Raw genomic sequence first — 52,718 nt, 5'->3', positions numbered from 1 at the left:
TGGGACGCAGGGATCAGCTGGGACGCAGGCCTCAGCTAGGACGCGGGGCCGGGCTCCGCCAGCGCTCCGGGGACTGCGGCCTCCGGACGCGCGATCTGACGATCGTCGCGCGCCCTTTAGCCCTCCAGACGCCGTTCGATCGATGCGACCTTCGTCCGCAACGCGTCCGTGACCCCCGGGCGGATGTCGGCCTTGAGCACGAGGCTGACCCGGCCGGATCGGGCGGCAACCGCGTCCACCGCCCGCTGTACGACGGCCATGACCTCCCCCCACTCCCCCTCGATCGTGGTGAACATCGCCGTCGTCTCGTTGGGCAGGCCGCTGGCGCGTACCACCCGCACGGCTTCGGCGACCAGGTCACCGACATCCTCGCCGGTCCCGATCGGTGTCACGCTGAAGGCCACAAGCATGCTCCACACCTACCACGCCGCCCGGACGGTCTGTCGCCCAGGGACACCCGCGGGCACACACGGACACCCACGGGCACACGCGGACACCCGCGGGCACAGGCGAAGAACTCAGGATCTCGCGTACGTTGACCCACCGGGAGAATGCCACCCTCCGCAACATTCCAGGTCCGCAGACGACACAGTCGGACCTTCAACCAAACCCGGGACAACGCTCTCTGAAGGCACGCCCTACCATTGCCCGCCGTGGAGTGGACGACGCGGGACGACGAGGCATAGGTGGTTCCACGGACCCTCCTTGACGCACTGACCAGCCTGGTGATACTGGTCGGCGCGGATGGTCGCGTGCTCGATGCCGGAGCCGCGGCCAGAACCTTCCTCGGCGAGCGGTTGGCTGGAACCGAACCGGTCCACCTCGGGGACCTGGCCGACGTGGTCGAGCCCTCGGCACGGGTCCGGCTGCGCGATGTCGTGCCGCGCGCGCTGGCCCGCACCGGGCAGTGGCGGGGAACCGTCGACCTCCTCGACGCCGCGGCCAACGTGGCGCCGTTCCAGGTGTCGGTGCGGGTCGACCCGTCAGGCGCCATCGTGATCGTCGCTCATGACACCGAGGACGTCCGCGCCCGGGAAACCGCCGAACGGGAGTCCCGGGCCAAGGACGAGTTCATCGCACGCCTCGGCCACGAGCTGCGCACCCCGCTCAACGCCGTGCTGGGTTTCGCCCAACTTCTGGAGCTCGAACCACTGCCGGCAGAGCTGCACGAGGACGTCGAACGCATCATCACCGGTGGCCGGCACATGCAGGCCCTCATCGACGACGTGCTCGATCTCGCCCGGCTGCAAGCCGGGCGCGGTGACATCAGAAAGGGACCCGTCAACGTCCTGGAGATCGTCCATGGTGTCGTCGAGCTGGTCGAACCGCTCGCGGAGCAACGCGGCATCCGCCGGGTCATCTCGCCGGCCGAGCCGCTAGTCGCCGACGCCGACCGCCGCCGGCTGTGGCAGGTCCTGCTCAACCTGGTCGGCAACGCGCTGAAGTACGGACGCGAGGGCGGCACCCTGCGGGTGGGCATCGTGCCCATCACCGGAGCCCGGGTCCGGATCGAGGTCGAGGACGACGGCAACGGACTCCCACCCGAGGCCATGGACCGGCTGTTCCGGCCGTTTGAACGGCTCGGAGCCGAACGAACGGGCGTCGAGGGTAGTGGACTGGGTCTGGCGCTGTCCCACGCTCTGGTCACGGCGATGGGGGGTGTCCTGACGGCGGCAAGCCGTTTCGGGGTCGGCAGTGTCTTCGCGGTCGTCCTGGACACCGTCGACGTCCGTTTCGACGATGACGACGACGACGACTTCGACGGATTCGGTCCGGGACCCGGATACGGACACGGACACGGATACGGATACGGACACGGCCCGGACCACGGGTTCGGTCCGGCGCCGGCTGTCCTGGCCGCCCGATCGGACGCAGCGTCGCGCCACGTCGGTTATCCCCGGGTCGTACACGTCAGTGGTGATCCCGCGACCCGGACGATGGTCACACACGTGCTACGCAACACCCTCGGCGCGGACACGGTCTCGGTGCCGCGGGCCGCGCTGGCCCTCGACGCGGTCCGGCGGTCCCGACCGTCGCTGGTACTGCTGGACCGGGACCTGCCGGACGGCAGCGCCGAAGACCTGCTGCGGACCCTCGCAGCGGACGCTCAGGCGGGGCGGATACCCACGGTCGTACTCACCATGGACGATGACCCGAGAGACCTCGTGCGGCTGCGCCAGGCCGGTGCCGTGGACGTGGTGGGAGCGCCCCTGGACGTCGCCGCGGTGGTTGCCGCGGCCGGCCATCTCGCCGCCGCCAACACCGCCAACACCGCCAACACCGCCAACACCGCACCCTGACATGTCAGTCGTGCGGACATGTCAGTCGTGGCGCGGCTGCGTCGTGGCCAGACCGGCGACGACGCGGTCGGCGGCCGTGTAGGGGTCGGTCCGGCCGGCGACGACCTCCGCGGCCAGGCCGTCGAGCAGGGAACCCTCGCGCAGGTCACCCATGCGGAGCCGAAGCTGGGTGAGCGCGATCTGCTCGATCTCGTCAGCGGCCCGCCGGCGCCGGCGGGCGTCCAGGACACCGTGCTCGACCAGCCACGCACGATGGTCGACGATCGCATCCACGACCTCGGCGATGCCCTCCCCACGCGAAGCCACGGCCTTGAGGACCGGGGGTCGCCATGCCCCCTGGGAGGCGGTTGCGGGTCCGGTGAGCGCAATCATGTGCGTGAGCTCGCGGTAGGTGTTTTCCGCGCCATCGCGGTCAGCCTTGTTGACCACGAAGACATCGGCGATCTCCAGGATGCCGGCCTTTGCGGCCTGGACGCCGTCACCCATACCCGGGGCCAGCAGCACCACTGTGCAGTCGGCCAGTGATGCGATGTCAACCTCGGCCTGACCCACCCCCACGGTCTCGACCAGCACGACGTCGAAGCCGGCCGCGTCGAGCACCCGCAGTGCCTGCGGTGTCGCCCAGGACAGCCCACCCAGATGCCCGCGCGAGGCCAGCGAACGGATGTAGACCCCGGGGTCGGTGGCGTGCTCCTGCATCCGTACCCGGTCGCCGAGCAGCGCACCGCCGGTGAACGGCGACGACGGGTCGATGGCCAGGACGCCGACGCGCAGGTCACGAGCTCGAAACGCGCTGACCAGCGCGGATGTCGAGGTCGACTTGCCCACTCCGGGAGATCCGGTGAGGCCGATCACCTGCGCGCGACCGGACCGTGGCGCAAGCAGGGCCATGATCTCGCGCAGCTGCCCGGACGCATCCTCGACCAGCGAGATCAGCCGTGCGATCGCCCGCGGACTACCGGCGGTGGCCGCGTCCACCAGATCGGTGGCGGACGCGGCACGCAACCGGGCCGGGGCTGCCGTCCTAGGGGCAGCGGTCACGCCGGGACACGCAGGATGAGGGCGTCTCCCTGGCCGCCGCCGCCGCACAGCCCGGCGGCACCGATGCCGCCGCCGCGGCGACGCAGCTCAAGGGCGAGCGTGAGGGCGATCCGGGTACCGGACATGCCGACCGGGTGGCCGAGGGCGATCGCGCCGCCGTTGACGTTGGTGACCTCCGGGCCGATACCGAGCTCACGCATGGACTGGATCCCCACCGCGGCAAACGCTTCGTTGATCTCGTAAAGATCCACGTCAGCGGGAGTCAGGCCCTCCTTGCGCAGCGCCGCCGAGATCGCGTTGGCCGGCTGGGACTGCAGCGAGGCGTCCGGGCCGGCGACGAAGCCGTGCTGGCCGACCTCGGCGAGTACGGTCAGCCCGAGCTCGACAGCCTTCGCCCGGCTCATCACCACGACCGCCGCCGCGCCGTCGGAGATCTGCGAGGCCGAGCCGGCCGTGATCGTGCCGTCGTCGCTGAAGGCGGGACGCAGCTTCGCCAGCGCCTCCGAGGTGGTGTCACCGCGGACACCCTCGTCCTGGCTGACGAGCACCGGGTCACCGCGGCGCTGGGGCACCTCGACCGGGACGATCTCGTCGTCGAACAGCCCGTTCTTGATCGCGGCGGCGGCGCGCTGATGGGAGCGGGCGGCGAACTCGTCCTGCTCGACCCGGCTGATGCCCAGCCCCGCGTTGTACCGCTCGGTTCCCAGCCCCATCGCGACCTGGTCGACCGCGCAGAACAGGGCATCGTGGGCGGTGGCGTCCAGCAGCTCGGCACTGCCGTAGCGGACGCCCTCACGCAGGGACGGCAACAGGTGCGGGGCACGTGTCATCGACTCCATGCCACCGGCGACGACGACGTCGAACTCGCCACTGGCGATGTAGGTGTCGGCGAGTGCGATCGCGTCCAGACCCGACAGGCAGACCTTGTTCACCGTGATCGCGGGAACGCTCATGGGGATGCCGCCCCTGATCGCGGCCTGGCGAGCGGTGATCTGCCCCTGACCCGCCTGAATGACATGCCCCATGATCACATAGTTGACCTGCTCACCACCGATACCGGCCCGCGCCAGCGCGGCCTTGATCGCAAATCCGCCGAGCTCGACGGCGGGGAAGCCCTTCAAAGCGCCGGACAGCTTGCCGATCGGGGTTCGCGCGCCGGCCACGATGACAGAACCAGGCATGGATGGCCTCCCGGGAGTGCGACTGCGTGTTCTGCAACGATAACGTGATCTTCATCAAGATGCTGCGGCCAGCGGGCACGTCGGAGTCGAGACGGGTGTCCGTGGGGAGCGGGTATGGCAGCATCGCGTCCACACCCGCGAGAGAGAGGGCTCGAGTCCGCGATGTTCACGAGAATCGATCATGTCGGCATCGCCGTCCGGGACCTGGACACGTCCATCGCCTGGTACGAGACGACCTTCGGGCTCACCGTGGCAGCCCGGGAGGTCAACGAGGAGCAGGGCGTTCGCGAGGCCATGCTGCTCGTGGCCGAGGCCGCCCCGGGTGGTTCATACGTGCAGCTGCTCGAGCCGATCCGGGATGACTCCCCGGTCGGGAAGTTCCTCGCCCGCAACGGCGAGGGTGTCCACCACGTCGGCTACGGCGTCGACGACGTCGAAGGTGCCCTGGCCGCCATCGCCGGGCAGGGCGTCCGCCTGGTCGACAAGCGGCCCAGGCACGGCTCGATGGGCGCGAGTATCGCCTTCCTGCACCCGAAGGACACCGGCGGTGTGCTCACAGAACTGGTACAGGCCCTCCCCAAATAGCCGCTTCGCGACAATGTGGAGTCAGGCGATCCCGCAGCCGGCGGTGAAGGGTGACGGAGCCGATGCCAGGTCCACCGTGGCGTTCGCGGGCGAGCCGACCGCCGTGAACCCCGTGCCCGTCACCTGCCATGTCGTCGATGTCACCTGGTAGATCCTGTCCGTGGTCCGGTCTCCCGCGGCGACCACGACTTTTCCGCTCTCACAGCGGAAACCGTCACCATGGTCGCCGTTGAGACCGGCACGCAGCGGACTGCCGTTGACGACCCGCAACTGCCCGGTCGAGGTCAGCCTGGCGACACCATAGTTTCTGGTCTCGCCGCTGCTGTCGGTCTGGACGATCAGCTCGCCGTAACCGTCACCGTCAATGTCGACAATCGAGAAAGTGAACGGTGCCGCCACCGCCGGGAAGGTCACCGCGGTTGATCCGAACATGCTCAGCGCGACCCTGACCGTGCTGTCGGACACGGTCGCCGGGTCCCTCACGCCATCCCCGTCGACATCGCCGGCCATCGCCGGGACGGACACCGGCGGCGGGAGGGTCGGCGAGTGGACGTTACTGGGCGTGCCGCTGGGACGGCTGGCCGACGCCGTCGGCGTTACCCCGTCCCCCGGATTCGGGCTGGTGGGCGACGCCGAGGTCTCCAACCGGCTCGGCGTCCCCGACGGCCGCACCTGACCGCCCCCGCCCGTCCCACCGTGACCCGGTGGCTGCGAGGCCGCCGTGCGGACCGCGGTCACCTCGGGAGTCGGCTGGGTCAGCGGCGGCACGGTCGGCTCAACCAGGATGGACGGGGGACCGGGTTCGATCGCCACGTAGGCGAGGCTGATCAAACCGGCCAGCGCCAGCCCACCGACGGTCGTCGCCGGCACCCGCATCCGCCGCCTGCGGATGATCCCGGCCCGGATCCGCTCGTAGCCTGCCGGGGAAGCCCGAACCGGATCAACCGCTTCGGTCAGTAGACGACGCAGCTCGTCAGGCTCGAGCGCGGTCACCGCAGACCCTCCAACTTGGTGCCGAGCGCGGCCAGCCCGCGGGACGTGTAAGCCTTGACCGAGCCGACGCTGCACTTCATGACCGCTGCCGCGTCCGCCTCGGAGAGGTCCGCGTAGTAACGCAGGACCACGGCCTCGCGCTGGCGGCGCGGCAGCTCCCGCAGCGCCTGTATGACCGCGGCGCGCTCGACGAGGGTGTAGGCGCCCTCCTCCGCGCTGGCCGCGTCCGGCATGGGTTTGGGCGCATGCTTGAGGGCCACCAACCGCCGCCGCAGCGTCGAGCGGGCAAGGTTGACCACCGTCTGCCGTAGGTAGGCGAGCGCCTTGTCCCTGTCCTGCAGCCGCCCCCAGGCGGCGTGCACGCGGATGTAGGCGTCCTGGACAACTTCTTCGCACAGCCCGACGTCATCCAGGAGGAGGGCGGCAAGGCGGACCAGCGACCGGTAGTGCTCTGAATACAGAGCCGTCAGGGCGGCGTCAGCATCCCGGGCGACCTCGCTGCGAGCGGCGTCGCTCCGCGCAGGCACGGGCCGCCACCCCTCCACTACTGTCATGGGCGCGGTCACGCCACGTCAGACGCTCTCCTACCCCAAATGGTTGCTCTCAGGTTGTATCGCTTCCAGCGCGGACGCACACCCCCAACCGCGCGACTCATAGGCATACCCGTCGGTAGCATCTGCCCAGCGCCACCGGATGACGCACGGGAGGTCGATCGTGAAGGAAATTGTCGAGGCAATTCTCGCCTCCGACACGCCCAAAGCGGCGTTCGCGGCCCTGCCGGTACCCGAGACCTACCGGGGAGCGGTGGTTCGCAAGGACGAGATCAACATCTTCAACGGGCTGACATCCCAGGACAAGGACCCCAGGCGCGCCCTGCACATCGACGAGGTCACGACCCCGGACCTCGGTCCCGGCGAGGCGCTGGTCGCCGTGATGGCCTCCACGATCAACTACAACACCGTCTGGACGTCGATCTTCGAACCACTGCCGACGTTCGGCTTCCTGGAGCGTTACGGCCGGCTGTCCCCGCTCGGCAAACGCCACGACCTCCCTTACCACGTGGTCGGGTCCGACCTCGCCGGTGTCGTGCTGCGTACCGGTCCCGGCGTACACATGTGGTCCCCCGGCGACGAGGTGGTCGCCCACTGCCTGTCGGTCGAGCTGGAACGCCCGGACGGCCACGACGACACCATGCTCGACCCCGAGCAGCGCATCTGGGGCTTTGAGACGAACTTCGGCGGGCTCGCGGAGCTCGCCCTGGTCAAGGCCAACCAGCTCATGCCCAAGCCCGCGCATCTGAGCTGGGAGGAGGCCGCCGCACCCGGGCTGGTGAACTCCACCGCCTACCGTCAGTTGGTATCCCACAACGGCGCCAACATGAAACAGGGCGACGTGGTACTCATCTGGGGCGCGAGCGGCGGGCTCGGCTCCTACGCGACCCAGCTGGCACTCAACGGCGGCGCCATCCCGGTGTGTGTCGTGTCCTCGCCGCGCAAGGCCGAGATCGTACGCCGGATGGGCGCCGATCTGGTGATCGACCGGGCCGCCGAGGACTACCGGTTCTGGACCGACGAGCACACCCAGAACCCCAAGGAGTGGCAGCGCCTCGGCAAGAAGATCCGCCAACTGACCGGCGGCGAGGATCCCGACATCGTCTTCGAGCACCCCGGGCGGGAGACCTTCGGCGCGTCCGTGTACGTCACCCGACGTGGCGGTACGATCGCGACCTGCGCGTCCACGAGTGGCTTCATGCACTCCTACGACAACCGCTACCTGTGGATGAACCTGAAGAAGGTGGTCGGATCGCACTTCGCGAACTACCGCGAGGCGTGGGAGGCCAACCGGCTGATCACCAAGGGCCTGGTCCACCCGACCCTGTCCCGCGTCTACCCGCTCACCGAGACCGGTCAGGCCGCCTACGACGTCCACCGCAACCTCCATCAGGGCAAGGTCGGGGTACTCTGCCTCGCACCGGTTGAAGGTCTCGGGGTGCGCGACGGCGCCACCCGCGAGCGCCATCTCACCGCGATCAACAGGTTTCGCGGAGTTTAGAGCGGCCCGATTTCTGTCCCGGTGCCGACTGCATACCGGCTCCTGCACCTCCCGGTGGCTGGTCTGGCACTCTGATGTCCTATGAGCGAGCAAACCGATCTCATCCCAATGTCCGACGGCACGGACGCGTCTCCGGACTTCGATCTGGTTCGTCGCGGCTACGACCCACATCAGGTCAAAGCGCACGTCAACTGGCTCGTCGAGCAGCTGCGCGAAGCGGAGTCGCATCGGGCCGCCGCCGAGGCCGCGGCGTCCGAGGCCGCATCCGAAACCGCGACGGCACGTGATCATCTCGCTGCCAACCGACCCGCGTGGGAGGAGTTCGGCGGCCGGATCACCCAGATTCTCCAGCTCGCGGAGGAGGAAGCCGCCGACGTGCGGGCGGAGCGGACGCGGGAGGTGGACGCCGCGCTCCAGCAGGCCCAGCAGGAGCATGCCGAGGCGCGGCGGACCCACGAGCGGACGATCCGCGATGCCGAGGCGAGCGCCCAGGAGATCCTCTCGACAGCGCAGGCCGAGGCCGAGACCATCGTCGCCGCCGCGCGTTCGACCGCCGAGACAGCCGAGGAGGAGTCCCGCCGCCGGTTGGCTGATCTCGGCCGACAGCGGGACCAGGTGACCGCCCAGCTTGGTCAGCTGCGCGACCGGTTGGCAGCGGCCATGGCTCCGCTCGACCTCGGATCGGACCCGTCGCCGGCGGACACCGGGCAACCGGCGGCCGCCCGTTCCTGAGCCGTCCGGTCCCGCCGCCGGCCCAGCGGGATCACCAGCCCGGCGGGATGGTGCGCCGGTCACGACGGGTCCAGCAGGTCGTGTGCCAGTGCCTACGCTCGGCAATATGATCATCGCGCCAGCAGACGACGTGCGGGGTCGCCGGCAGGATCTCCTGCTGGCAGCCGGGGCAGCGGTAGTACTTGCGTGCGGCCGCGCCGCTGATCCGGCGCACGATCCAGTCCCCGTCGGCACGCTGTTCGATCGTCTCGGCGCCGACGACGGCCGGTGGGAGCGGTGGTCGCTCCGGCCGCGCGCGCCGCGACCGTCTGCGGGTCACCGCGGACGCGACGCCGGCGGATCTTCCGGGCGGCGGGGGCGCGCCACGCGGGGCCGTGGTATGCCCCGGTCGGTGCCGGGCTCGGACGCGGGCGTCCGGCCGACGACGTCATCCTCGACACGGTCACCCCTGACGCGGTCACCCCTGACACGGTCACCGTCGATGACTTCACCCTCGATGACGCGGTGCGGGTCATCTCCCATTCCAGGGCGCCGACGGGAGCCGGCTAGCCGGTCCATGGTCGACTCGGCGAGCGTCCTGGCCAGTTTCACCCGTCGGATCATCCCTCGCGGCGATGACAGCGCAGAAGACGCGCCGATCATGACCTGGAAGGTCCGGTCGCTGCCGCGCCAGTGCTCGCGCAGGATGGCCTCGCCCGCGCCCATCTGCAGGCGACGGAACGCGAAAGCCACGAGCGCGATGTCGTCCAGCTGACCCACGACGGGAATCAGGTTCGTCAGCCGGTTGCGCGGCGAGATCAGATAGGCGAGGGATGCCGCAGCCTCCATCTTGGCCGACTGCGACACCCGCGGGTCGACGAGAACCCGCCGCAACATCACCACGAGATCGGGCACGAACGTCGCGATCTCGCGGCCGACCTCCCGTGCGGCGTCCTTGTCCAGCGAGACCATGGGCTTCCTCCGAAACGACGGCGGGACCAGGCGGGTCATGCTGGTACCCGGCCCAGTACAAGATCCGAACCGGCACAACATGATGTCCGGCGCCATCGTAGGCGACGAAACGCGCGTCCGAACCGCCCCGGACCGGTCACCGACCCCGTCGCCGGATCAGTGGACGCGAAAGCCGCGCCGGGTCTTGCGACCGAGATAACCTGCCTTGACAAGGTGTTCAAGCAGGGGCGCCGGGGCGTATCCGGGCTCCCGGAACTCCAGGTACAGCGTGCGCACAATGGCAAGCGTCACGTCCAGGCCTACGACGTCGGCGAGCTCGAACGGCCCCATCGGATGAGCGCAGCCGACCTTCATCGCCGTGTCGATGGCCTCGACATCCGCGTAATGCGCCTCCAACATCCTCACGGCGTCGTTGAGATACGGGAACAGCAGCGCGTTGACGATGAACCCGGCACGGTCCGCGCAGAGCACCGGATGTTTGCCGGCCGCCCGCGCGACCTCCAGAACCGTCGCGGTGACGTCGTCGGCGGTCAGAACGGTCGGCACGATCTCCACCAACCGCATCACCTGGGCCGGGTTGAACCAGTGCATCCCCACCACATCCTGGGGACGCGACGTGGCGGTCGCACACTCGATCACCGGCAGAGACGACGTGGTGGTCGCGAGGATCGCCCCGGGTCGGGCGATCGCGTCGATCTCGGCGAACAGGGCTCGCTTGACCTCGAGATCCTCCACGACCGCCTCAATGATGAGGTCACAGTCGGCGAACGTGGCAAGATCGGTCGTGGCCCGCACCCGCGCGAGGGTCGCGGCCCGCTCATCCAGGGTGATCCGGCCCTTGGCGACCGCCTTGTCCAGCGACCACTCGAGTTTCTTGCGGACGTCGGCGATCTTCGCTTGGCCGCGCGCACGCAGGACCACGTCATAGCCGGAGCGGGCGGCGACCTCGATGATCCCGCTGGCCATGGTTCCGGTACCGATGACACCGATCGTGCGCACCGGTCGGGGCGGCGCGCCCGATCGGCGGGTCCCGGTCCCGGCTGCGGTCCCGGACGCGGCTGCTGTCCCGGACGCGGCTGCTGTCCCGGTCCCGGCTGCGGTCCCGGACGCGGAGGACATGACGGAGTCCGATGTCACGGCATCGACGATCTCGGATGAATCGGGAGCCGCGTAGGTGTAGAAGCCGCGGCCGGTCTTGCGACCGAGCATCCCGGCGGTGACCAGTTGCTTGAGTAGGGGCGCCGGAGCGTGCAGGTGGTCCCGGGAGGTGTGGTAGATCGAATCGAGGATCTCGTACGCGGCGTCGAGGCCGATCAGATCCAGCAACGCCAACGGGCCCATCGGATGACCGCAGCCGAACCGCATGGCCGCATCGATGTCCTCACGGGTGGCGTAGTGGGCCTCCAGCATCCGCACGGCATTGTTGAGGTAGCCGAACAGCAGGGCGTTGGCGATGAAGCCGGCCCGGTCCCCGGCGACAACGGCGGTCTTGCCGACCTTCGTGACCAGCATCTCAAGATCCGCCAGCACCGCCGGGTCCGTCACCACCGTACGGATGATCTCTACAAGGCCCATCACCGGCGCCGGGTTGAACCAGTGGGTGCCGACGACCCGCGAGGGCCGGGACGTGCCGGCGGCCAGCTCGGTGATCGACAGTGAACTCGTGTTCGTCGCGATGATCGTTCCGGACGGACACAGTGCGTCCAACTCGGCGAGAACCGCCCGTTTGTCCTCAATCCGCTCGGGCACCGCCTCGACGACCAGCCTACAGGCCGCCACAGCCGACAGGTCGGTGCCGGCGTGGATCCGGCCGAAGAGCGCGTCCCGGTCGGCCTCGGTCAACTTGCCGCGGCTGACCGCCCGGTCGGTGGAGTGGCGGATGTGGCCGAGCCCCCGGGCGAGTGTCTCGTCGTTGAGCTCGACGCCCACCACGTCGATGCCGGCGCGGGCAAGGACCTCAGCGATCCCCGCGCCCATGGTGCCGAGTCCGACAACTCCGACCTTCGCGAAGTCCTGGGCCATGCCGACCACCCCTCTCGTCGCTGTGTCCATGCCCGCTGGCGGTGCGCGAGATACTCTCAGATCTTTGGCGCACAAGCGCACGATCGCCATCCGACGTGGCATCCATGAGAAACCGCGCAACGAGGCACCGCGCAACGCGAAACCGGGCGACGAGGCACCGCGCGACGCGAAACCGCGCAACGCGAAACCGGGCGACGAGGCACCGCGCGACGCGAAACCGCGCAACGATGTGAATCCGAAGTTGCCGCAGCGACACTCATCTCACATCGTTGGCGCTGATCAGTGATCAGTGATCAGTAGTCGGTGATCAGTAGTCGATGATCAGTGCTGGCAGAGCTGCCCGCCCAGCGGCGCGAGGGTCAGAAACGGCGACGGAATGGTGCAGCCGAGCGCGGCGGCGGCCGAGTCAACCCCGGCCAGTTGATCGCGCACGGCCTCCCACGAAGCGTCACTCATCAACCCCGCCACCGGCAGCGGGCACGCCGCCAACACCCATCCGCGGTCGACCACCACAAAGCCGCCGCACATTCCCTCCAGGGCCCGCACCGCGGTCATCATGTCCTGGTCCGCGACCCCGATGACGGCCAGATCGCCGGGAGCCACGCTCGTGGCCATCGCGATCGCACCCTGACGCAGGCCCACCCCGCGGATGAAACCCACCCGCATTCCGCCGGCCCGGTCCGCCCCCCGCGTGACCAGGGCGACCTTGAGCAGGTCGTGCCCGGGATCGGCCGCCGCATGACCGGTGCCGCCGTCTGCACGGCCGGGCCGCACCGCGACGACCTCGACCCCGGCAGTCCCGTCCGCCGCGACGCTCACCTGCACGCCCCTGACCGGGCCGGCGGAGTTCGGGCCGGCGGAGTCCTGGCCGGCTGCGGTCGCCGCAACGGCGAAGGAACCGCTGAACAGGCCGGACGGCAGGGTCACCCGCTCTCGGGTCCAGTCCGGGAGCACATCGAGGTTGTCGAACAGCGGACGGCCGCGCTCGGCGGCCATCCGCCCGTTGACGAGAACGATCTCCGGCGGCCCGGATCCCGCGATGTCGCTGACGATCTGGATGTCGGCCAGGTGCGCCGGCGCGAGCGATCCGAGCAGGTGGTCCAGGCCGTACCGGCGGGCCGGATCGAGGGTGGCCATGCGGATGGCGGCCATCGGCTCCACGCCGGCCCCGACCGTACGGCGGACCACCCGGTCGAGGTGGCCGTGGTCGGCGATTTCGGTGATCTTCCATGCGCCGGAGAACTCCAGCGGCGCGTCGGCGGCCAGGTCGTCGGCGGCCAGATCGGCGGCGGCCAGATCGGCGGCGGCACGGTCGGCGGCGGCACGGTCACCCACGGCCGTGCCGTCCAGGCCGGGCATCCCGGCTACGGCGCCGGTGCCCGCCATCCCGGGCAGCGAGAGATCGGCGGACCCGACTAAGGGAACGGATTGACGGGGCAGCCACGTCCCGGTGTCCGGGAGGCTCGCGCCAGCCCGCGTGCCCGTACCGCCGCCGGCCGGGGAGGTCCTGGCAAGCAGGCGCACCGGGGTCCCGGAGGCGGTCACGAGCCGCGCACCGCGCGGTCCGCACAGCGTGACCGGCAGGCCGGCGTCCACGAGCAGGGTGACCGTCCCTCGGGGCACTACGAGACGAGCGAGCTCCCCGGGCGTCAGCAAGGTCTGTTCTAACCGGACGTACGGATCGACATAGGCCGGCAGGAGGTAGCGGCCGGAGGCATCCAGAGCGCGGCGGGCACCCAGCGTCCCGGGGCGTGTCACCGCGGCTATGAACCGACCGGCGATGAGCAGGTCACGACGCCGCAGCTCACCGGTTTGGACGACGACCATCATGCCGCCGCGGACGACCAGATCCGCCTCCTGCGTTCCGTTCGCGACCCGCCGCAGCTGCTCGAGCTCCGCCGCGGTCGGCGCCAGGTGGGACGCGCCAACGGCATCGAACCCGGTACGGCGGACCGGACGCGCGGCGCGGGCCGTCCCACCGGCCGGCGCCGCCGGCGCAGCTTCGGGCGAGCAGAGCGCCGGGGCGGACGCGAGCCGCATCCGTTCACGGTCACGCTCGGCGGTCATATAGCCTCCGAAAACCCAGGTCTGGCGAGCACGGTGTAGGGCGCAATGCAACGCAACGCCCCCGCCCGATTCGGCTCAGCGACGTCGCCCGGATTCCGGCACGCACCAACCTCACGGCCTCGGGCCGGGCCGCACACGGCAGAGCAACACCCGGTATGGCGTCGAGCAGCGGTGCGGAACGACGGAACGACAGGACAGCGGATGAGGGGCATGGCGTCATCACTCTGCCGCCATGCAAGCCGACTGTGCTCACGAACCCGCGGCTTGTAACGTTTCCGTAACCGAGTCGTCCCGGGCCGACACAAGCGGAACCCCTGGCCGGGCGGACCGACCACGCTGCGTCCCTGTTGCCGGGCGCTCTATGCTTCCACGTGTGTTGCTGAGCCCGCATGAGCAGGAACGGCTGCTGATCCACGTCGCGGCCGGCCTCGCCCGGGAGCGACGAGCCCGCGGCCTGCGGCTCAACTACCCCGAGGCGACCGCCGTCATCACGTCCTTCCTCCTGGAGGGCGCGCGTGACGGGCGTACTGTCGTCGATCTGATGACGGCCGGTCGCAGCGTACTTACCCGCGAGGATGTCATGGACGGCGTCCCCGAGATGCTTGCCGATGTCCAGGTCGAGGCGACCTTCCCGGACGGCACCAAACTGGTGACCGTGCACCAGCCGATCCCGTGAACGGCGTCAGGCCGGGCGAAATCCGCCACGGCGACGGCCCGGTGGAGATCAACCCGGGGCGTCCCATCCTGACCCTGCGGGTTCGCAACCTCGGCGACCGTCCAGTCCAGGTTGGGTCGCACTACCATTTCGCCGCGGCCAATCCGGCGCTGGACTTCGATCGGGACGCCGCCTGGGGGCACCGGCTCGCCGTACCCGCCGGCACCGCCGTCCGCTTCGAGCCCGGGGTGGACCGCGAGGTGGACCTGGTGCCGCTCGCCGGCCGACGGATCGTACCGGGCCTGCGGGCCGAATCGGCCGGCCCGCTGGACGCGGCCGAGCCGAACACGGCCGAGCCCGACGGGACAGGTCCGGACGGGACGGGGCCGGACGGGACGGGGCCGGACGGGACGATCCGGTGAGCCGGTATCTGGACCGCGCGCGCTACTCCGACCTGTATGGTCCGACGGTCGGTGACCGCATCCGGCTGGCGGACACCGACCTGTTCATCGAGGTGACCGAGGACCGCAGCCGCGGCCCGGCCGGCGCCGGCACCGGTGACGAGGCGGTGTTCGGCGGCGGCAAGGTGATCCGGGAATCCATGGGGCAGGCCCTGGCGTCGCGCGCGGAAGGTACCCCCGATCTGGTCATCACCGGCGCGGTCGTGCTGGACCACTGGGGCGTGGTCAAGGCCGACATCGGCATCCGGGACGGCCGGATCGTGGCGCTCGGCAAGGCCGGCAACCCCGACACCATGGACGGTGTCCATCCCGACCTGGTGATCGGGCCGGGTACGGAGATCCTCGCCGGAAACGGGAAGATCCTCACCGCGGGTGCGGTGGACTGCCACGTGCACCTGATCTGTCCGCAGCAGGTCCCCGAGGCCCTCGGCGTCGGCATCACCACGCTGATCGGCGGCGGCACCGGGCCGGCCGACGGCACCAGAGCTACCACCGTCACCCCCGGCCCGTGGAACCTCGCCCGGATGCTGTCGGCGATGGACACGCTGCCGGTGAACGTCGTCCTGCTCGGCAAGGGCAACACGGTGGGTGAGGCCGCGCTGTGGGAGCAGCTGCGCGGCGGTGCCGCCGGCTTCAAACTGCACGAGGACTGGGGGTCCACGCCCGCCGCGATCGACGCCTGTCTGCGGGTCGCCGACGCAGCCGGAGTACAGGTGGCGCTACACTCCGACACGCTCAACGAGGCCGGTTTCGTCGAGGACACCCTCGCCGCGATCGCGGGGCGGGCCATCCACGCCTACCACACCGAGGGTGCCGGCGGTGGCCATGCACCGGACATCATCACCGTGGCCGCGGCACCGAACGTCCTACCGAGCTCGACGAACCCGACCCGGCCGCACACGGTCAACACCCTCGACGAGCACCTCGACATGCTCATGGTCTGCCACCATCTGAACCCGACGGTGCCCGAGGACCTGGCCTTCGCCGAGAGCCGGATCCGGCCGTCCACCATCGCCGCCGAGGACATCCTGCACGACCTCGGCGCCATCTCGATGATCGGTTCGGACTCGCAGGCCATGGGACGCATCGGCGAGGTCGTCCTGCGGACCTGGCAGACCGCGCACGTGATGAAGGCGCGGCGCGGCGTGCTGCCCGGGGACGGCCGGGCCGACAACGCCCGCGCCCGGCGTTACGTCGCCAAGTACACGATCTGCCCGGCCGTCGCGCACGGCCTGGACGCCGAGATCGGCTCGGTGGAACCGGGCAAACTCGCCGACCTCATCCTCTACGACCCCGCGTTCTTCGGCGTCCGGCCATCCGTGGTCATCAAGGGTGGATGTGTCGCCTGGGCGGCGATGGGCGACGCCAACGCGTCTATCCCGACTCCGCAGCCGGTGCTGCCGCGGCCGATGTGGGGGGCTGCGCCCGGCCCGGCGGCCGCATCCTCGCTGACGTTCGTCGCCCCGGCCGCCCTCGACGACGGCCTGCCCCAGCGGCTCAACCTGGCCAAGCCGATGGTTGCCATAGCCGACGTGCGCCGGCGTGGCAAGGCCGACCTGCCCGAGAACACGGCGACACCCGACATTCGGGTCGACCCGGAAACGTTCACCGTGAGTATCGACGGGGATGCCGTCGACGCCGCGCCCGTGGCCGAGCTCCCGATGGCCCAGCGCTACTTCCTGTTCTGATCACCATTCTGATCACCGTTCCGATCACCGTTCCGACAGCCGCCCGGAAGGATCCTGGATGCCAGCTGCGAGCCGGGCGGCGTTGCTGTTACTGGCGGACGGCCGGCTACCAGCCGGTGGACACGCGCATTCCGGCGGTATCGAGGCCGCGGTCGTCGATGGCAGCGTCCGCGATCTCGACGATCTCGAGCGGTTCCTGCGTGGCCGCCTGGCTACCGCAGGCCTGGTCACCGCCACCTTCGCCGCGGCCGCCTGCCGGTCCTACCCAGCGCCCGGGGCGCTCCTGAACAGGATCATCATCGAACTGGACGCGGAGCTCGACGCGCGGACGCCGTCACCGGCGCAACGGTCCGCGAGCCGCGCACAGGGTCGTGCGCTGCTGCGTGCGGGCCGCGCGGCCTGGCCGGGAATGCGCTGTCCGATCCCGGCGCCGCACCATCCGGTCACGTTCGGTCTGGTCGCCGCGCACGCCGGCATCTCCCCCGCCGACGCTGCGCTCGCGCTGGCCTATGGCGTGGTCAGCGGGCCAGCGGCGGGCGCCATCCGCCTGCTCGGCCTGGACCCCCTGGCGGTCACCGCCGTACTCGCGTGCCTGGCGGCCGACCTGGAGCGCACCGCCGCCGAAGCCGCGGCATCCTGCGACCGCCTGCCCGCGGACCTGCCTGCGCTCACCGGACCGCGCCTGGACCTCCTCGCCGAGCGCCACCGGGCTGCCGAGGTCCGCATGTTCGCGTCCTGACCCGATCGGCCGAGCCGGCCTGCGTTCCATCCGCCGGCCAACCTGAACGATCTTTCGAGGTTTGTACGATCAACAAGGCGACGATCGGCGCACAAACCTCGAAAGATCGCTAGGAGTCGGCGGGACGACCTGCCGCCAGTGCTCGGCGGGACAACCGATCGGCGGTGCGGGTGGTTTCCGGTAGATGGTAACGCGGCGTGAGATCGAGAATGCACTGACATGCCGTATCCAGGTCGATGCGGTGCCCCACGGAGACGAAGACCTCCTTGACACCCGTCTGGGTACGCAGCGCCCGGCCGACCGTGTCACCGCCGTCGACAATCGGCGACCACGAGCCCCGCTGGACCCCCGGGCGACGGTAGTTTCCGATGAACGACGTTTTCGCGACGCCGACCGTCGGCAGGTCGAGCGTGACCCCAAGATGGCAGGCGAGCCCGAACCGGCGTGGGTGCACGAGGCCGTAGCCGTCGCAGACCAGCAGATCCGGAGGATTGCCGGCAGGGAGCTCCGCCCACGCAGCCAGCAACGCCGGCAGCTCGCGGAAAGACAGCAGACCCGGCACGTACGGGAAGGCGGCCCGGCCCGCGGCGGTGGCGTGACCGATCGGCTGCCAGTCGGGAGCGGCCAGCAGGACAACCGCACCGGCGACGCGGTCGGTGGCCGTGTCATAAGCAACGTCAAAGCCCGCCACAGTGTGTACCGTGCGCGGCCCCGGGCCCACCGCGTCCACCTGATCGCGCAGCTTTTCCTGGATGGCTACCGCGTCCTCGATCCGCATCGGTTCTCCGCCCCGTCAGCCACGGTCCACGTCGACGGCCACGGCCACGGCCACGGCCACGGCCACGGCCACGGCCACGGCCGAACGATGTGATTCTGATGCTGGCCCCACAGCATCAGAATCACATCGTTACCTGGGCTCGTCCGCCCGCAGGGCCGGATGTCGAGTGCGAGTGCGAGTGCGAGAGAGATCCTGAGAAGGTGTAGCGATGCATGTCGAGCACAACCTTCAGGCATCCCCTGCTGGGGGCGGCGCTGCGGGGAACGGTCCGACCCGGGCGGCACCGATCGGCCGGGCGGTGCGGATCGGGATTGGCGGGCCGGTCGGCAGCGGTAAGACCGCACTGGTCGCGGCGCTGTGCCGGACCCTCGGCGAGACGCTGCGGATCGCGGTCGTGACCAACGACATCTACACCACCGAGGACGCCGACTTCCTGCGCGCGGCGGGCGTGCTCGACCCGACGCACATCCGTGCGGTCGAGACGGGCTGTTGCCCGCACACGGCCATCCGTGACGACATCACCGCGAACCTCGATGCTGTCGAGGATCTGGAATCGGCTTGCGGGCCGCTTGACCTGATCTTCGTCGAGAGCGGCGGAGACAACCTGACCGCAACCTTCAGCTACGGCCTGATCGATCGGCAGATCTTTGTCGTCGATGTGGCCGGCGGCGACAAGGTACCCCGCAAGGGCGGTCCTGGGGTGACCGGCAGCGACCTGCTCGTCGTCAACAAGACCGACCTCGCCCCGCTGGTGGGCGCGGACCTCGGCGTCATGGCCCGGGACGCCGAACGGGTCCGGCGCGGGCGCCCGGTGCTGTTCACCTCGCTTGCCGCCGAACCGCAGGCGGCGGCGGTGGCCCAGTGGGTGCTGCTGCAATGTCCACGACCGGCGCCGGGGCCGACTCCGCCTCCAGGTCCAGGTCCAGGCAGACGGATCTGAACACGTTGGAGGCGACAGCCACGAGCGACCGCACCGGCCGGACGTCGATCAGCGCACACGCGGCCGTCCAGGTCGATCCGACACCGGACGGCGGGATCCGGGTGAGCGAGCTGCGGTCACAGGTACCGCTGGTGCTGCGCCGCACCGGCACGACGGACAGCAGCTGCGGCTCCGATGCCCTCCCGCACGGGTACCTACCGACTGCGACCGTCCATCTGGTGAATGCGGCGGCCGGTCCGCTGGCCGGTGACCGGCTGCGGCTCGACATCAGCGTAGGAGCCGGGGTGGCGTTGGTGCTGCGCACGGTGGCTGCAACCGTGGCCCTACCCGGCCGCGGGGACCACTGCGGTAGCAGCGATGAGAACGAGAGCGGCCATGGGAACCGTGCGGACCCGCCGTCGTTGTTCGACGTACGCGCCGACGTGGGGCCGGATGCGGCGCTCGCGTACCTGCCCGAACCGACCGTGGCCGCCCGCGGCTGCCGCCACCACATGCGGGCGCGCATCCGGCTGGCGTCAACCGCCCGGCTGCTGTGGCGGGAGGAAATCGTCCTCGGACGTTTCGGTGAACCAGCGGGCTCGATCTCCTGCGCACTGCACGTCGACGTCGACGTCGACGTCGAGGGACAGGGACAGGGACGCAACGGCCACAACCGGGAGGGCCACAACCGGGAGGGCCACAACCGGGAGGGCCACAACCGGGAGGGCCACAACCGAGAAGGTCGCAGCGGGATGCTGCGCCCGCTCCTGCGCCAGGAGCTGTGCCTCGATCCGGGTATGCCCGGCCTTGACGGGCCGGCTGTCCTCGGTGGCGCCCGCGTGACCGGTTCGCTGCTGATCGCGGGCCCCGGGCCGGACGGGCTCGGGACCGCCCCGGCGGTCACGGACACCTTCGCCCTGCTCCCCCTGGCCGGGCCGGGGGTTCTGATCAGCGCACTGGCACCCGACGCGGTCGCACTCCGCCAGGCTCTGAACACGGGCCGAACCATGGTCGCCCGCTGGTGAGCGGCGGTGCGATGCCCACGGCCGTCAGGCCGGCGGCGGGGCCGCGCCCTCAAGCGGAAACACCAGGCAGGTGCTGCTCGCGGTGGCGAGTTTCCTGCCGTCGGCGCCGCAGACATCCCCCTCTGCGAAGACAATGCGGCGACCAGGTCGGACGACCCAGCCGTGCGCGGTCAGGCCGCTCGGGCGACCGTCAACCACCTGGATCGGCCGCAGATAGTTGACCTTGATCTCAATGGAGGTGTATCCGAACCCGGCTGGCAACGTGGTGTGCACGGAACAGCCCGTGACCGTATCCAGGAGAGTGCAGACAAGACCGCCATGTATCATGCCAATCGGGTTGTATGCGGATTCGTCCGGGGCACAGTGAAAAACAACGTCCCCCTCGGCAACCGCACCGATCCCGAAATCAAAATGCATGGCGATCGGCGGGGGTGGGACCACGCCGTCACGCATCGCCAGGAGGAAGTCAAGACCGCTCATGGTCCGCCCCATCGCAGCAGTGATCATTGGATCATGCCAGGTGATTGTCTTACTGCGGGGCTCGCCCCACTCAACAGCCGGTGGGCGCGGCTCAGTCGTAGTCATGGTCGCTAGATTAAAGCGCCCCAGCCCTGCGATGCCGCACCCTTATTGTCGGTCGCTTTTTGTGGTCAGCGCCTCACACGGGCCACGGCTACGGCTACGGCGGCCCGGGCAACCAGGTATAGTTATGGACATTTCCGTCACCGAACAAGCCCACTAGAAGACTGAGTGCAACATAATCAGCGAATGAGCAGGATCCGCGGAAGCGAGCACCCCGCCGCCACCCGAGAGGTTCTCCTCGCCGCCGCGCGGCACCGATTCGGGACCCAGGGGTACGCGGCGACCGGCACCGAGGAGATCGTGGCCGACGCGCAGGTGACGCGTGGGGCGCTTTATCATCACTTTCGCGACAAGGCTGATCTCTTCGGCGCGGTGATGGAACAGGTCGCCCTCGAGGTCGCCGAACAGCTCGTCACCACCGAGCTCAAGCGCGCCACGGACGAGCCGGCCACCGACGCCTGGGAGCAACTGCGAACCGGCTTCCAGTCTTTTCTCGACATCTGCACCGACAGCGACTTCCAACGTATCGTGCTGGTCGACGGCCCGGCGGTACTCGGCCACGACGCGTGGGACGTCCTGGTCGAACGGCACGGCTACCGCCTGCTCGCTGAATGGCTGAGCAAGGCGATCGACGACGGGCGGATCGACCCGCTGCCGGTCGCGCCCCTCACCCGGGTGTTGGCGGCCGTCCTGTCCGAGGCGAGCCTGTTGATCGGCCGGGCCTCGGAACCCGCGAAAGTCCGACGTGAGGCCGGCGAGGTTCTCGATCGGCTACTCGTCGGCCTGGAAGCGAAAAAGTAACGAAAACAAGAAGGTAGCGAGAACGTTGCGAGCCGGCCACCGTCGAGGTGGCCGGCTCGCAACGTGGTGCCAAGCGGTGGCGGTAGTGCCAGGCGGTAGTGCCAGGCGGTAGGGGACGAGCCGTCCCTGAAACGGAACGCGCAGGTATCGCGCCTCGCGCCTCAGACGCTGCGCATGGCCCGCAGGGACTCCTTCAACGACGACGTGGTGGCAAGCACCGCGGAGGTCTCGTACCCGCAGTGAGCCATGCAGTTGGCGCAGCGGGGGTCCTTACCCCGACCGTAGGCGTCCCAGTCAGTGGTCTCCACCAGCTCCTTGTAGGACGACACGTAGCCGTCGCTCATCAGGTAGCACGGCTTCTGCCAGCCGAACAGCGAGTAACTCGGGATACCCCAGGCCGTACACGAAAGATCGCGCTTGCCCTCCAGGAAGTCCAGGAAGATCGGCGAGTGGTTAAGCCGCCACTTCTCGCGCCGGCCGTCACCGAAGACCTTGGCGAACAACTCGCGGGTCTGCGAGACGCCGAGGAAGTGCTCCTGGTCGGGCGCCTTCTCATACGCGTAGGCGGGCGAGAGCTGGATCTGGTCGACCTTGACCTCGTCGTTGAGGTAGGACAGAACGTCGATCACGTCCTGCGGGCTGTCGTTGTTGAAGAAGGTGGAGTTGGTGCCCACCCGGAAGCCGGCTGCCTTGGCCGCGGCGATCGCCTCGATCGCCTCGTCGAACGTGCCCGCCTTCTCCACCACCGTGTCGTGCCGCTCGCGCAGCCCGTCGATGTGGACGATGAAGGTGAAGTAGGGCGACGGTGTGAACTTCGCCATCTTCTTGCGGAGCAACAGCCCGTTAGTGCACAGCAGGACAAACTTCTTGCGGGCGATGAGCTGACGGACGATCTCGTCGAGCTGCGGGTGCATCAGCGGTTCACCACCGGCGATCGCGACCACCGGTGCGCCGCACTCCTCCACCGCGGCCATGGCGTCCTCGACGCTCATCCGCTGCTTGAGTACGGACGCAGGGTGCTGAATCTTGCCGCAACCGGTGCATGACAGATTGCAGGCGAACAACGGCTCAAGTTCGAGAACAAGCGGAAAGTGCTTACGACGCAGCACCTTCTGCTTGGCCAGGTACATCCCGATCCGCAACGAGTACCGCCACTCCACCGCCACGGCAATACCGCCCTTCGGCGTCGACGTCGTGCGGCCGGACGGCCGCTCCATCTCGACAACATACAGGGTGTACGTACAGCTTGTATGTTCGTCGAGAACGTTGGATCGGCCACTTCTCCCCGTCCTACCCGGCCGGCCCCGACCCGCATTGGACATCCGTCACCGCAGGTCAGCGACCTAGTCGGAGTTTTAGACCAGAAATCCGGACGGAGCCGTGTCGGGATCCGGACAGCGGGAAGTAAACGATCACCACAGGGCGACGGCACCGGACCGGCAGGCCCAGCGACCCCCAGCCGCGGCCCGACCAGGCCCGGCCCACGGTGGCGCCACCCGGGCCTGACGGGGACATGCCCGGCAGGCATTGGTCCTGCGTTCCACCGCCGGTCGGCGTTGCGCCGCCGGTGTTGGACGAACGTCACATCGCCCGCCATAAGCTGGACATCGGCCCCAGGCGCGCGCCGTGGTAGCAACGGTCTGGCCTTCGCAACCCCGCCAGGAGTGACGCAGGCCATTCCCAGGCCGCCCAGGTTCGCCAAATCCGCGACATCAGGCCGGGTATGACCGACCCCGCGGCAAACCGAGCGGCGATTGTGTGTAGACCTGACGGGTGAGTCCCGAACCGGCCAACCAATGGCTGTCCCCGGCGACGCCTAACATCGGCGAAAAAGACAGTGGGCAGCAGCGCGGAGGTCACATGGGGTTGGGCACGCGTTGCAGGCTGAAGGCGGGCGTATGACGCGAAGCGGGCACACGGTCACGCACCTGATCGGCGGGCGGTTCCGGCTGGTCGAACGGCTCGGCTCGGGCGGGATGGGGACGGTCTGGCGGGCCGTCGACACCGGCACCGGTGTCGAACGTGCCCTCAAGGAGATCCGCATTCCTGACAACCTCTCGGCCCAGGACCGCGAACTGCTGATCGAACGTGCCCGCCGCGAAGCGCGCAACGCCGCCCGGCTCGGTGCCCATCCCCATGTGGTCACCGTGTACGACCTGGTCGAGGACCACGGTGCGCAGTGGATCGTGATGGATCTGGTCCCAGGACGTTCGTTGGCGGCGGTGATCGCGCAGGACGGTGCGCTGGACGAGCCCGAGGTCGCCCGGATCGGTATCGCGCTGCTGGACGCGCTCGTGCACGGACACCGCAAAGGAGTTCTGCACCGCGACGTCAAACCGTCGAACGTCCTGATCACCGCTGACGGTACCGTCAAACTCGCGGACTTCGGCGTCGCGGCCTACGAGACCGATCACCGGATCACCGCGGCCGGGGGCGTGGTCGGCACACCCGCCTATATGGCTCCAGAACGTATCCGCGGGGATGAGGCCGGTCCGGCCAGCGATCTTTTCTCGCTCGCGACGACCCTGCTGCATGCGGCGGAAGGCGTCTCCCCGTTTGGTCGGGATACCACCTTCGCGACCATGCACGCGGTCGTCTACGAAGGGCCGAGCGCGCCGATGCGCGCAGCCCGGACCTTTTCGATACTCCAACCGATTCTGGCCAAGGATCCGTCCGCTCGGCCCACGACGGAACGGATTCGCCGCCAACTACAGGCCGTCGTCTCGGCGCCGGCGACAGAACCGCCCGCACGACCGGCCCCGGTTCCGGTAGCCCCACAGGCAGCCCTACCGGACATGCCCCGGGAAGCGCTACCGGTGGCGAGCCCGAACGCCTGGCCGACGTCGAACGCGTTCTACGAGGCACCGACCATGGTTGCCAACGTCACCGGCGTCGCCAACGTCGCCAACGTCGCCGGTGGGACCGCCATCGGCGAGCAGGATGGCGATGACCTCGACACCGTCGGCCTGGAGGTCCTGACCTCCGGAGTGCCGAGGCCACGCCGGCCACGATCACAGCCCGACATCGACCCGGCCACGATCGAACAGCCGGTATGGGTCGGTCCGGACGCGCGGCAGGCCGCGAACGGTTCCGGGAAGGCCGCGCGCCCGGGCAAGGCACGGGCGTCCCGGCGGGGCCTGCTGCTCGCCGCCGTCGCCGTCGCCGGTCTGGGCGCCGGCGCCGGATCGGCGGCCTGGGCTGCCCGCCGGATCGGCCGGCCGGCCACCCCCGCACCACAGACGGTGGACCTGGGTCCGCTCGCGTTCTGGCTCCCGGGAAAGCCCGACGTCGAGTTCGCCGGCTCCTTCATCGCCGACCACAACGGTTATTACCGCCACGCAGGGTTCACCCGTACCGAATTCCATGACGGTGGGTCGCGGGCCCGAACCGTGGTGGCGTCGGTGGCTTCCGGTGCGGCATTCGTCGGGGTTATCGCGCCGGACACCCTTCCGAAGGAAATCGCCAACGGCGCACGGCTGCGGGTAATCGGCACACAGCGACAGAAGTCGCCCTGGGCCATCGTCTCGCTTGCTGACAAGCCGATCAGAACACCGCAGGACATGACCGGTATGAAGATCGGGATGGCGGCGGGCAGCACAGCCGTCTGGACGTCGTTCCTGGCCGCCGTGGGAGTGGCGGAGACGGCCGTCACCCAGGTCATCACGCCCGACCATCTGCGGGCAGTCGCGGAGCGCCAGGTCGACGGGGCACTGTCGTCGGTGATCGACGCCCCGGCTGCCTTCGCCCGCCAGGGCGTCGCCACCTCGACGTTCCTGCTTGCCGACCACGGCTACCAGCTGGTGTCCAACGTGTACGTGGTGAGCGCGGACACGGTGGTCAGGTCGAGGCAGAAGGTCAAGGCGTTCCTGGCCGCCGAAATCCACGGCTGGAAGGACGACCTGGCCGACCCGATGCTCGGCCCGCGGCTATTCGCCGAAGTCTATGCCCGGTCGTCGGGGCTCGACATCGACGAGCAGGTGGCCAGGAACAGGCGACTGAGCACCCTTGTCGAGAGTGCGGACACACATCGCAACGGATTGTTCACGATGACTGACGCCCTGATCGAGGCCAATGTGCGGGTGCTGGCGGACAGCGCCGCCCCCGCCGCCGCCAGAAAGATGTTCGACCTGTCGATCATCCGCGAACTGTATGCCGAGCAGCCCGCACTGATTTGATCATGTACCCAGGCGTCACGGTGCTCAGGGTCACGGTGCTCAGCGTCGCGGTGCGAGCGTGACGCCGAGAGTCCCCGTCACGGTGGCCGGTACCCAGGCGTTGTCGTAGCGGCCGGGGACCAGCCGCCAGCCCGGCCCGGGACCCAACGCGACCAGCACCCCGTCTGCGCGTCGCTCCAGGGGAATGCGCTCCTCCCAGCGCCAGGCCCCGGTGAGGTCCGGCGTCGTCCCCGCGGCCAGGCCGACGGTCAGCTGCGCCGGCAGCACAGCGCCCGCGAAACTGAACTCCTGCACCGAGGTCGGCGGCACCGAGGCCTGCATGGCCGAGCCGCCCACCGGCGATGCCACCGTGACGAGCGCGCGGGCTCCGTCCACGGTCGCGACGACGCTCGCCGCGGTGCCCGCGGCTCCCGTGACGGGCAGCGGGCTGGTCACCGTCTGCTCGCCGATGCGCAGGTAGAACGATGCGTAGCGCATGTTCGCCGGGACCGACGCAGACGCCCGAACCTCGATCTTCTTTCCCTCGACCGGGCGGAGTTCGACGAAGGAGCCCCGGAAACTCCACGGCTTCTCCGCCTCGATCACCTCGTCGGGGCGGAGCTGGTACAGCCGGCGGCCCGGCATCCTCTCGGCGAGCTGCCCGTCGGCCGCGCCGAGGTCGGCCGCGTACAGCACCTGGTCCGACAGGTCCGGGCTGTTGCGTAGAAACTGGTATGGAACCTGTGTGTAGCGGCTCGGCGTCGGTGGGGTGACGATGACGACCGCCGGCCCATCAAAATTGTCCGGGATGAGATCGAGTACGTACCCGTCGACCGCGTTGACATAGCGTTGTACGTTGACCTTCGCGGGCACCCCGACGGCGGTCACAGCCACCAGCGCCAGCCCGCAGACGCCCGCCACCGGGATTGCGACCGGCCGCGGGAGCCGCCCGGGCACCGCCCGCCACAGCAGGCACGCGCCGCTGCCGGCGAGGATGACGACAGGCGACAGCGCCACCATGTGGTAATGCGGACCGAGGCCGTTGCGAAGGCTCGGAACCGCCATGGCACTACCCCACCAGAAGAAGTAGGCGGCGAAGACCCCCAGCGCGGTGATGGCGAGCAGCAGATGCCCGGCGCGCCGCCCCCCCGCCGCAAGGCCCGCGAGGAGCCCGACCCCGGCGAGGACGACCAGCGCCGTCCCACCGAACAGCCAGCCCGGGGCGGCGGCAAGAGTCTCCCGCAGCGCGTCGAGCGCGACATGCCCGGTAAAGGCGAACGTCGGTTCGGACGGCAGCATCCGCCGCTCACCGAAACCGAAGCGGTCCAACGGATCGGAGGCGGCAAGCGGCAACGTCCGCATCGAACCGGTCACGTGCCGGCAGAAGGCGGCCACCGCCACGACGAACGGTAGCCCCCCGAGCCCGACCCACCCGAGGTCCCGCAGCATCGCCGCGACCGGCCGCGGGCGTTGCCCGGCAGTCGCGAACCGGGCCGTCGCGAACCGGGCCCTCACGAACCGGGCCGTCACGAACAGGACCCCTACGACGGCCACCAGCACCGCGTCGAACGGGCGGGCCATGGCGGCGAGGCCGAACGCCGCACCGGCGGCCACCAACGACCGGCGGGCGCCGATGCGGGTGCCACGCAGCAGCGCGGCCATCGCGGCGGTCAGCGCGGCGGCGGTGAACGCATAGGCCATCGGCAGAGCCGTGTGCAGGAGGACCAGCGGCGACAACGCGAGGAAGGCCGCGGATGTGAGTGCTGTCGCCACATCATCGAACAGTTCGCGGGCCAGCCGGTAGGTTGCAACCACCCAGGCTGCGGCCACCAGCGCGGGAGCAAGGACCATCGTCCCGAACAGCAACTGGGACACGGCCAGCATCGCCGGCCACCCGGGCAGGTACTTGGTGAAGACCCGTCCGTTGTGGACGCCGGTCAGCCAGGGGCGGAAGAACGGGTCCACCAGGTTCTGGTCGAGGGTCAGCCGCCCATGCAGCAGCATCCGGGCCTGGAGCACGTAGGCGGCCTCATCCGCGTCACCCGAACCATGGCGGAACAGCGTCTCCTGCAGCACCACGCTCGCGGTGAACGACAACGTGCCGAGGGCGAACACGGCCAGACGCGGCCCGGATACGGACACCGCAAGCCGGGACGCCCGGCCCCGCGACGACGATGCGGGGCCGGGCGTCCCGGAAACCGCACCGGGGAGCTCCTGATAATCGAGCCGCTGCTGATCGCCCCGCTCAGCCAGCACCGTATCGGTCGATACCTGACGCATCGGGTGGACCGTAGCAGGAGTCCTACCGCGCGCTTTTCACCGCATCCGCCCGTTACCGTCCGGAATTGCGGCACAAGCGCCGCGTAGCCGGATAACGCTCCGAACTACCCGGCGCCTGCGCCCGCAGCGTGGTGATCGGCGACGCGTACTACTGGCGACGCGTACTACTTGGGCTGGCGGCGAAGTTCCTTGGGCAGATGGAACGAGATCGTCTCGGTGCCGACCGAACGGACCGCTACCGCTGTCGGGCCGAGGCCGGACAGTGCCCTGGTCAGCTCGTCGACAAGGGTCGGAGGCGCGGACGCCCCCGCGGAGATGCCGATGGTGTCGGCACCGACCAACCACCGCATGTCCACCTCGCCGACGTCACCGACGAGGTAGGCCGGCACACCCTCGCGTTCGGTCACATCGACCAGCCGGCGTGAGTTGGCACTGTTCTGTGAGCCGACGACCAGGACCAGGTCGGCCTCGATGGCGACCCGCCGGATGGCGCTCTGCCGGTTCGAGGTCGCATAGCAGATGTCCGCCGATCCGGGCCCGACCACAGCCGGGAAGCGGTCCCGCAGCGCGTCGACGACTTCCTCGGCCTCGTCCACCGCGAGCGTGGTCTGCATGAGGTAGGTCACCCGCTCGGGATCGTCGACCTCGAGCCTGGCAACGTCCGCGGGCGACTCCACCAACTTGATCTTTCCAGGCGCCTCCCCGAGTGTCCCGTCCACCTCCTCATGCCCGGAATGCCCGATAAGCAGGACAGTGTCCCCGCGCGCGGTGAACCGGCGAGCCTCCGCGTGGACCTTCTCCACCAGTGGACACGTTGCGTCGATCACTGACAGCTCACGGTCGTCGGCCTGCTCCCAGACGGCGGGGGCGACCCCGTGCGCGGAGAAGACCACGGTTGCCCCGGCCGGTACCTCGTCGAGCTCCTCGACGAAGATGGCGCCACGACCGGCAAGATCAGCAACGACGTGGCTGTTGTGGACGATCTGCTTACGCACGTAGACCGGCGACCCGTACATCTCCAGTGCCCGCTCGACAACCTCGATCGCCCGTTCGACTCCGGCGCAGAACGCCCTGGGCTCGGCAAGCAGTACCTGGCGTGATCCGACAGCCGCCGACCAGCGCTCCAGCACCGGTCCGAGGGTCATCATCGTCCGCAGTCCCGCGATCCCCCGGCGAGCCAGGTCAAAACGCCCCAGCGGCTGCTCGTCGGTGTCCACGATGACGCGGACGATCGCCAGCGGCACCCCGCTCGCGCCCGGCGCGATCTGTGCGGACTCCATGTCCACGGCGATCGCCCCGGTCGCCGCCAACTCCGCACGCGCGGTGCCGATCGCCAGCCGCGACACGGATACGACCGGACCGACGTGGACGGTCAGGCCCGCCCGGCGCAGTTCACCGGCCAGCAGGGGCGCGGACGGACAGTGCGCGCTGACCGAACCGTCGGAGGTGCGGACCTCATCAGCCACCACGACGTGCCCGGGCTTCACCCCCGGACCGAGGCCGCCGCCGAGACCGACCAGGGCCACGGCGTCCGCCCGGGCCTCGCGGATGATGCGGGTGGACCGGCTGGCCTGCTCGGGTCCCATTCCGGTCCGGATGAGGATCGTGCCCCCGGGCAGGCCCGAGCGGGCCGCGGCCCATGCCTCCAACCGCAGCGGCGCGGCCACGACCAGCCTGGGCCGACGCCGGACCATGGCGCGCAGGCCCGGCGCGGTGTCCCGGCCCAGATCAACCCCGGCCGGGGCGCCGTCAGCCGTCGACGGGCGGACCGCTGGGGTCCTGATGGTTGACGTGACCGCCGTCGGAGCAGCAGTCGGAGCAACAGCGGTCATGGCGTCTGCCGGCGGTACCTCCGGTACCGGCAAAACCGGCAGAGCCGGCGGTACCGGCAAAACCGGCAGAGCCGGCGGCGTCCGGGATGCCGGGACCGCCGATGGCTTGGACCCTTCGGCGGGACCCGCCGTCCGTGATGTGTCCGGTGCCGAGAAAGTCATGATGCGGACCCGCCGCTCAGGTATCGGCCGAGCGCGGTCAGCGGGAAACTCAGCCGATACAGGTGGTAGTTGATCGAAAAATCCCCGGGGAAACCGGTGCCCGTGTGGTGCGGCTCGTCCCAGGTTCCGTCCGGCCGCTGGGTGTCGACCAGCCACTGCACCCCCCGTTCGACCGCCGGGGACGCCGGATCGGCGGCGAGGAGCGCGAGTAGCGCCCACGCCGTCTGGGACGCGGTGGGCTCACCGCGGCCGATCCAGGCGTCATCGGTGTAGGAACGAAAGTCCTCGCCCCAGGCACCGTCAGGTCTTTGATGCTCGACCAGCCACTGGACGGCCCGGATGATCGCCGGATGGTCGGCGGACACCCCCGCGTCGATCAGAGCTGGGACGACCGCGCCGGTGCCGTAGATGTGGTTGACACCCCAGCGGCCGAACCACGACCCACCCGGTTCCTGGTCGGCCAGCAACCAGCCCACCGCCCGTTCGGTGATGGGGTTGCGCGCCTGGCCCACTTCGGCGAGCATTTCTACTATATGAGCCGTCACATCCGCGGACGGCGGGTCGATCACCTCGCCGAAGTCACAGAAAGGCAGCTTCGTGGGAAGGGTCCTGGTGTTGTCGGCGTCGAAGGCCCCCCATGCACCGTTGGCCGAGCGCATCCCGATGGCCCAGTCCACGCCGCGGCGTTCGGCCGCCCGGAGCCGGGCCGCGAGCCCGGGGTCCACCGCGTCGATTCCGCCTGTCTGACTCCCGTCGACGCCACCGTGGGGTTTCAACAGACGACGGATGGCCAGCACGACCTCGGCGGTGTCGTCGACGTCGGGATACCCGTCGTTGTCGAACTCGAACGCCCAGCCGCCAGGGGCCAATGCTGGACGTTTGACCGCCCAGTCACCGGTGAGCGTGACCTCCTCGTCCGCCAGCCACCGGGCCGCGCGCACCATGGCGGGGTGGTCGGCGGCAAGGCCCGCGTCACGCAGGGCGACGACAGCGAGCGCGGTGTCCCAGACCGGGGACTGACAGCACTCCAACCGGCGGACCATCCCCGCGGGGGTCCGCTCCCGGATCGTGTAGCGCTCCAGGCCACGTAGCCCGGTCGCGATCACCGGATGGTTCATGGGGTAGCCGAGCAGCGTCAGCGCCATGATCGAGAAAACCCACGGAGGCTGGATGCCGCCCCAGCAACCGTCGGCCTCCTGCCGAGCGATGATCCATTCGGCGGCCCGGCGCATCGCGTGCCGACGGATCATCTTCAGCGGACGGCGCTCGTACCGGTGCAGCACCGCGTCCAGGCGCTGGAACGCGCCCGTCCACGAGCGCAGCGGTGCCGGCGGCTGGGCCGGGAACTCGACCTTGAGCTCATCGATCCCGAATCCGAGCGAGCGCTTCGGCCGAAACGTCCCGATGATCGTCAGCGGAACGATCGACTGCCGGGCCCAGCAGCCGAAGTCGTACACGTTGAGCGGGAACCACGACGGCAGCAGCACGAGCTCGGGCGGCATCACCGGCAGGTCGTCCCAGGACCACTCGCCGAACATCGCCAGCCAGATCCGGGTGAACACCCGGGTGGCGGCGGGACCGCCGTTCTCCCGGACGTAAGCCGCGGCAGCCCGCATGTGCGGGGCGTCCGGGCTGTCCCCAGCGAGCCGCAACGCGACGTACCCCTCAAGAGTCGTGCTGAGATCCGGCGGGCCGCCGTAGTAGGTCGCCCAGGTGCCGTTCTCGGTCTGCCTCGAACGGATCCAGCGGGCGGCCTCCTCGAGCACATCCGGAGTGAGGATGCCCATGAAGACGCGGAACAGAAGGTCTGCCGCCTCGATCGTGATATTGGTCTCGAGTTCGCCCTTCCACCAGCCCTGGTCGGACTGCAGCGACAGCAGGTGGTCTCGGGCCCGGACGGCGGCTGCCGTCACCGTGTCGGAGGAGACTTGGGATTGCCGGTAGTCGGTGGTCGAGCTCATCAGCGGCTCCCGTCCACATGTCGGTCCCGGTGCGGTATGAACTCCCGGTCCAGTACGAACAGCAGTGTCACAGCACACTCACCGATCCCGTTCGGTAACAAAACGGGCAAGGGCGAGCAGTTCGGCTTCAACCAGCGACGGCAGGGCCAATGACGCCAGCAGCTCGGCGCACGCTTCGAGCTGGCGGTCGGCCTCAGCCGTGGTCCACTCCCGCCCACCAGCGCGTTCGACCAACTCGGCGGCGCGATGCAGGTCGCCTTCGGAAAGTTCCCCGGTGGAGGCGAGGAAGGCGCGCAGCTCGTCGGCTTCGGAGCCACCGGCCTCCAGCGCCACCACGACCGGGACCGACTTCTTGCGCGAGCGCAGGTCCGACAGGACCGGCTTGCCGGTCACCGCAGGGTCACCCCAGATACCGAGCAGGTCATCCACCAGTTGGAAGGCGGTTCCCAGCCGTGACCCGAACTCGGCGAGGCCGTCGACGAGTCGGGCCGGGCCGTCCGCCAGCACCGCGCCGATCGCGGCCGAGCAGGACAGCAGGGCACCGGTCTTGCCGTCCTCCATCATCAGCGTGTCCGCGACGGTGATGTCGTTGCGGGTTTCGAAGTGCAGGTCCTCGGCCTGACCCCGGACGAGGTCCTGGACGCCCGCCCCGAGCATCACCGCGGCGCGGCGACCGGCATCCCGGTCGACCTCGAGCAGCACCTGGGTGGCCAGCCCCAACAGGGCGTCGCCGGCGAGGATCGCACCGTCCGCGCCGAACACCGTCCAGGCCGTGGGTCGGTGCCGGCGCTCGGTGTCGCCGTCCATGAGATCGTCGTGCAGCAGCGAGAAGTCGTGGACGAGCTCGACGGCGACCGCGCCGGGGAGCCCGACCTCGACAGCGGCGCCGGCCGCCTCGGCCGAGAGCAGTGCCAGTGCCGGACGCAGCAGCTTTCCGCCGCTGCCCGCGAGCGGGTTACCTTCCGCGTCGATCCAGCCGCGGTGGTAGGCAACCACGCGACGCAGCCGGGGATGCAGCCGGTCGACAGTGGCGCGAAGCGCCGGCACTGCCAGAGTCCGGCCCCGCTCGATCGCATCGGGAACCACAGTGGTCATGCCGGAAATCTCCCTGTCGGTGACGCCGCCGAAGGCGTGGTCGTGGTTGAAGTTGAGGTTGAGGTTGAGGTTGATCGCTCGGATGGTGTCGGAAGCGGTGTAAGTGGCGGGGTGGCGGTCAGTGCCGGCTGGGCGCCTGGAGTGCCCGCCGTCCCGGGGGTCGATGATCCCGACGGGTTAGAAGACGACGGTCCCTCGTCCGGGACGTTGGTCTCAGGCATCCGGGATGATTGTGACGTTTTGCACGAATTACCCGATGACGATCCGCATCCCCCCGCACGCGTTGGAGCACCGCCAGGCGCGTCGACCACAGGGAGCAACCTGCGGGCCGGGCCGGGCGAAGGCGGACCGGACCGCCAGCCCCCCAGCGCCACCTTCGCGGCGGCCAGGCCGCTGCGGACGGCGCCCTCCATGGTCGCGGGCCAGCCTGTGTCGGTCCACGCGCCGGCCAACGCGAGTCCCGGCAACGCCGTGGCCGGGCCAGGACGCAGCGCGTGGGTGCCAGGCGCCTGGCGGAACGTTGCCGTGCGCTCGCGGGTCACGAACACCTCGATCGCCTCGGCGCCTCGCGCGGCCGGCAGCAGCCGGCGCATCTCCTCGACGAAGATGCCGCGAATCTCACTCGCCGGCCGGTCGATCCACTCGTCCGCCGCTGACAGGGAAATCGCCAGATACTGCGTACCCGTACCCGTACCCGTACCCGAAGGGCCGGCCGGCCCGGACCCTTGCGCGGAACCCGCGTCAGGCCCTGCCACGGCCGAGGACGCGACGGCCCCGCTCGACGCGGTGATCCCGCTCGACGCGATACTCCGGCTCGACGCGGTGCGGTCGAAGACCCACTGGACCGGGGATCCGACCACGGCGAGGAACGGGCCCTCCAACACCTTGCGGTCATAGACCATGTGGACGTTGACGATCGGCGCGGAGCCGAGCTCGACGAAGCGCTCCTGGCCCTCGACCGCGCCGGCCGGCAGCAGCGCGGCGGCCGCCGGTGGGGGCACCGCGAGGATCACGGAATCGGCCTCGATGGAGCCACTGTCGGTGACCACACGCCAACCAGTCGCTGTTTTCGTCAGCTCACGAACCTTCACGCCGGTACGGACATCCGCCCCGAGGTCGGCGAGCTCCGAGGCAGCGGCGTCGCCGTGAAGCCGCTGGAGCGGGACGTCAGCCCAGCCGATGTCCCCGGCGTCCGCCCGTTCGAGCAGACCGGTACGCACAACCGTGGCGGCGAGACCGAGCGACGCCGAGTCCGCCGGGGCGTTGAGGGTCGCGACGGTCAAGAGCTCCCACAGCGCCTCGATGGCTGCCGGGGACTGGCCCTGGCCGGCCAGCCAGCTACCGAACGAGGCACCGTCGACCTCGGGTCGGTTCGGGTCGAGCCGACCGAGCCGGTAGGCCGCGAGCGCCGCCCGTAGCCGCTGACCGATCGGGAACGCCCGGTATCCCAGCAGCGCCGGGGTCAGATGCAGCGGCGCCGGCCACGGGATGCGGGTGCGCCGCAGCCGGGCACGTGTACCGGACCCGGCAAGCAGCACCGGGACGTCCAGTCGGTCCTGCAGCGTCGTCAGGTGCTCGACCCCGAGCCGACGCAGGAACGCCCGGTAGGCCGTGCAGCAGCGCATGAAGACGTGCTGGCCGGTGTCGACCCACCTGCCGTCCCGGGCGAATGAGGAGGTCGCCCCGCCCAGGCGCGGCCGTGCCTCCAGCACGGTCACCTCGGCACCGGCGTCAGCGGCGACCAGGGCCGCTGACAGGCCGGCCAGACCGCCGCCGATCACGACAAGTCGGTGTCCCCCCTGGCCAGGGGTGCCGGGGCCGGGCAGGGGCGTCGTGGGCAGGCTCATCCGACCGACACCTCCGGACGGCCGGCCAGGCTGCGGGCGGCGACCACGACCTTCTCCCACCCGGGCAGCGAGAGCCGTTCCGCCAGGACGGGGGTCGGGTCCATCCTGATCCGGCGGTTGAGTCGCAGGTAGATCCCGGCCATCGCGCCGCAGCAGGCGGCGCTGCGACGGTCGAGCATGCCCAGGAGCTTCAGGCCCCGCCCGTACCACTCGTCGGCGCGTTGTGCGCAGTCGCGCAGATATCCGACGAGTGCGTCGGATGGACCGCCGAGCTGACCATCTGGGCCCAGCACGAGAGTGATGCCGGCCTTGTCGAGCTCGGCCCGTGGCAGATAGATCCGGCCGGTGATCAGGTCCTCCCGGACATCTCGCAGAATGTTGGTCTGCTGCAGGGCAATCCCGAGTTCGTCGGCGACCGTGGGGGCATTGGAGTTCGCGTGCGCCGCCTCGGTGCCGAAGATTCCCAGCGACAGCCGCCCGATGGTGCCGGCCACCCGCCGACAGTATCCGACAAGATCGTCAAAAGTTTCGTACGTCACCCCCCGCAGGTCCATCTCGACGCCGTCGATCAGCTCGCTGAAAGCGTCGACCGGGATGGGGAAGCGCCGGCACGCGTCACTGAGCGCGACCAGAACCGGATCCGTGCTGGACGTGCCGAGGGCCAGGATGTCGGCCCGGGCCGCGGCCAGGCGAACGACCTTCTCGGCCAGGGGCAGGTCACCGTCGCCGATGTCGTCAAGCCTGCGGGCGAAGGCGTACACGGCGGAAAGGGCTGCCCGCTTTTCTGCCGGGAGCAGTCGGATGCCGTAGGAGAAGTTACGCGCGGCCTCCCGGGTGAGGCTCTCACACGATGCATACGCTTCGGTGACTGTGGGCGACCACAGCGGCCCGTTGACGGTCATTCGCCACCTCCGTGCCCACTGGGCTTCGCGATGATCCCGCCGCCGGTGACCAGTGGGGGGAGCCCGGACCGGGCCGCGCGGGCGGCCCGGCGGTGCGACGGTGCGGCCGACCCGAGTGCCACAGCCGCGCCGTACCGGGCGATGCGGGCCTTCGGCGCGGTGGGGGCACCGCGCAGGACGTCGAAACGGGCCCGCGCGATCGCGTCCAAGGCGGCGCGACCGCCGCCGACGAAACCCGCGAGGACAAACCGCAGCCGACCGTTCACCCGCCCGACCAGCGGGGTGCCCTCGTCAAGGATGCGGCGCGCGCGCAGGACCTGAAAAGCCATCAGGTCCCGTACCGCGGGCCCGGCGCTGGGACGCGCCAGATCCTCCTCGCGCACCCCGAAGTTGGCGAGATCTTCGCGGGGCAGGTAGATCCGCCCCGCCGCGAAGTCCTCGGCCACGTCCTGACAGTGCTCCACGATCTGGAGCGCCGTACACACCCGGTCTGACAGGGCGACCCGGTCGGGCGTGTCGACCCCGAAGATTCCCAGCACCATGCGGCCGACCGGATCCGCGGACAGAGTGCAATAACGCAGCAGATCGTCGAAGGTGTCGTAACGGGTGACGAGCTGGTCCTGCCGGTTGGCCGCCACGAGGCGGTGGAACGGCTCGGGATCCAGAGCGCACTCCCGAACGGTCGGCACCAGCGCCTGGTTGATCGGGAAGGTCGGCATGCCCGCCCAGACCTTCTCAAGATCAACTTCGAGAGCGTCGAGCAGGGCGAGCCGGTCGCCGGTCGCCTCGTCTCCGATGTCGTCGACGAGCCGGGCGAATCCGTAGATGGCAAACAGGTGCTGCCGCTGCCGAGCCGGAAGAATCAGCGGAGACACGGTGAAGTTCTCAGCGGAAGCCGCCCGCAGCACATCCTGGGGCGAGGAATGCAGGGCCACCCCCGGCAGCGGCGCACCGGATGCTCCCGTCGGCCCGCCTGGCAGTGGGCCGATCTTTGCGTCGCTAGCAGTCATGCGCCTCCCCCTCGTCAGCGGTTGGGCCTGACGCGAACCGCCGGAGCAACCCGGCGGCGCGCTCGAACCGGTCAATTTTCTTGATCCATCGGGCCTCCGACCGCACCGCAACGGCGCTGAGCGCGTCGCCGTCGGCCGGTAGGACCCTCACAGCCGCCGCGTTCGGTGGCCACCGGCGCGACGTCGTCCAGCCAGTGATCCCCCGCCGGTCGCGTGGCCGATGAGCAGGGTCCGTCCCGGTGCCGGGGGGCCGACCCACGCCCCGGACAACTTACGGTAGCGATGCACCTACCCGAAGACACTCGCCAGCCGCCGGTAGAGCGGCGGCGCGGCTCCGTGTACCCGGGCGGCAAGGGACAACCACCGTGGAACCCACACCTCGGCCTGCCCGCGTCCAGCTGCGAACAGCATGCGTTCAGCGACGAGGCGGGCCGGCTGCGGACGTGGCCACTTTCGGACGTACGGCGCTCCACGGCGGTGGAAGAAAGGTGTGTCAACCGCTCCGGGGAAGCACAGAGTAACCGAAACGCCCCGGCCGGAAACCTCGGAACGCAGCGCGTTCGCGAACCCGACCAGCGCCGCCTTGGTCGCCGAGTACGCAACCTCACCACGGACACCAAGCGCGCCGGCAATACTTCCGACCAGGAGGATGCGCCCGTGCCCGCGCTCGAGCATGGCCGGGAGCACCGAGCGGACCAGTGCCATCGGCGACAGCACGTTGATCGCCACCAACTCGGCGAGAGTTTCGTGGGAAAGCTGGTCGTAGGGTCCCGCGCAACCGAGACCGGCCGCGCACACCAGCAGGTCCAGGTCACCGAGGAGATCCTCGCCACGGCGGGCCACGGTGGCCTCGGATCCCGGGACCGACAGGTCCACGGCAATCCGGTGGCCCTCTGTCGATGCCGCAACCTCGTCAAGCGCCACGCCGTTACGACCGACCAGCAGGACCTGACAGTTCATCGCGGCCAGAAGCAGCGCAGCCTCCCTGCCGATGCCGCTGCTGGCGCCGGTGACGATCGCAGTCTTGGGCGGCCACCCCCGGCTGCCCCCGAAACGGGACGGCTCGGCGACAACGTGCAAACGGCTGTCCGGAACAGTGGGACGGGCCGGTGTGTGCACAACAAAACCCTCCGGTCGCGCGGTGGTCGCCTCCTCCCGGGATGGGAGACGGTCGCGGTCAGGCCTTCGGAACCTGGGTGTCGACAGCGCTGGCGACAAACGGTCGGCCACGTTCGGCCTAGCCCTATTTCATCGCCCCACGGCCGGAACGTCCATCGTCAGCTGGACGACACCAGGCCGAAAGCCTTGTCGGACCCGTCACGTCACCGACGGATCCACACTGCAAGCACTACATGGCATCCCGTCGGCATTCACCCAAAATAGGATTGTCGCTTTGTAGGTCTTCTCACATCGGAACATCGATTTTGCATCACCGACACGCCGCCGCACTATAGGGCCAAAGGCTGCGCGATCATGGTTTTTCGCGCCGCCGGAGGCCAAGGCCCCTGGATAACTGGATGTGACTAGTCGAATTCGATCATGTCCCCTGGACGCGTGCCGGCGTTTCTGAAGGTACCCTCCGGCGCTTCGACGGCTTCGGTGTAGGCCGAGTCGGCACGATAGATCTCGCAACGTTGTGAGTCGACCTCGGAACACGGTGTCATCTCACGAACCGTGACAACCCGCCCCGACCTGACGAAGGCGATCGACAGGGGCAGCAACGTCCGGTACATGTAAAAGCCGTCCGAGGCCTCACCGTTGAAGACGAAGAGCATCCCGGTCCCGGCGGGCAGCGACGTACGGCCCATGAGGCCACGCGCACGCAGCGTCGGCGTGTCCGCGACCTCCGCGGTGAGGGTCACCGTGCCGACCCGTACCTTCCGTGTCGCCATCTGCCCGCCGTGCGCGTCGGAAACCCGCGCCGTGGTCAGGCAGGCGGCTGTGCCGGCAAGCGGCACGGCTACCAGGGCGAGCACGTAACGTGACCGAAGCACTATCCGGACGTTACTCCACCAGTGCCGAAAGGTCACCCGTGACGCCGCGCCCCGGTCGCAGAACGCCGTCCGCCGGCCGCTCTTAGCAACCGAGCGCGGCGAGGGCGGCTTCGACGACCTCCCGCCGGACGTCGTCAGGAACCAGCGGCTCGGTGACGTCGTCACCAACCGACACCGAATGCGTCCCCCCTTTGCCCGTCGCGCCGGTCGGGCCGGCACCGGCATGCGCCAGAGCTCGCCGTGCCAGCGCGGTCCCGAGGATACCGGCCTGCACGCACCCCACGGCACAACGCGCCCGCAGGAGCCGTAACGGAGTGGGATCAGGACCAGCGAGAGCAGTCACAATCGCATCCTGGTGAGATGCGATGTCACCCTTACCGATCTGTCGATGGATCACCGACGGATCGTTGACGAAGGCGAACAGCACAGCACCCGGCCCTGCCATCGCCTCGACCAGACTCTCAATGATCGTCCGCGCCGAAGCCGGCGGATCAACGCGCGAGAGATCCCTCACATGACCGAACGCCTCTACGAACGGCTGCACTACTGCGTCCAGAATCATGTCCTTGGACGCGAAGTGGTAGTAGAGAGCGGCTTTCGTCATACTGAGCCGCTCCGCAATGTCACGAATCGATGTCCCAGCGTAGCCTTGCTCGTTGAAGAGCTGCACAGCGACAGCGAGAATCCGGTCGCGCGTGTCCACCGCGTTAGCGCGCGGTGCACGGCCGGACATCGTCGCCCCACACCCCTCTCACCGGGAGGTCGGTAGCGAAGAACCTATACCCTCGCCCCATGCAGATCCACGTCTACTGACCGTTCGGTAAACTACCCCGACCGACCGATCGTTCAGAGCGCCCGTCAGCAGGGGCGGCGGACCAGCAAGCGGAGATCCAAGCGGAGGAGACCGAGGCCGCGGGCCGGGGATCGCCGCGTGGGCGCCGCCTGCCCGAAGCTCCTGTTGCCGGTCGCACGTCCAGACCTGCAGGGCCTGCGAGCGCGCGAAAAGAACCACGATCGCGCGCTCTCCGACCACGCATCCAGACCCACCGGGCCTGCGAGCGCGCGAAAAGAACCACGATCGCGCGCTCTCCGACCGCACGTTGACCCTGACCCGTCCATCGGCCCAGACCGGGGGGAAACCCGTGGCATCGCTCGCGCGTTGGTGCTTCCGTCACCGCTGGATCGTCCTACTCTTGTGGTTTGGCGCCCTGCTCGGATTCGGTGGGGCCGCCTATGCCGCCGGTACGGACTACAAGAACAACTTCTCACTCCCCGGAACCGAGTCGCAGCAGGCTATCGACCTGCTCAAACGGGAGTTCCCCGCCGCATCCGGCGAGACCACCAGCGTCGTGCTGCACGCCCGCTCCGGCACCCTCTACAACCCTGTCGTCGAAGCGGACGCCACGGCGATGCTCCAGCGGGTTGCCGACCTCCCCCGTGTCGTCGACGTGACAAGCCCGTTCGAGCCGCGGGGCGCGGAGCAGTTCACCAGGGATGGAACAACGGCATTCGCCACCGTCGCGCTGGACGACCAGGCGGTTGAGATCCCCCGCGACGAGCTCAAGGCGATCATAGACACCGCCCGCGCGGCCGATGGCGGGGCGCTCCAGGTGGAACTGTCCGGCACCGCGGTGTCCATTGTGGAACAGCCGCAGCAGAACACGAGCGAACTACTCGGCGTCGTAGCCGCTGCGATCATCCTGTTCATCGCGTTCGGGACCCTGCTTGCGATGACGCTGCCCCTGGTGGCCGCGGTCATCGCCCTCGGCGTCGGGATGGCCTGCATCGGCCTGGTGTCCCATGTGATGTCCATCGCCCAGTTCGGACCGACGCTGGCGACCCTGATCGGCCTGGGCGTGGGCATCGACTACGCCCTGTTCATCGTCAACCGGCACCGTATCGGCCTACGAGCGGGCAAGACGCCGGAGGAAGCAGCCGTCACCGCGATCAACACGTCCGGCCGGGCCGTCCTGTTCGCGGGGCTCACCGTGTGCATCGCCCTGCTCGGTATGTACGCCCTCGGTGTGACGTTCCTCTACGGCGTCGCGATCTCCGCGACCCTCACCGTCTCGCTGACCATGGCCACCGCGGTGACCCTGTTGCCAGCGCTGCTCAGCTTCTACGGGATGAAGGTGCTCGGTCGGGCCGAACGCGTCCAGCTCACCCACAAGGGCCCGGAACCCGCCCATCCGTCCGGATTCTGGTGGCGTTCGGCACGGCGGATCGAACGGCGCCCGGCCATGTACGCGACGGTGTCCGCCATTCTGATTCTGATCACTGCGCTGCCGTTCTTCGCCCTCCGGCTCGGTAGCGGCGACGAGGGCAACGGCTCGCCGTCGCGGACCTCCCGACGCGCATATGATCTTCTCGCCAGCGGATTCGGGCCGGGCTTCAACGGCCCGTTCACCCTCGTCGCCGCGATCCACTCCCCCGCTGACACGAATGCTCTCGAGGCGGTCGTGACCGCACTGCGTACCGTGCCCGGTATCGCGTTCGTCACCCCACCGCGATCGAGCCCCAACGGTGAGGCCGCGACGGTGGCGGTGTTCCCGACGACCAGCCCACAGGACGCACAAACCGCGGCGTTGCTCAAGCGACTACGGGGAACGATCATCCCGCAGGCGACCGAGGGCAGCGCCCTGGACGTCAAGGTGGGTGGCACGACCGCGACCTTCCAGGACTTCTCCGACGTGCTGACGAGCAAACTCCCGTTGTTCATCGGCGTGGTCGTGGCCCTGGCCTTCAGCCTGCTCGTGGCGGTGTTCCGTAGTGTCATCGTCCCGCTGACCGCATCGGTGATGAACCTGCTGGCGGTCGGCTCGGCGTTCGGTGTCATCGTCGCGATCTTCCAGTGGGGATGGTTCGCGGGGATCGTCGGGGTCAAGGGCGGGCCGATAGAGCCGTTCCTGCCGGTGATGCTGTTCGCCATCCTGTTCGGCTTGTCCATGGACTACGAGGTGTTCCTGGTGAGCCGGATGCACGAGGAGTGGCTGGTCCGGCGGGACAACCGGATCGCGGTCTCCCTCGGCCAGGCCGAGACGGGACGGGTGATCACGGCCGCGGGCGCCATCATGACGGTGGTCTTCGCGTCCTTCACCCTCGCGGACGACCGAGTGATCAAACTGTTCGGCATGGGACTCGCGGTGGCCGTACTGATCGACGCCTTCGTCGTCCGCGCCCTGCTCGTGCCGGCGCTCATGCACCTGTTCGGGAAGGCGAACTGGTGGCTGCCACGCTGGCTGGATCACCTACTGCCGAGCGTGTCCGTGGAGGCACCCGAAGAGATCGAGGAAATTCGCAACACGCCGGTACCCGCCGAGGTCATCACGCCGGCGGACGAGGACACCGGCGCGGACCAGCCAGCTGCTTCCACGCGCGTTCCACCGACCTGGCGAGCTGACAATCACGCCTGAGAGCGCCCGGCAACAGGGGCACGGCATCGCCGGTTGGTGGGGTGCCACGGGGGCACCCCGCAGCGGCGCGGAGTGCCCCCGTGGTGGCGGTCCGAGGAGGCGGTGTGATCATCTCATCGGACGGCCGGGTCACACCAGGTCTGGCGCACGGCGGTAGCCGCAACTCGGCGTGAACCGAGCGCTACCGATCATGTTCGGCGCAAACACGACCAGGGCACCGTAAGCCGGCATGAGCGGTGTCGGCGCGACGTTTGCCTGATCGCGGACCATGGTGGACAAAGTGATTACCCCCGCCGTTGGTCGATCTTCTGACGCACACCCTACAGACACTTAGAGTGTTGATAACAACACTCTAAGTAGTCGGAGTGTCGCCACGAACAACGGCACCCTAGGATCAGGCGCTCGATCAGGGGTGATCGAACAGCCGGTCAGGCCAGCAGATCGAGGTCGGCCACGGTGATGTGACCAGCGGCCAGCACCCACTCGCCGAGCCGGACGATGTAGTCCGGCAGCCGCCGCGAAGCGGGACCAGGCTCATCGCGAAGCAGTCCCGGGATCCCCTGCCCGGCGAGGTTGCTCCGGACTGTGGCCAAGCGCGAGCGGACGTAGTTGTCGTCGCGGTTGACCCGGCGGGCAATCTCCCGGTAAGTGGCGAACGACGCATGGTTGTCGCCCGTGCGCAGGCGAGGTTCGCACAACGCGACCAGCAGCAGGCGTTCGGTCTGGGTGAGCCGGACGGAAAGCTGCATCGTGTCCTGCTCCCGATGTACCGGCTGGCGGCGATAGTGCACCACGCCGATCTCATGGCGCTGACCATCCGCGCCGACTGCGACGATCTGGAACTCGGCGAGACCGGCCGAGACCGCCGTCGCCGGGGACAGGATGCGATGGGTGTCCCCGTCCGCGGTCAGCACCAGGAGTGGATGCCGACCGGTGTTACCGATGACAATCGCGCCTTCACTTTCGGCCAGAGTTCCAGCACGGCGGGACACCATCAGGTCCTGCGGGTCGGCCCCGAACGGGATGTCGCAGCCGGCGCGGCCGAAGGTCAATCGACGGCCTGACCCCAGCGCCCACCTCCGCCCGCTGGCGGTGATCCTCGCGACGACGACCGCCGGCGGTGCCGCATCCGGTACCCCTCTTGCGACCATGCGTTCCCGCCGCCCCTTTCATGCCAACCACCCGATGAGCGTAACTGTGAAAAGGCCTGCCGGCTGTCATCTGCAGGTCGCGGGCCCGGGCGAATCCGCGCAGGTCAACCGGGGTCGCGCTGCCCCCTTCGCGCCCCGGGGACTGCGGCCTCCGGCGATGCGCCAGAACCACGACCGCATCGCCTTTGACCCGTTCAGCAGGGGAGCACCCCTGCTCCGGTGCGGGGGCGCTCTGTTCGGACGTTTGCGGGTCCGGAAGGATCTGTTTTGCGCCCACCGGTAGAGCACGATCGGATACCGCGGGCGCACCTCGGCTGGGGGGCCGAGGTGGGGGGTGGAACTGGGGGAGAAGAGATAGCCGGAAACCGGCGGGCTGGCGACGGAGGGGGTCGCCAGCCCGCCGGTGCACCACCTGCTCGCGGCTGCCTGTGCGGTTTGAACGGCCGCGACCACGACAGGCCCCAGGGTCTGCCCGAGGGGTTCATACCGATTCGCCCCTTTTCCACCGTACGACATCGGATACCTGCCCTGATATGGGCACATCTCACGCCGTTCACGACGCGACCGGCGTCGCCACCTTAGTGCTCGCCGCCAGCCACTTTGCCAGGCGCGGTCCAGACCAGTCGCGGGTCACCCAGGTGACCAGGTGGGCTGCCGGCTGTGAACGCATCCGCCCGCGGCATGCGGTCACACATCCGGGGTACCACCTAGTCGGTCAAAGGGTAGGCCAACGGTCGCGTGATCATACTTCCATACGCGCGCCCGGTGGCCCCGAGTAGTCGAGAGCGCTCGCGGTGGTCGGCGGCACGGCACGCACCACTGGTCGCCGCGGGTCCGCAGATCTGGTCAGGCTATCTGGCCAGAAGGAGAGGGGATCCGCATGACTACCGCACATCAGATCATGCACCGGGACGCCGAGTGCATCGGTGAGACCGAGACTCTAGTGGACGCCGCCCGCAGGATGCGGGACCTCGGCGTGGGCTCGCTGCCGATCTGCGGCGAGGACAACAAGCTTCGTGGGATCATTACCGACCGCGACATCGTGATCAAATGTCTCGCTGAGGGAAAGGACCCCCTGACAACGCGGGCCAGGGATCTGGCGCAGGGCCGGCCGTTCTACACCGACGCGAACGCCGACCTTGATGACGTCATGCGCCAGATGATGGACCACCGGATCAAGCGTCTTCCCGTGATCGAGAACAACCAGCTGGTAGGCATGATCAGCGAGGCCGACCTGGCGAGAAACCTCCCCGAGGACAAGCTGGGCCAACTCGTGGAGGCCATCAAGTCCGGCCCCGCCGATCGCCTTACCTGACCTCGTCTTACCTGACGTCGCCTCATCTGACGTCACTGTTCGGGCCAGGCGATGCGCGAAAGCAGCTCCCCGCTCGTATCATTCGGCCTGGACGGGCGGGGAACTCAGGAAACCGGGAACGAATCCGGATCCACACTGCTGGTGCTGGCGTTGCCGCCGACGCTCTTGTACAGCGTCAGGGTGAAGGTCGTGTACTGAGTCTGCGTTGAGTAGTACTTCGTCTGGTATGACAACGGCTGGTCGAACTTGCTGAAGTCGCAGTCCCGGGTGAAGCGGGAAGCGGCAGCCTCCCAGTCCGTACCGGTGGTGAAGAACACGTCGAACGTCCCGTCCGGAATGCCATAGGCGGTCACCGTGGCACCAGCCCGGACGTAGATGTTCCGGATCAGCGTTCCACCCCCGGTCAGCTTGATCACCGCATCGGTCGTGGCCGCCTTGATGGTCAGCTTACCCAGACCGCCACGCTTTCCCGGGCCGAGACTGCCGTTGACAGGTTGGCGGTTGAGGTCCGGCTGGGCGGCCGGCATGAACGTCCCGACCTTGTACGACTGCGCGGGATCAGCAGACGCGATCGCGGCCGCGGCCGCGCGCAGCACCCGCGCGCCGTCACCGCTGGCAGCCCTCGGCATGCCAGCGCCGCCGGTGCACAGTGTGTGGTCACGGGCATCGCCGGCCAGGTTCAAAAGATCACTCTTCAACGCCGACAACGCAGCGACAAGATCCTGATGGGCGGACGCGACGTTGGCCGGGGGTCGGATCCGCGACAGCGTCAGGCCCTGGGTTCCCAGCTCGCCCGCGGCGCTCTTGAACGCGTTGGACAGGGCAGCCGGCGTACCGCTGAGAAAGACGGCCGAAAACCGAGGGGCAAGTGCAGAGTCCAGCACCGAGAGGGCAGTCTGATATTCGCCTGACGTGATCGTGGTGGGAGTCGGGCTGGGTGTCGGGGTCGGGGTCGGGGTGGCTATCGGTGATGACGCGCGGCTGGTCGGGGACGTCGGCTGAGGCAACCCGTCCCGGCTACCGCCTCCGCCGCAGGATGTGGCTAAGCCGCCGGCGACCAAGGCGAGTACGCCGCCGCACATGACGAGCAGTCGACTACGCAGAAAGATCATGCCCGACACTCCATCGAGTCGAAACGACCTATGACGTTCAGTGTAGGACAGACCGCTCGCCGTGTACATTGAAACAGGGCTATTGCGTCGTGGACGGTACTCTTATACGATGATTCCGCTGTCGCGGATTCGCCGGATGTTTTTCTCGTAGAACAGCTCGTAGGCGGCTATCTCATCGGTCAGCATCTCGACGTCAAGCTCTCCGCGATGATCACGCCGCAGCTGCTCCGTGTCGACAACCGCACGGTAGACAAAGGTCGCGTTGCCCTCCAGCCGCGGGATCTGGGAACCGTCCGGACCAGACGTGACACGGCACACCGAGCTGCCACCCGGATTACGGACCACGACCGCCTCGTCCGCAGAGACATGACCGAGCCTGGAATACACCATGCGTGACGCGACCACCCCGGACCCACATGAAGGGGTCAGCCCGGCTCCCCGCTCGAAAGTGCGGACGAAGATTTCCCGCGGCCCCGAGAGCCGGCATATGAACGACACGTTGGCACCGGCCGGGAGAACCCGCGGTATTTTCGCCGCCGCGCCGCCCACGGCCACCAGCTCGCCCTCGTCATACTCGTCGACAATCGCGACGAGGTGCGAATTGGGAACGGCGACACCGGTGAAGCGCAGCCGCGGATGCAACTCCGCGATCGTGGTGTCGACGTGCTCGGCGCCTGGGCTGACGATCGGGACGTCCGCGGCCCGGAATGTCACCGGGGGAAGCTCTACCGCCACGGCGGGGACGCCGGCAGCAACGTCCTCGATCCGTTCAACCCGGAACCGGCCGCCGCCCGTCGACACGTCCACGATCTCGACACCTCGACGTTCGAGGATGAGTCGACCAACACATCGCAGACCGTTACCGCATAGTTTGGCCGGTGTTCCGTCCGGATTGAAGAAGAACGCTTCGGGCACTTCTCGTGCATCGTCCACGAAATACAGACCGTCGCTGCCCAGCGGACCCTGCCGGTCACAGACGAGCCGAACGAATCCGATGAGTTCAGCAGTCGTCGCAAAAAGCTCGCCGGGCCGACCGTCGACAATAAAGATGTCATTGCTTGAGCCATGCGCCTTCAGCAGCTCGAACTTCACCGCAACCCTCCCACCTCGACCTGCGGTTCAGTGTAGTGCGACGGCGGGAAACGGGCCGGGCGCCGGCGGGTCGCGCGATCCTGATGCTGCCCACCGCACGCTCGCCGCGTTCGACGACCTGCTGCGCCTGGCACTCTGCGGTGTTCAGAGCGCCAGGCGGAACCGGTCAGGCTGCCGCGCGGGCCAGTGCGGCCTTCTCCGCGGCTTCCCGCGACTGCTCAGCCAGCGGGACGAGCTCGGCCATAGCCGGGTTGATCGCAGCCATCGTCAGTTCGACGTGGATGAAGCTGATGTCGGTCGCGCCGAGTGCCCCGAACACGTGCCGCAGGTACGGCTCCTGGTGATCGTTACCCTCCTGCGGGGTGCCCGGTCCGTACGCCCCACCGCGGGCGGTGACGACGGTGACCGGCTTGCCGGTGAGCACGCCGGGGCCGCCTGTCATGTCGACCGTCCGGCCGAGGGCGATCACATTGTCGATCCATGCCTTGAGAGTCGAGGTGATCGACCAGTTGTACATCGGGACGGAGACCAGCAGGCTGTCGGCCGCCTCGAGTTCGCTGATGAGCGCCTCGCGAGCCTGCCAGGCCGCGGTCTGCTCAGCCGTCCGCGCCTCGTCCGGGGTCATCGAGGCTGTCACGCCGTCCCAGCTGATGTGTGGCGGCGGGGTGGCGGCCAGGTCCCGGTGAACGACGGTGCCATTCGCGTGGCTGGCGGCCCAGGCAACGGCGAACTGGCCGGCGACGGCCCGAGACGCCGAGCCCGGGCTCACGCTTGAATCGATGTGCAGGAGTGTGGACACGCGATCTCCTTGCCGTGGTGGATAGATGCAAAATCAGATCATGCCGACAGATAATCATCTTCCGTGGCACACATCATGTGCAGAGACTATCTCAGACGACGAACAGTAGGATCGGACGGGTGGACCATTCGGAAGTACGGGTCGGGGTGACCGAGCCTGCGGCCGTACTGCCCGAGGAGCTCCACGAAGACCTCAGCTGGTTGCTGAGCCAGGCCCTGCATGGGTTCCTTCAGGCGGCACAGGCCGCGGTCGGGGACTTTCCCGGCGGACTACGCGGGCTTCAGGTGCTCTCGGCCACGGCCGGCGGGTGTGAGCGCAACCAACTTGGGGTCGCCCGCCGCCTCGGTGTCGACCGCTCCGTCATGGTCCGCCTGATCGACGACCTCGAACGCGGTGCGCTGGTCAGACGGTGCCCCGATCCGGCCGACCGGCGGGCGCGCATAGTCCGCCCGACCGAAGCCGGTCACACCCAACTCCGGGAGGTGACCGCCCGCCTACGCCTGGCCGAGCAACAAATTCTGGCACCGTTGACCGCCCAGGAGCAGATCAGTTTTTCCGACGCCCTACGGCGCGTGGTCGCCGGTGTCCTCGCCTCAGGGCTGCCGCCGGTGCAAGGTCCGGTCACCGGCCAGGGAACATGCCCGGACGCACCGGCGGCAGAAACCTGACCAGGACGGTTTCACCGTCCTCACCCTCACCGACTGCGTCGCGGTGGCATCCCAGAAGGAACATTCCATCGCCAATGACCTTCGGATGGTCTCGCCTCCGATGGTGTCGACGGACGCGATCATCGACCGGGTTTCCATCGGGATCGCGCGGGTATCTTCTGGGTCTTTACCGAAGGACCGAAGCAGACCGGCCCGGCTGTGGGTCGGGTGCGGGGGGCCATGGTGCCGTCAGATCAGGAGTCGGCCGCCGGAGTGCACATGGACCGCGGCCGGCTGGGCCGAGCGCCTGGGCAGTCACGCGCAAGCCAGGAGGACCCGAACATCATCGCTGAGCGCTCCACCGGCGCAGGCCCCGGCAGCCCGTATCCAGTAGGCACGGAGCACCTACGGACGGAGCACCTAGGCACGGAGCACCTACGGACGGAGCACCAGAGCAGTCAAACGTCCACGACCGGGAGCACCGAAACGGCCATAACCGCCGCGACGACGGCTGCGCTCCCAACAGATCTGGCCCAGGTGTTCGACGCGGGCGGCGCCACCGGGGCCCTGATGCGTGACCTGGACTGGTCTGCGACACCGATCGGCTCCCCGTGGGCCTGGCCACAGGCTCTGCGGACAGCCATCGGCATCTGTCTGTCGTCCCGGTTCCCCATAGTTATCTTCTGGGGGCCGCGGCTGGTGAAGATTTACAACGACGCCTACATGGCGATGCTCGGCGACAAACATCCGTCCGCGATGGGCCGACCAGCCGAGGAAGTGTGGTCGGAGATATGGGATGCCATCAGGCCGATGTTGTCCACGGTGCTGGCCGGCGAAGGAGCTTTCCGCTACGAGGACGAAATGCTTCCCATGAATCGGCACGGCTATCAGGAGGAGTGTTATTTCACGTTCTCCAACGGTCCGATCCGGGATGAGTCCGGTCATGTCGGCGGTGTATTCAGCGCGTGCACGGAGACGACCGCGCAGGTGGTTGGTGCGCGTCGGCTGCGGACGCTGCGGTCACTGGCATCCAGCACGAACGAGGCGCGAACCACCCAGGAGGTGCTGGAACGGGCAGCCACGGCGCTCGGCGAGGCCCGCGCCGATGTTCCGTTCGCGCTGCTCTATCTGGCCGGCGGCCGCGATGACGGCCGCGATGACGGCCAGACTGGTGACGGGGCTGCACCTGGCCATGCGCCCACCCTCCACCTCGTCGCCTGCGAAGGCATGGACACCATCGAGGCGGCGAGTACGACGTTGCCCAGCGAAGCACGTGCGGCGTTCGACGAGCACGAGCCGACCCTGGTCGAAGGGCTGGCAGTGCCCGCGCCACGGCTCGGTGTCGTCAGACGGGCGCTCATCCTGCCGCTGCGGGCGGTGGGCGCGCGCGGAGTTCTCGTTGCGGGGGTCAGTCCCCGGCGCCCATGGGACGACGACTACCGCAGCTTCTTCTCCCTCGCCGCCGATCAGATCACCAGTTCGATGTCGAACGCGGCCGCATATGCGACAGAACGCGATCGAGCTATAGCGCTGGATGAACTCATTGCGGCGAAGACGACTTTCTTCGCCAACATCAGCCATGAGTTCCGTACGCCGCTGACGCTGATGCTGGGCCCTGCGCAGGACGCCCTCACCGACGAAAGGTTCCCGCTCACGGAGGTCCAACGCGAACGGGTCGAGCTGGTCCGCCGCAATGCGCTACGGCTGCTTCGCCTGGTCAACAACCTGCTGGACTTCGTCCGGATCGAGGCCGGCCGGCTGGAGCCCCAGTACGAGCCCGTCGATCTGGCCAGCCACACCGCGGACGTGACACGTATGTTCCGAGCCGCGACCGAAAAAGCCGGCCTCGCCTTGGTGGTGGACTGCCCGCCGTTACCCGAGCCGGTGTGGATCGACCGTGACCAGTGGGACAAAATTATCATCAACCTGCTGTCGAACGCCCTCAAGTTCACGCTGCACGGCACCATCAGCGTCCGGGTGGCCACGGTGGATGACGGCCCGACCCGTTGGGCCGAACTGTCGGTCACCGATACCGGCATCGGCATCGACCCGGCCGAGCAGGTCCGACTGTTCGAGCGGTTCCGTCGTGTCCCGAATGCCGGCGGGCGCTCGCACGAAGGCGCGGGCATCGGCCTCGCGCTTGTCGCCGAACTCACCGCTCTGCACGGGGGCAGTGTCAGCGTGCAGAGCGCGCCGGGAGCCGGTAGCACCTTCACCGTCCGACTACCGTTCGGTCACGCACACCTGCCTACCGACAGTGTTGTCGCTGCTGGCCACGGTGACCGAAGGTCCGCGCCTCCAGGTGCTCTCACCGAATCCGCGGATGGGCTTCTCGCCGAGGCGATGCGGTGGTCCAACCGGCCGCAACCCGACGCCGGGGACAGAAGCCGCGGCACCGGGGGCAGTACGCACGGGGCAGACCGACCCATGCACGCTGCTGCCGTGCGCCCACCTCCAGACAGCGATGACGGCCGGGCGCGGGTACTGGTCGTGGACGACAATGCCGACATGCGTGACTACCTCGTCACGCTGCTGTCCGACGACTACGACGTGACGGCAGCGGCCGACGGGGCCGCGGCGCTCCGCCGAATCCGGAGCATTCCGCCGGACCTGGTACTCACCGACATGATGATGCCGGGGGTGGACGGCTTCGCGCTGCTCGCCGCCATCCGTGCGGACGCCTCGACCGCGCATCTGCCGGTAGTCGCGCTGTCGGCGCGCGCAGGAGAGGATGCCGCGGTCACCGGGCTTGAGGCAGGGGCCGATGACTACCTGACCAAACCGTTCTCGATCGCGGAGCTGCGAGCGCGGGTGCGGGCAAACCTGGAGCTGGAGCGGGCACGCCGGGTGGGCGCGCACTATCTGCACCTTCTCGACGACTTCCCACTGCTGATCTGGCGGTCTGGCACGGACGGCGGATGCGACTACTTCAACAACACGTGGCTTTCGTTCACCGGTCGCACAGTCGAGCAGGAGCTGGGACACGGCTGGGCGGACGGTGTGCACCCGGAGGATCTCGACCGTTGTGTCAACGTCTACCGCGAGGCCTTCGATGACCGCAAGCCCTTCGAAACGGAGTATCGGCTGCGCCACTCGGACGGCGATTTCCGATGGATACTTGATGTCGGCCGTCCCATCTTCGACCTGGCGGGCCGCTTCACCGGATACATCGGCTCGTGTCTGGACCTCACCGAGCGACGGCGGGCCGAGGAAGCGGTGCGGACGACGGCGGTGATCGAACAATCGGCTGCCCGTGAACACCGGATAGCCGCCGAGCTCCAGCGAAGTCTTCTCCCCACCACATCCTTCGTTCACGGCACGCTGCACACCGCCGTGTACTACCGCGCCGAAGGCGAGACCGAGGTCGGCGGAGACTGGTACGACGTGATCGATCTCGGCGCCGGCCGAACCGCGCTCGTCATCGGCGACGTAATGGGCCGTGGGGTGCGCGCCGCGGCCGTCATGGGACAGCTGCGCGCGGCGGTGCGTGCCTACGCCCGCCTCGACCTGCCGCCGGCGGATCTCCTTGAGCTGCTCGACGGGGTTGTCCGCGATCTCTCCGAGGACTCGATCGTGACCTGTGTCTATGCGGTCCACGACCCGCTCGACCACTCCCTGACCTTTGCCAGTGCCGGTCACCTGCCCCCGCTGCTCATCGACCCGACCGGTGCGGTCCACCAGTTGACCGAGGGATCGGGGCCTCCCCTGGGCGCCGATCTTCCGGAATTCACCGAACAGCGGGTGGCCCTCCCCCGGGATGCCGTGCTGGTCCTCTACACCGACGGGCTGGTCGAGCAACGCGGCCGTGACATCGACGCCGGCATCGACAAGCTCTGCGGATACCTGGCCGGATCCCGCGACATCCCTCTCAACGCACTACCGGATCTGCTCGTTGACCGGATGCTCCCCGGTGACCAGGACGACGACATCGCGTTGCTGCTCGTCCAGGTCGCACCGCCGTTGTCAGCAGATGGCACGTTGTCAGCAGATGGCGGTCAGCCCATCCTGCACATGGAGATCCCCGACAGCTGTCAGGGTGTACGGGAGGCCCGCCGGGCTGCTGCCGCGGCGCTGGAATCCTGGCGGATCCCACCGGGGCGTGCCGCCGACGTCGTTCTTGCGGTCAGCGAGCTCGTCACCAACGCCATCCTGTACGGGAAACCGCCCATGGACCTGAGGTTACGACCGGCCGGAGGCGAACTGGTTCTCGACGTCCGCGACGGTAGTGCCACCTTGCCACGGCGGCGGCGAGCGACCGCAGACGACGAGCACGGCCGCGGTGTACATCTCGTCTCGTTGATCGCGGATCGCTGGGGAGCGCGAACCACCGACAGCGGCAAGTCCGTCTGGTGCACCTTCATGATCGGCCGCCCGTAGAAC

General features: G+C 68.9%; 42 protein-coding genes. 16 read left to right on the top strand and 26 right to left on the bottom strand.

The features are described from left to right. Positions 1-116 precede the first annotated feature (116 nt). A complete protein-coding gene (locus tag U9979_RS06830) occupies positions 117-410 on the bottom strand; it encodes an MTH1187 family thiamine-binding protein (protein WP_322749621.1) in 294 nt (97 codons plus the stop codon). A gap of 276 nt (positions 411-686) precedes the next feature. On the opposite strand from U9979_RS06830, the gene U9979_RS06825 reads away from it, so the two are divergent. Continuing rightward, positions 687-2,300: a hybrid sensor histidine kinase/response regulator gene (locus U9979_RS06825; protein ID WP_322778692.1), complete on the top strand. Its 1,614-nt coding sequence runs from the start codon at positions 687-689 to the stop codon at positions 2,298-2,300. A gap of 21 nt (positions 2,301-2,321) precedes the next feature. Here U9979_RS06825 and meaB read toward each other — a convergent pair whose 3' ends face one another. After that, entirely contained in the window at positions 2,322-3,341 is a 1,020-nt protein-coding gene (meaB, locus tag U9979_RS06820) for a methylmalonyl Co-A mutase-associated GTPase MeaB (protein ID WP_322778691.1), read from the bottom strand. After that, complete coding sequence (locus U9979_RS06815) at positions 3,338-4,522, bottom strand: acetyl-CoA C-acetyltransferase (RefSeq protein WP_322778690.1); 1,185 nt, start codon at positions 4,520-4,522, stop codon at positions 3,338-3,340. The genes meaB and U9979_RS06815 overlap by 4 nt, the downstream gene beginning before the upstream one ends. A 162-nt stretch (positions 4,523-4,684) precedes the next feature. Between U9979_RS06815 and mce the strand changes: the two genes are divergently transcribed. After that, on the top strand, positions 4,685-5,107 hold the full coding sequence (gene mce, locus U9979_RS06810) for a methylmalonyl-CoA epimerase (RefSeq protein WP_322749625.1): 423 nt from the start codon (positions 4,685-4,687) through the stop codon (positions 5,105-5,107). Positions 5,108-5,128: 21 nt separating this feature from the next. On the opposite strand, the gene U9979_RS06805 is transcribed toward mce, so the two are convergent. Both U9979_RS06805 and U9979_RS06800 read right to left on the bottom strand, forming a co-directional pair. After that, complete coding sequence (locus U9979_RS06805; RefSeq protein ID WP_322778689.1) at positions 5,129-6,100, bottom strand: VCBS repeat-containing protein; 972 nt, start codon at positions 6,098-6,100, stop codon at positions 5,129-5,131. Then, the gene (locus tag U9979_RS06800; protein ID WP_322749627.1) at positions 6,097-6,654 is read right to left on the bottom strand and encodes a SigE family RNA polymerase sigma factor; all 558 of its coding nucleotides are present in this window, start codon (positions 6,652-6,654) and stop codon (positions 6,097-6,099) included. Before U9979_RS06800 ends, U9979_RS06805 begins: the two co-directional genes overlap by 4 nt. A gap of 160 nt (positions 6,655-6,814) precedes the next feature. On the opposite strand from U9979_RS06800, the gene ccrA reads away from it, so the two are divergent. Both ccrA and U9979_RS06790 read left to right on the top strand, forming a co-directional pair. Continuing rightward, a complete protein-coding gene (gene ccrA, locus U9979_RS06795) occupies positions 6,815-8,152 on the top strand; it encodes a crotonyl-CoA carboxylase/reductase (RefSeq protein WP_322778688.1) in 1,338 nt (445 codons plus the stop codon). Between the two features lie 81 nt (positions 8,153-8,233). Then, on the top strand, positions 8,234-8,884 hold the full coding sequence (locus U9979_RS06790) for a sugar-binding protein (RefSeq protein WP_322778687.1): 651 nt from the start codon (positions 8,234-8,236) through the stop codon (positions 8,882-8,884). Positions 8,885-8,915: 31 nt separating this feature from the next. On the opposite strand, the gene U9979_RS06785 is transcribed toward U9979_RS06790, so the two are convergent. The 4 genes from U9979_RS06785 to U9979_RS06770 all read right to left on the bottom strand — a co-directional run bounded on the left by U9979_RS06785 (position 8,916) and on the right by U9979_RS06770 (position 13,924). Next, positions 8,916-9,203, bottom strand: coding sequence for a hypothetical protein (locus U9979_RS06785; RefSeq protein ID WP_322778686.1), 288 nt, complete (start codon positions 9,201-9,203; stop codon positions 8,916-8,918). Then, on the bottom strand, positions 9,200-9,835 hold the full coding sequence (locus tag U9979_RS06780) for a YkvA family protein (RefSeq protein ID WP_322778685.1): 636 nt from the start codon (positions 9,833-9,835) through the stop codon (positions 9,200-9,202). The genes U9979_RS06785 and U9979_RS06780 overlap by 4 nt, the downstream gene beginning before the upstream one ends. Before the next feature lie 156 nt (positions 9,836-9,991). Next, on the bottom strand, positions 9,992-11,857 hold the full coding sequence (locus U9979_RS06775; protein WP_322778684.1) for a 3-hydroxybutyryl-CoA dehydrogenase: 1,866 nt from the start codon (positions 11,855-11,857) through the stop codon (positions 9,992-9,994). Between the two features lie 321 nt (positions 11,858-12,178). Next, positions 12,179-13,924: an adenine deaminase C-terminal domain-containing protein gene (locus tag U9979_RS06770; protein WP_322778683.1), complete on the bottom strand. Its 1,746-nt coding sequence runs from the start codon at positions 13,922-13,924 to the stop codon at positions 12,179-12,181. 373 nt (positions 13,925-14,297) lie between these two features. Between U9979_RS06770 and U9979_RS06765 the strand changes: the two genes are divergently transcribed. The 4 genes from U9979_RS06765 to U9979_RS06750 are packed head-to-tail and all read left to right on the top strand — an operon-like array spanning position 14,298 to position 17,467. Further along, positions 14,298-14,600 carry an urease subunit gamma gene (locus U9979_RS06765; RefSeq protein WP_322751029.1) on the top strand — a complete coding sequence of 101 codons (303 nt, stop codon included), beginning with the start codon at positions 14,298-14,300 and terminating at the stop codon, positions 14,598-14,600. After that, positions 14,597-15,001: an urease subunit beta gene (locus U9979_RS06760; protein ID WP_322778682.1), complete on the top strand. Its 405-nt coding sequence runs from the start codon at positions 14,597-14,599 to the stop codon at positions 14,999-15,001. Before U9979_RS06765 ends, U9979_RS06760 begins: the two co-directional genes overlap by 4 nt. Further along, the gene (locus U9979_RS06755) at positions 14,998-16,728 is read left to right on the top strand and encodes an urease subunit alpha (protein ID WP_322778681.1); all 1,731 of its coding nucleotides are present in this window, start codon (positions 14,998-15,000) and stop codon (positions 16,726-16,728) included. Before U9979_RS06760 ends, U9979_RS06755 begins: the two co-directional genes overlap by 4 nt. A gap of 58 nt (positions 16,729-16,786) precedes the next feature. Continuing rightward, on the top strand, positions 16,787-17,467 hold the full coding sequence (locus U9979_RS06750) for an urease accessory protein UreF (protein ID WP_322778680.1): 681 nt from the start codon (positions 16,787-16,789) through the stop codon (positions 17,465-17,467). 109 nt (positions 17,468-17,576) lie between these two features. Here U9979_RS06750 and U9979_RS06745 read toward each other — a convergent pair whose 3' ends face one another. Beyond that, a complete protein-coding gene (locus U9979_RS06745; RefSeq protein ID WP_322778679.1) occupies positions 17,577-18,245 on the bottom strand; it encodes an endonuclease V in 669 nt (222 codons plus the stop codon). Between the two features lie 208 nt (positions 18,246-18,453). On the opposite strand from U9979_RS06745, the gene ureG reads away from it, so the two are divergent. Further along, positions 18,454-19,185 carry an urease accessory protein UreG gene (gene ureG / locus U9979_RS06740; RefSeq protein WP_322778678.1) on the top strand — a complete coding sequence of 244 codons (732 nt, stop codon included), beginning with the start codon at positions 18,454-18,456 and terminating at the stop codon, positions 19,183-19,185. A gap of 5 nt (positions 19,186-19,190) precedes the next feature. Then, positions 19,191-20,189 carry an urease accessory protein UreD gene (locus U9979_RS06735; RefSeq protein ID WP_322778677.1) on the top strand — a complete coding sequence of 333 codons (999 nt, stop codon included), beginning with the start codon at positions 19,191-19,193 and terminating at the stop codon, positions 20,187-20,189. Positions 20,190-20,213: 24 nt separating this feature from the next. Here the strand turns inward: U9979_RS06735 and U9979_RS06730 are convergent, their stop codons facing one another. Further along, positions 20,214-20,774, bottom strand: a complete 561-nt coding sequence (locus U9979_RS06730) for a PaaI family thioesterase (RefSeq protein ID WP_416210724.1) — start codon at positions 20,772-20,774, stop codon at positions 20,214-20,216. 183 nt (positions 20,775-20,957) lie between these two features. On the opposite strand from U9979_RS06730, the gene U9979_RS06725 reads away from it, so the two are divergent. Further along, a complete protein-coding gene (locus U9979_RS06725; protein WP_322751021.1) occupies positions 20,958-21,572 on the top strand; it encodes a TetR/AcrR family transcriptional regulator in 615 nt (204 codons plus the stop codon). Positions 21,573-21,733: 161 nt separating this feature from the next. Here the strand turns inward: U9979_RS06725 and hpnH are convergent, their stop codons facing one another. Beyond that, positions 21,734-22,738 (bottom strand): adenosyl-hopene transferase HpnH, encoded by a 1,005-nt coding sequence (gene hpnH, locus U9979_RS06720; protein ID WP_322751030.1) that lies wholly within the window; start codon positions 22,736-22,738, stop codon positions 21,734-21,736. A 732-nt stretch (positions 22,739-23,470) separates the two neighbouring features. Between hpnH and U9979_RS06715 the strand changes: the two genes are divergently transcribed. Beyond that, a complete protein-coding gene (locus tag U9979_RS06715) occupies positions 23,471-25,747 on the top strand; it encodes a protein kinase domain-containing protein (RefSeq protein WP_322778676.1) in 2,277 nt (758 codons plus the stop codon). 39 nt (positions 25,748-25,786) lie between these two features. Here the strand turns inward: U9979_RS06715 and U9979_RS06710 are convergent, their stop codons facing one another. From U9979_RS06710 to U9979_RS06665, 10 genes are all read right to left on the bottom strand, one after another. Beyond that, positions 25,787-28,006, bottom strand: a complete 2,220-nt coding sequence (locus U9979_RS06710) for a glycosyltransferase family 39 protein (protein ID WP_322778675.1) — start codon at positions 28,004-28,006, stop codon at positions 25,787-25,789. Positions 28,007-28,170: 164 nt separating this feature from the next. Next, positions 28,171-29,838 carry a 4-hydroxy-3-methylbut-2-enyl diphosphate reductase gene (gene ispH, locus U9979_RS06705; protein WP_416210726.1) on the bottom strand — a complete coding sequence of 556 codons (1,668 nt, stop codon included), beginning with the start codon at positions 29,836-29,838 and terminating at the stop codon, positions 28,171-28,173. A gap of 158 nt (positions 29,839-29,996) precedes the next feature. Continuing rightward, a complete protein-coding gene (gene shc, locus U9979_RS06700) occupies positions 29,997-31,961 on the bottom strand; it encodes a squalene--hopene cyclase (protein ID WP_322751063.1) in 1,965 nt (654 codons plus the stop codon). A 78-nt stretch (positions 31,962-32,039) separates the two neighbouring features. Next, the gene (locus tag U9979_RS06695) at positions 32,040-33,056 is read right to left on the bottom strand and encodes a polyprenyl synthetase family protein (protein ID WP_322754800.1); all 1,017 of its coding nucleotides are present in this window, start codon (positions 33,054-33,056) and stop codon (positions 32,040-32,042) included. Beyond that, positions 33,053-34,903, bottom strand: a complete 1,851-nt coding sequence (gene hpnE, locus U9979_RS06690) for a hydroxysqualene dehydroxylase HpnE (RefSeq protein WP_322778674.1) — start codon at positions 34,901-34,903, stop codon at positions 33,053-33,055. The genes U9979_RS06695 and hpnE overlap by 4 nt, the downstream gene beginning before the upstream one ends. Continuing rightward, positions 34,900-35,805, bottom strand: a complete 906-nt coding sequence (gene hpnD / locus U9979_RS06685) for a presqualene diphosphate synthase HpnD (RefSeq protein ID WP_322767071.1) — start codon at positions 35,803-35,805, stop codon at positions 34,900-34,902. Before hpnD ends, hpnE begins: the two co-directional genes overlap by 4 nt. Further along, positions 35,802-36,815 (bottom strand): squalene synthase HpnC, encoded by a 1,014-nt coding sequence (gene hpnC, locus U9979_RS06680; RefSeq protein WP_322778673.1) that lies wholly within the window; start codon positions 36,813-36,815, stop codon positions 35,802-35,804. Before hpnC ends, hpnD begins: the two co-directional genes overlap by 4 nt. 288 nt (positions 36,816-37,103) lie before the next feature. Further along, entirely contained in the window at positions 37,104-37,934 is an 831-nt protein-coding gene (locus tag U9979_RS06675) for an SDR family NAD(P)-dependent oxidoreductase (protein WP_416219600.1), read from the bottom strand. Between the two features lie 404 nt (positions 37,935-38,338). Continuing rightward, positions 38,339-38,845 carry a DUF192 domain-containing protein gene (locus U9979_RS06670; RefSeq protein WP_322778672.1) on the bottom strand — a complete coding sequence of 169 codons (507 nt, stop codon included), beginning with the start codon at positions 38,843-38,845 and terminating at the stop codon, positions 38,339-38,341. A gap of 46 nt (positions 38,846-38,891) precedes the next feature. Further along, positions 38,892-39,542 carry a TetR/AcrR family transcriptional regulator gene (locus U9979_RS06665; protein ID WP_322751832.1) on the bottom strand — a complete coding sequence of 217 codons (651 nt, stop codon included), beginning with the start codon at positions 39,540-39,542 and terminating at the stop codon, positions 38,892-38,894. Between the two features lie 409 nt (positions 39,543-39,951). Here U9979_RS06665 and U9979_RS06660 point away from each other — a divergent pair, with 409 nt between their 5' ends. Beyond that, positions 39,952-42,222, top strand: coding sequence for an MMPL family transporter (locus U9979_RS06660; protein ID WP_322754806.1), 2,271 nt, complete (start codon positions 39,952-39,954; stop codon positions 42,220-42,222). 428 nt (positions 42,223-42,650) lie between these two features. On the opposite strand, the gene U9979_RS06655 is transcribed toward U9979_RS06660, so the two are convergent. Next, positions 42,651-43,373, bottom strand: coding sequence for a hypothetical protein (locus U9979_RS06655; protein ID WP_322767067.1), 723 nt, complete (start codon positions 43,371-43,373; stop codon positions 42,651-42,653). An 880-nt stretch (positions 43,374-44,253) separates the two neighbouring features. Here U9979_RS06655 and U9979_RS06650 point away from each other — a divergent pair. Next, positions 44,254-44,688 (top strand): CBS domain-containing protein, encoded by a 435-nt coding sequence (locus tag U9979_RS06650; protein ID WP_322750852.1) that lies wholly within the window; start codon positions 44,254-44,256, stop codon positions 44,686-44,688. Between the two features lie 104 nt (positions 44,689-44,792). On the opposite strand, the gene U9979_RS06645 is transcribed toward U9979_RS06650, so the two are convergent. The 3 genes from U9979_RS06645 to U9979_RS06635 all read right to left on the bottom strand — a co-directional run bounded on the left by U9979_RS06645 (position 44,793) and on the right by U9979_RS06635 (position 47,691). Then, positions 44,793-45,800 carry a hypothetical protein gene (locus U9979_RS06645; protein ID WP_322778671.1) on the bottom strand — a complete coding sequence of 336 codons (1,008 nt, stop codon included), beginning with the start codon at positions 45,798-45,800 and terminating at the stop codon, positions 44,793-44,795. A gap of 102 nt (positions 45,801-45,902) precedes the next feature. After that, on the bottom strand, positions 45,903-46,892 hold the full coding sequence (dapF, locus tag U9979_RS06640; protein ID WP_322750854.1) for a diaminopimelate epimerase: 990 nt from the start codon (positions 46,890-46,892) through the stop codon (positions 45,903-45,905). A gap of 166 nt (positions 46,893-47,058) precedes the next feature. After that, positions 47,059-47,691: an FMN-dependent NADH-azoreductase gene (locus U9979_RS06635; RefSeq protein WP_322767064.1), complete on the bottom strand. Its 633-nt coding sequence runs from the start codon at positions 47,689-47,691 to the stop codon at positions 47,059-47,061. Between the two features lie 119 nt (positions 47,692-47,810). Between U9979_RS06635 and U9979_RS06630 the strand changes: the two genes are divergently transcribed. Together U9979_RS06630 and U9979_RS06625 are read left to right on the top strand one after the other, a co-directional pair. Then, positions 47,811-48,359 carry a MarR family winged helix-turn-helix transcriptional regulator gene (locus U9979_RS06630; protein WP_322755728.1) on the top strand — a complete coding sequence of 183 codons (549 nt, stop codon included), beginning with the start codon at positions 47,811-47,813 and terminating at the stop codon, positions 48,357-48,359. A gap of 516 nt (positions 48,360-48,875) precedes the next feature. After that, complete coding sequence (locus U9979_RS06625; RefSeq protein WP_322778670.1) at positions 48,876-52,715, top strand: SpoIIE family protein phosphatase; 3,840 nt, start codon at positions 48,876-48,878, stop codon at positions 52,713-52,715. The last annotated feature ends 3 nt before the right edge of the window (positions 52,716-52,718 follow it).

Origin of the sequence: Protofrankia sp. Cas4 (genome assembly GCF_963555915.1) — a bacterium.
In the GTDB taxonomy this organism is placed as follows: Bacteria; Actinomycetota; Actinomycetes; order Frankiales; family Frankiaceae; genus Protofrankia.
The sequence above is the reverse complement of the archived record's forward strand: the minus strand, read 5'-3'. Positions and strand labels throughout refer to the sequence as shown.

Bases quoted from the DNA above. Each gene is read 5' to 3' on its own strand.
- U9979_RS06655 (WP_322767067.1), bottom strand. From the start codon at position 43,373: ATGGTCGCAAGAGGGGTACCGGATGCGGCACCGCCGGCGGTCGTCGTC.
- ispH (WP_416210726.1), bottom strand. From the start codon at position 29,838: ATGACCGCTGTTGCTCCGACTGCTGCTCCGACGGCGGTCACGTCAACC.
- U9979_RS06790 (WP_322778687.1), top strand. From the start codon at position 8,234: ATGAGCGAGCAAACCGATCTCATCCCAATGTCCGACGGCACGGACGCG.
- U9979_RS06745 (WP_322778679.1), bottom strand. From the start codon at position 18,245: ATGCGGATCGAGGACGCGGTAGCCATCCAGGAAAAGCTGCGCGATCAG.
- U9979_RS06775 (WP_322778684.1), bottom strand. From the start codon at position 11,857: ATGGCCCAGGACTTCGCGAAGGTCGGAGTTGTCGGACTCGGCACCATG.
- U9979_RS06645 (WP_322778671.1), bottom strand. From the start codon at position 45,800: ATGATCTTTCTGCGTAGTCGACTGCTCGTCATGTGCGGCGGCGTACTC.
- U9979_RS06780 (WP_322778685.1), bottom strand. From the start codon at position 9,835: ATGGTCTCGCTGGACAAGGACGCCGCACGGGAGGTCGGCCGCGAGATC.
- shc (WP_322751063.1), bottom strand. From the start codon at position 31,961: ATGAGCTCGACCACCGACTACCGGCAATCCCAAGTCTCCTCCGACACG.
- hpnE (WP_322778674.1), bottom strand. From the start codon at position 34,903: ATGAGCCTGCCCACGACGCCCCTGCCCGGCCCCGGCACCCCTGGCCAG.
- hpnC (WP_322778673.1), bottom strand. From the start codon at position 36,815: ATGACTGCTAGCGACGCAAAGATCGGCCCACTGCCAGGCGGGCCGACG.
- U9979_RS06830 (WP_322749621.1), bottom strand. From the start codon at position 410: ATGCTTGTGGCCTTCAGCGTGACACCGATCGGGACCGGCGAGGATGTC.
- U9979_RS06815 (WP_322778690.1), bottom strand. From the start codon at position 4,522: ATGCCTGGTTCTGTCATCGTGGCCGGCGCGCGAACCCCGATCGGCAAG.
- U9979_RS06730 (WP_416210724.1), bottom strand. From the start codon at position 20,774: ATGACTACGACTGAGCCGCGCCCACCGGCTGTTGAGTGGGGCGAGCCC.
- U9979_RS06695 (WP_322754800.1), bottom strand. From the start codon at position 33,056: ATGACCACTGTGGTTCCCGATGCGATCGAGCGGGGCCGGACTCTGGCA.
- hpnD (WP_322767071.1), bottom strand. From the start codon at position 35,805: ATGACCGTCAACGGGCCGCTGTGGTCGCCCACAGTCACCGAAGCGTAT.
- U9979_RS06725 (WP_322751021.1), top strand. From the start codon at position 20,958: ATGAGCAGGATCCGCGGAAGCGAGCACCCCGCCGCCACCCGAGAGGTT.
- U9979_RS06665 (WP_322751832.1), bottom strand. From the start codon at position 39,542: ATGTCCGGCCGTGCACCGCGCGCTAACGCGGTGGACACGCGCGACCGG.
- U9979_RS06710 (WP_322778675.1), bottom strand. From the start codon at position 28,006: ATGCGTCAGGTATCGACCGATACGGTGCTGGCTGAGCGGGGCGATCAG.
- U9979_RS06650 (WP_322750852.1), top strand. From the start codon at position 44,254: ATGACTACCGCACATCAGATCATGCACCGGGACGCCGAGTGCATCGGT.
- U9979_RS06715 (WP_322778676.1), top strand. From the start codon at position 23,471: ATGACGCGAAGCGGGCACACGGTCACGCACCTGATCGGCGGGCGGTTC.
- U9979_RS06770 (WP_322778683.1), bottom strand. From the start codon at position 13,924: ATGACCGCCGAGCGTGACCGTGAACGGATGCGGCTCGCGTCCGCCCCG.
- mce (WP_322749625.1), top strand. From the start codon at position 4,685: ATGTTCACGAGAATCGATCATGTCGGCATCGCCGTCCGGGACCTGGAC.
- U9979_RS06750 (WP_322778680.1), top strand. From the start codon at position 16,787: ATGCCAGCTGCGAGCCGGGCGGCGTTGCTGTTACTGGCGGACGGCCGG.
- U9979_RS06800 (WP_322749627.1), bottom strand. From the start codon at position 6,654: ATGACAGTAGTGGAGGGGTGGCGGCCCGTGCCTGCGCGGAGCGACGCC.
- ureG (WP_322778678.1), top strand. From the start codon at position 18,454: ATGCATGTCGAGCACAACCTTCAGGCATCCCCTGCTGGGGGCGGCGCT.